53 protein-coding genes and 1 pseudogene (2 of these 54 only partly in view) are annotated in these 57,671 nt (G+C 57.2%); 15 read left to right on the top strand and 39 right to left on the bottom strand.

The annotated features are described in order from the left end of the window. The 7 genes from LCH64_RS01235 to LCH64_RS01265 all read right to left on the bottom strand — a co-directional run. Positions 1–487, bottom strand: partial view of a C39 family peptidase gene (locus LCH64_RS01235; RefSeq protein ID WP_134786490.1) — the 5' portion only. It extends 194 nt beyond the left edge of the window; 487 of the gene's 681 nt are visible here — the first part of the coding sequence; it begins with the start codon at positions 485–487; its stop codon lies off the left edge, out of view. A 63-nt stretch (positions 488–550) separates the two neighbouring features. Further along, entirely contained in the window at positions 551–1,534 is a 984-nt protein-coding gene (locus tag LCH64_RS01240) for a heme utilization protein (protein WP_226499237.1), read from the bottom strand. Between the two features lie 73 nt (positions 1,535–1,607). Continuing rightward, entirely contained in the window at positions 1,608–2,180 is a 573-nt protein-coding gene (locus LCH64_RS01245; RefSeq protein ID WP_226499238.1) for an adhesin, read from the bottom strand. Position 2,181: 1 nt separating this feature from the next. After that, positions 2,182–2,631, bottom strand: coding sequence for a hypothetical protein (locus LCH64_RS01250; protein WP_226499239.1), 450 nt, complete (start codon positions 2,629–2,631; stop codon positions 2,182–2,184). 334 nt (positions 2,632–2,965) lie between these two features. Then, a complete protein-coding gene (locus tag LCH64_RS01255; protein WP_226499240.1) occupies positions 2,966–3,490 on the bottom strand; it encodes an AAA family ATPase in 525 nt (174 codons plus the stop codon). Then, on the bottom strand, positions 3,487–4,050 hold the full coding sequence (pnuC, locus tag LCH64_RS01260) for a nicotinamide riboside transporter PnuC (protein ID WP_041064427.1): 564 nt from the start codon (positions 4,048–4,050) through the stop codon (positions 3,487–3,489). Before pnuC ends, LCH64_RS01255 begins: the two co-directional genes overlap by 4 nt. 148 nt (positions 4,051–4,198) lie before the next feature. Beyond that, complete coding sequence (locus LCH64_RS01265) at positions 4,199–5,833, bottom strand: methyl-accepting chemotaxis protein (protein ID WP_226499241.1); 1,635 nt, start codon at positions 5,831–5,833, stop codon at positions 4,199–4,201. 291 nt (positions 5,834–6,124) lie between these two features. On the opposite strand from LCH64_RS01265, the gene LCH64_RS01270 reads away from it, so the two are divergent. Together LCH64_RS01270 and LCH64_RS01275 are read left to right on the top strand one after the other, a co-directional pair. After that, positions 6,125–6,955 (top strand): undecaprenyl-diphosphate phosphatase, encoded by an 831-nt coding sequence (locus tag LCH64_RS01270; protein ID WP_103485119.1) that lies wholly within the window; start codon positions 6,125–6,127, stop codon positions 6,953–6,955. Continuing rightward, complete coding sequence (locus tag LCH64_RS01275) at positions 6,952–7,380, top strand: DUF1294 domain-containing protein (RefSeq protein WP_226499242.1); 429 nt, start codon at positions 6,952–6,954, stop codon at positions 7,378–7,380. The genes LCH64_RS01270 and LCH64_RS01275 overlap by 4 nt, the downstream gene beginning before the upstream one ends. 118 nt (positions 7,381–7,498) lie before the next feature. On the opposite strand, the gene LCH64_RS01280 is transcribed toward LCH64_RS01275, so the two are convergent. Together LCH64_RS01280 and LCH64_RS01285 are read right to left on the bottom strand one after the other, a co-directional pair. Next, entirely contained in the window at positions 7,499–7,858 is a 360-nt protein-coding gene (locus LCH64_RS01280) for an MmcQ/YjbR family DNA-binding protein (RefSeq protein ID WP_226499243.1), read from the bottom strand. Then, positions 7,855–8,763 (bottom strand): LysR substrate-binding domain-containing protein, encoded by a 909-nt coding sequence (locus LCH64_RS01285; RefSeq protein WP_103485116.1) that lies wholly within the window; start codon positions 8,761–8,763, stop codon positions 7,855–7,857. The genes LCH64_RS01280 and LCH64_RS01285 overlap by 4 nt, the downstream gene beginning before the upstream one ends. 125 nt (positions 8,764–8,888) lie before the next feature. Here LCH64_RS01285 and LCH64_RS01290 point away from each other — a divergent pair, with 125 nt between their 5' ends. Then, the gene (locus tag LCH64_RS01290; RefSeq protein WP_103521117.1) at positions 8,889–9,500 is read left to right on the top strand and encodes an FMN-dependent NADH-azoreductase; all 612 of its coding nucleotides are present in this window, start codon (positions 8,889–8,891) and stop codon (positions 9,498–9,500) included. Between the two features lie 238 nt (positions 9,501–9,738). Then, entirely contained in the window at positions 9,739–10,776 is a 1,038-nt protein-coding gene (locus tag LCH64_RS01295; RefSeq protein WP_003225347.1) for a dienelactone hydrolase, read from the top strand. 122 nt (positions 10,777–10,898) lie between these two features. On the opposite strand, the gene LCH64_RS01300 is transcribed toward LCH64_RS01295, so the two are convergent. Then, positions 10,899–12,086 (bottom strand): MFS transporter, encoded by a 1,188-nt coding sequence (locus LCH64_RS01300; protein ID WP_226499244.1) that lies wholly within the window; start codon positions 12,084–12,086, stop codon positions 10,899–10,901. 284 nt (positions 12,087–12,370) lie between these two features. Further along, positions 12,371–13,957, bottom strand: coding sequence for an ABC-F family ATPase (locus tag LCH64_RS01305; RefSeq protein ID WP_080593251.1), 1,587 nt, complete (start codon positions 13,955–13,957; stop codon positions 12,371–12,373). Positions 13,958–14,346: 389 nt separating this feature from the next. Between LCH64_RS01305 and lpxO the strand changes: the two genes are divergently transcribed. Then, positions 14,347–15,246: a lipid A hydroxylase LpxO gene (gene lpxO, locus LCH64_RS01310; RefSeq protein ID WP_045122779.1), complete on the top strand. Its 900-nt coding sequence runs from the start codon at positions 14,347–14,349 to the stop codon at positions 15,244–15,246. Positions 15,247–15,319: 73 nt separating this feature from the next. Here lpxO and LCH64_RS01315 read toward each other — a convergent pair whose 3' ends face one another. Continuing rightward, entirely contained in the window at positions 15,320–16,192 is an 873-nt protein-coding gene (locus LCH64_RS01315; RefSeq protein ID WP_226499245.1) for a Ku protein, read from the bottom strand. A gap of 190 nt (positions 16,193–16,382) precedes the next feature. Here LCH64_RS01315 and LCH64_RS01320 point away from each other — a divergent pair, with 190 nt between their 5' ends. Beyond that, positions 16,383–16,724 carry a hypothetical protein gene (locus LCH64_RS01320; protein ID WP_201137576.1) on the top strand — a complete coding sequence of 114 codons (342 nt, stop codon included), beginning with the start codon at positions 16,383–16,385 and terminating at the stop codon, positions 16,722–16,724. Positions 16,725–16,776: 52 nt separating this feature from the next. Continuing rightward, on the top strand, positions 16,777–17,922 hold the full coding sequence (locus LCH64_RS01325) for a PQQ-dependent sugar dehydrogenase (RefSeq protein WP_226499246.1): 1,146 nt from the start codon (positions 16,777–16,779) through the stop codon (positions 17,920–17,922). Between the two features lie 130 nt (positions 17,923–18,052). Here LCH64_RS01325 and LCH64_RS01330 read toward each other — a convergent pair whose 3' ends face one another. Beyond that, positions 18,053–19,171: a peptidase C39 family protein gene (locus tag LCH64_RS01330; RefSeq protein WP_226499247.1), complete on the bottom strand. Its 1,119-nt coding sequence runs from the start codon at positions 19,169–19,171 to the stop codon at positions 18,053–18,055. Positions 19,172–19,263: 92 nt separating this feature from the next. Here LCH64_RS01330 and LCH64_RS01335 point away from each other — a divergent pair, with 92 nt between their 5' ends. Both LCH64_RS01335 and LCH64_RS01340 read left to right on the top strand, forming a co-directional pair. Beyond that, the gene (locus LCH64_RS01335) at positions 19,264–20,838 is read left to right on the top strand and encodes a RimK family protein (protein WP_103483545.1); all 1,575 of its coding nucleotides are present in this window, start codon (positions 19,264–19,266) and stop codon (positions 20,836–20,838) included. A gap of 7 nt (positions 20,839–20,845) precedes the next feature. Further along, positions 20,846–21,769: a magnesium transporter CorA family protein gene (locus tag LCH64_RS01340; RefSeq protein WP_103483544.1), complete on the top strand. Its 924-nt coding sequence runs from the start codon at positions 20,846–20,848 to the stop codon at positions 21,767–21,769. Between the two features lie 119 nt (positions 21,770–21,888). Here LCH64_RS01340 and LCH64_RS01345 read toward each other — a convergent pair whose 3' ends face one another. After that, positions 21,889–22,224, bottom strand: a complete 336-nt coding sequence (locus tag LCH64_RS01345) for a DUF2834 domain-containing protein (RefSeq protein WP_226499248.1) — start codon at positions 22,222–22,224, stop codon at positions 21,889–21,891. A 252-nt stretch (positions 22,225–22,476) separates the two neighbouring features. Here LCH64_RS01345 and ilvA point away from each other — a divergent pair. Beyond that, a pseudogene (gene ilvA, locus LCH64_RS01350) lies at positions 22,477–23,463 on the top strand (threonine ammonia-lyase, biosynthetic); the annotation flags it as partial. A 33-nt stretch (positions 23,464–23,496) separates the two neighbouring features. Here the strand turns inward: ilvA and LCH64_RS01355 are convergent. Beyond that, entirely contained in the window at positions 23,497–23,802 is a 306-nt protein-coding gene (locus tag LCH64_RS01355) for an NIPSNAP family protein (RefSeq protein ID WP_003225174.1), read from the bottom strand. Between the two features lie 21 nt (positions 23,803–23,823). Continuing rightward, on the bottom strand, positions 23,824–24,309 hold the full coding sequence (gene eco, locus LCH64_RS01360) for a serine protease inhibitor ecotin (RefSeq protein WP_103483540.1): 486 nt from the start codon (positions 24,307–24,309) through the stop codon (positions 23,824–23,826). A 371-nt stretch (positions 24,310–24,680) separates the two neighbouring features. On the opposite strand from eco, the gene LCH64_RS01365 reads away from it, so the two are divergent. After that, on the top strand, positions 24,681–24,950 hold the full coding sequence (locus LCH64_RS01365; protein WP_226499249.1) for a DUF1652 domain-containing protein: 270 nt from the start codon (positions 24,681–24,683) through the stop codon (positions 24,948–24,950). On the opposite strand, the gene LCH64_RS01370 is transcribed toward LCH64_RS01365, so the two are convergent. Together LCH64_RS01370 and LCH64_RS01375 are read right to left on the bottom strand one after the other, a co-directional pair. Beyond that, positions 24,947–25,345 (bottom strand): hypothetical protein, encoded by a 399-nt coding sequence (locus LCH64_RS01370; RefSeq protein ID WP_003225169.1) that lies wholly within the window; start codon positions 25,343–25,345, stop codon positions 24,947–24,949. The two genes, LCH64_RS01365 and LCH64_RS01370, sit on opposite strands and share 4 nt — an antisense overlap. Before the next feature lie 90 nt (positions 25,346–25,435). Next, complete coding sequence (locus tag LCH64_RS01375) at positions 25,436–25,705, bottom strand: DUF2790 domain-containing protein (RefSeq protein WP_003225167.1); 270 nt, start codon at positions 25,703–25,705, stop codon at positions 25,436–25,438. A 492-nt stretch (positions 25,706–26,197) separates the two neighbouring features. Here LCH64_RS01375 and LCH64_RS01380 point away from each other — a divergent pair, with 492 nt between their 5' ends. Next, positions 26,198–26,494 (top strand): hypothetical protein, encoded by a 297-nt coding sequence (locus tag LCH64_RS01380; protein ID WP_201137581.1) that lies wholly within the window; start codon positions 26,198–26,200, stop codon positions 26,492–26,494. 522 nt (positions 26,495–27,016) lie between these two features. On the opposite strand, the gene LCH64_RS28320 is transcribed toward LCH64_RS01380, so the two are convergent. The 9 genes from LCH64_RS28320 to LCH64_RS01425 form a co-directional block, all read right to left on the bottom strand. Then, positions 27,017–27,562 (bottom strand): hypothetical protein, encoded by a 546-nt coding sequence (locus LCH64_RS28320; protein WP_346269165.1) that lies wholly within the window; start codon positions 27,560–27,562, stop codon positions 27,017–27,019. 51 nt (positions 27,563–27,613) lie between these two features. After that, the gene (locus LCH64_RS01390; protein WP_226499250.1) at positions 27,614–28,579 is read right to left on the bottom strand and encodes a sel1 repeat family protein; all 966 of its coding nucleotides are present in this window, start codon (positions 28,577–28,579) and stop codon (positions 27,614–27,616) included. Between the two features lie 5 nt (positions 28,580–28,584). Further along, positions 28,585–29,577, bottom strand: a complete 993-nt coding sequence (locus tag LCH64_RS01395) for a sel1 repeat family protein (protein WP_226499251.1) — start codon at positions 29,575–29,577, stop codon at positions 28,585–28,587. A gap of 143 nt (positions 29,578–29,720) precedes the next feature. Beyond that, on the bottom strand, positions 29,721–30,749 hold the full coding sequence (locus LCH64_RS01400; RefSeq protein ID WP_226499252.1) for a sel1 repeat family protein: 1,029 nt from the start codon (positions 30,747–30,749) through the stop codon (positions 29,721–29,723). Then, the gene (locus LCH64_RS01405) at positions 30,695–31,663 is read right to left on the bottom strand and encodes a sel1 repeat family protein (RefSeq protein ID WP_226499253.1); all 969 of its coding nucleotides are present in this window, start codon (positions 31,661–31,663) and stop codon (positions 30,695–30,697) included. Before LCH64_RS01405 ends, LCH64_RS01400 begins: the two co-directional genes overlap by 55 nt. 5 nt (positions 31,664–31,668) lie before the next feature. After that, complete coding sequence (locus tag LCH64_RS01410) at positions 31,669–32,658, bottom strand: sel1 repeat family protein (RefSeq protein WP_226499254.1); 990 nt, start codon at positions 32,656–32,658, stop codon at positions 31,669–31,671. Between the two features lie 2 nt (positions 32,659–32,660). After that, a complete protein-coding gene (locus LCH64_RS01415) occupies positions 32,661–36,221 on the bottom strand; it encodes a LysM domain-containing protein (RefSeq protein ID WP_226499255.1) in 3,561 nt (1,186 codons plus the stop codon). A 29-nt stretch (positions 36,222–36,250) separates the two neighbouring features. Further along, positions 36,251–37,108, bottom strand: coding sequence for a DUF4123 domain-containing protein (locus tag LCH64_RS01420; protein WP_226499256.1), 858 nt, complete (start codon positions 37,106–37,108; stop codon positions 36,251–36,253). Then, entirely contained in the window at positions 37,099–39,147 is a 2,049-nt protein-coding gene (locus tag LCH64_RS01425) for a type VI secretion system tip protein VgrG (RefSeq protein ID WP_226499257.1), read from the bottom strand. The genes LCH64_RS01420 and LCH64_RS01425 overlap by 10 nt, the downstream gene beginning before the upstream one ends. A gap of 374 nt (positions 39,148–39,521) precedes the next feature. On the opposite strand from LCH64_RS01425, the gene LCH64_RS01430 reads away from it, so the two are divergent. Continuing rightward, positions 39,522–40,823 (top strand): OprD family porin, encoded by a 1,302-nt coding sequence (locus tag LCH64_RS01430; RefSeq protein ID WP_226499258.1) that lies wholly within the window; start codon positions 39,522–39,524, stop codon positions 40,821–40,823. Positions 40,824–40,966: 143 nt separating this feature from the next. On the opposite strand, the gene LCH64_RS01435 is transcribed toward LCH64_RS01430, so the two are convergent. The 11 genes from LCH64_RS01435 to LCH64_RS01485 form a co-directional block, all read right to left on the bottom strand. After that, positions 40,967–41,587, bottom strand: a complete 621-nt coding sequence (locus tag LCH64_RS01435; protein ID WP_226499259.1) for a hypothetical protein — start codon at positions 41,585–41,587, stop codon at positions 40,967–40,969. A gap of 43 nt (positions 41,588–41,630) precedes the next feature. Then, positions 41,631–42,569 carry a carbohydrate kinase gene (locus tag LCH64_RS01440; protein WP_226499260.1) on the bottom strand — a complete coding sequence of 313 codons (939 nt, stop codon included), beginning with the start codon at positions 42,567–42,569 and terminating at the stop codon, positions 41,631–41,633. Positions 42,570–42,582: 13 nt separating this feature from the next. Continuing rightward, a complete protein-coding gene (gene xylB, locus LCH64_RS01445; protein WP_226499261.1) occupies positions 42,583–44,079 on the bottom strand; it encodes a xylulokinase in 1,497 nt (498 codons plus the stop codon). A gap of 112 nt (positions 44,080–44,191) precedes the next feature. Beyond that, positions 44,192–45,664, bottom strand: a complete 1,473-nt coding sequence (locus LCH64_RS01450; protein WP_226499262.1) for a mannitol dehydrogenase family protein — start codon at positions 45,662–45,664, stop codon at positions 44,192–44,194. 17 nt (positions 45,665–45,681) lie between these two features. Continuing rightward, positions 45,682–46,785, bottom strand: coding sequence for a sn-glycerol-3-phosphate ABC transporter ATP-binding protein UgpC (gene ugpC, locus LCH64_RS01455; RefSeq protein WP_226499263.1), 1,104 nt, complete (start codon positions 46,783–46,785; stop codon positions 45,682–45,684). A 165-nt stretch (positions 46,786–46,950) separates the two neighbouring features. Then, a complete protein-coding gene (locus tag LCH64_RS01460) occupies positions 46,951–47,781 on the bottom strand; it encodes a carbohydrate ABC transporter permease (RefSeq protein ID WP_003225143.1) in 831 nt (276 codons plus the stop codon). A gap of 8 nt (positions 47,782–47,789) precedes the next feature. Further along, a complete protein-coding gene (locus tag LCH64_RS01465; RefSeq protein ID WP_003225141.1) occupies positions 47,790–48,716 on the bottom strand; it encodes a sugar ABC transporter permease in 927 nt (308 codons plus the stop codon). A 155-nt stretch (positions 48,717–48,871) separates the two neighbouring features. Next, complete coding sequence (locus LCH64_RS01470) at positions 48,872–50,182, bottom strand: sugar ABC transporter substrate-binding protein (protein WP_226499264.1); 1,311 nt, start codon at positions 50,180–50,182, stop codon at positions 48,872–48,874. A 340-nt stretch (positions 50,183–50,522) separates the two neighbouring features. Continuing rightward, entirely contained in the window at positions 50,523–51,428 is a 906-nt protein-coding gene (locus tag LCH64_RS01475) for an AraC family transcriptional regulator (RefSeq protein WP_003225137.1), read from the bottom strand. Positions 51,429–51,494: 66 nt separating this feature from the next. Beyond that, positions 51,495–52,364, bottom strand: a complete 870-nt coding sequence (locus LCH64_RS01480; RefSeq protein ID WP_226499265.1) for a phospholipase — start codon at positions 52,362–52,364, stop codon at positions 51,495–51,497. Between the two features lie 147 nt (positions 52,365–52,511). Beyond that, positions 52,512–53,804 carry a glycosyltransferase gene (locus tag LCH64_RS01485; protein WP_226499266.1) on the bottom strand — a complete coding sequence of 431 codons (1,293 nt, stop codon included), beginning with the start codon at positions 53,802–53,804 and terminating at the stop codon, positions 52,512–52,514. A gap of 276 nt (positions 53,805–54,080) precedes the next feature. On the opposite strand from LCH64_RS01485, the gene LCH64_RS01490 reads away from it, so the two are divergent. Beyond that, a complete protein-coding gene (locus LCH64_RS01490; RefSeq protein WP_226499267.1) occupies positions 54,081–56,336 on the top strand; it encodes a hypothetical protein in 2,256 nt (751 codons plus the stop codon). An 18-nt stretch (positions 56,337–56,354) separates the two neighbouring features. On the opposite strand, the gene LCH64_RS01495 is transcribed toward LCH64_RS01490, so the two are convergent. Continuing rightward, positions 56,355–56,720: a response regulator gene (locus LCH64_RS01495; protein ID WP_201137595.1), complete on the bottom strand. Its 366-nt coding sequence runs from the start codon at positions 56,718–56,720 to the stop codon at positions 56,355–56,357. A 261-nt stretch (positions 56,721–56,981) separates the two neighbouring features. On the opposite strand from LCH64_RS01495, the gene LCH64_RS01500 reads away from it, so the two are divergent. Continuing rightward, positions 56,982–57,671, top strand: the beginning of a protein-coding gene (locus LCH64_RS01500; RefSeq protein WP_226499268.1) for a response regulator. 2,808 nt of this gene lie beyond the right edge of the window; the window shows 690 of its 3,498 coding nt (coding positions 1–690); the start codon lies at positions 56,982–56,984; the stop codon falls past the right edge of the window.

Here is a 57,671-nt window from a genome sequence, read left to right on the forward strand (position 1 = left end):
GTTTGTGGCCTAAGACGGGATCTCCGATATAAACCCAATCCTTGTCCGAACGCTGCAGCACCACGAAATGCTTGTAGCCGCGAATTTCCATCAGTACCACCACCGGGATTGTTACGTCGTCGAGTTTTTCCGGTGGAATCTTGTAGCCCCTGGCGCGCATGCCGATGCTTTCTATGTAGCGTTTCATGTCCAGCATGGAGAAACCTTGGGTACGAACAAGGTCCTGGTCAGCGTTGACCAGCATGCCTTTGATGATGTGCTCTTCATCGACGTCGAGCCAATAAGCCTGGCGCAGTACCGTGGCCAGTGCGGCGGCGCCGCAGCTGAAATCGGTTTTTTGTTCGACGATGTCGGCAAACTTGCGTTCACGAATGCTTTGCACGTTCTTGTAGATGAGTACGCCGCCGGGCAGGGCAGCGACGGGCATCTGGGCAGCCTGGGTCAGGCCGGACAGGCAAAGCAGGGCGATAAAGGCAGTCTTACGCATGATCGATACGCCTTTGCGGACTGAGGAAAAGCCCCGTTTCCGGGGCTTTCATTTCGATCGCGATTACATGCAGGCTTTGCAACCTGCAGCGATGGACAGCGAGTTGCTTTGTTGGTTGCCAACACCGGCAGCGTTGTTGAAGCCACCGTTACCCGACCAGTTGTTGCCTACGTTGGTCATGCTGGCGTTGTTGGTAACAGGGTTTTTCCAGCCGTCTGGGGTCAGCACTTGTTGAGTGGTTACACCAGCAAGACCGAAGGCACCCACAGCTTCGAAGGTGGCTTTCTGATCTTTGCTGCCACCATGGCCCTTGTCGCCATAACCGCCACCGCCGTGGCTGTCATCTTTGATGGTAGCTTCGCCCACGGCGCCGAATACGCCGACGGCGGCGACAGTGCCAGTGAGGGTGTCTTTTTTGTAGGTCTGAGTGCCGTTGTTGCCGACTTGCAGACCGGTAGTGCTTTGGTTGGCAGCAGCAGCGGCTTGCGCTACACGACCACCGGACACAGCGATTGCCAGGTTGTTTTTCTGTTGGTTGAAGTTGCCGGCAGCGTTGTTCACGCCAATGTTGCCCGAGCCACTGTTGCCGACGTTGTTCATGCCGGCGTTGTTGGTGGTGGAGTAGTTACCAACGGTGTTGTTGCTGTTGACTTGAGTGGCGCTGGAAGCGGACACCGCAGAGCCGAAGATGAAGCTTTCGTCGGCAGTTGCCAGAGCAGCGGCGTTGTCTTGCTGGTTGCCGTCACCGGCAACGTTGTTGGCGCCGATGTTGCCGTTGGCGCCGTTAAGCGAGCCACTGATGTTGGCGTTGTTCTGGGTGCCCTGGTTCAGGACGGTGTTACCGCCGTTGTTTTGCACGTCGAGTACTGCAGCACCGGCACCTGCGCCGATTTGCAGCAGTTCTTCCAGGGTAGGGCCTTTTGGTGGAGGAGGGTTGTGACCGTGACCACCATTGTTACCATGATCATTGCCGCCTGCTTGAGCCGCCATTGCCATTACTGCTGCAAGTGCGAAAACCAGTGGTTTGAGAGCCATTGTAGTTTTCATGGTATTTCTCCGTCGTGCTTATTAGTTGGTTAAGTGTTGGTACTTTCTAATTGCACTGCTTTTGTTGTTTGGGTCAGTCAGCGACCCGGATGCTCAGGGTGTTAGCCATACGGTTCCCCACCCCGGCACTCTGGTTCACCTGAATCACCCCTCGGCTGCCGGTGAAGGCCTGATCACTTGTCGTGACCTGGCGACTGCCGGGTGAGGTGCCAGTTGCTCCTGAGCTCGGTAAAAGCGCCACGTTCTGTTGCGACAGGGCGCTGTCGTCAACGCTCTGCGGTGCAGCACTGATGCTGACGCGCGTCACGTTGGCCATCTGGTTGTTGGCACCGGCGCCCTGGTTCACGCCCAGGATCCCGTTGCCATTACTGAAAGAGGTGCCGCCAATGGTGGCGCTGGCGTTCATCGACGGGTTGGCAGGGGTATCCAGCTTTTGCCTGACGATGGTTGTGGCACTGGCATTGGTGCCAATGGCGATCGCTTTGGTGTTGGTCTGTTGCATCTGGTCGCCGGCGGCCTGGTTGACGTTGAAGTTGCCGCGGTACTGCACACCGGTATCCTGGATGTCTGCGTTGTTCACGGAACTCGGATCGGCCATGACGCGGGCACAGCTGAAGAGGGCAAGCAGCAGAAGGGAACGATTCATCTCATTGACCTCCAGCCATGCGGGTCAGTGGTGCCAGACCGGTGCTCAGCGAGCGATTGATCGTGTTGGAGATCGTGCCGCCACCGCCGCCGCCATGACCGGCACTCATGCCAGGCAGACCGTTGGGGTTGGTCAGTACGTTCATGCCGGGCATGTCCGAGTTCGGCGTGATCATGTTGCTGCGGATCGAAGAGCCGCTGGCTACACTGGCAAAGTCACCATCGTTGAGTTCGGTGCTGGACATTGCCTGGTCGATGCGACCAGAAGGGTTGGCATTGACCGTGGTGGGATAGGGGTCTTTGCCACCGCTGCGCCCGATTGCAATGGGCTGGACGTCGCGGTTGAGAACGATCACGCCATTGCCTTCGGCCTGAACGTTGAAACTGATGAATGTGCTGGCTGCTGATCCAATCAGCAGAAGGCAGGTCAGGCCTTTATTGATATTCCCCACGGCGGCAATTCCTTCTTCAGTGGGCTGGCTCTTGTCAGCGTTGGGAAGGAGAGAGCGAAAGCTGTGCCGCTTTTGAGTTGTTGTTGATTTTCAACGGGTTGGCGCTGCGGTATGCAACGTTGATACATAACCTGTTTCAGCACTGAAACAGTCATGCCGACAGCTGCGGGGGCAGGGGCGGTGCATAGCTCTGGAACAAGGGTTTGCGCCGGGGTGTTTCACCGGCGTAACAGATACTCTGACAGAATGATGAAGGCCATTTAAACGGCTGCTTTGCGCGGGGGTGGGTGTTTCAGGAATGGACACTTGAGCCCCAAAAGGGGCGGTTAACGGATCAATCCACCATCAGGCGCGCCACTGCTTCGAAAGCCTGAGATCGCCGTTCATCCCAGTTGCCCTGAATGATCTGCAGCGGTTGCCCGTGCTGTTCCAGCCAGTCGCGGGTGGCCTGAAAGAACGCCATGCGTTCACTGAGCTGCGGCTGGCAGCGTTGGCCGTCATCCGTCCAGTCGATCTGTTCCGGCGACAACAGCAGGTGCAGGTCGTAATGCCGCGCCAGCAGCTCGGACTCGAGCCATTGCGGGCAGTCGCCGAACAGCGTCTGGCTCCAGAGGATGTTGCTCAGCAGGTGGGTGTCGAGAATCAGCAGTTCCGGTTGCTGCGCCCGTGCCTGATCCTCCCATTGCAACTGCCCTCGGGCGATGTCGGGGATGTCATTCAGGCAGGTGTCGCGCGGATTCTGCTCGATGAACCAGCGCACGTATTCATCCACCCGCAGGCCACCGAAGTGTTCCTGCAGGCCTGCCGCCAGCCAACTCTTGCCCGTGGATTCCGGGCCGGTCAGTACAACGACTTTCATCGCTGCAACGCCGGATCGGCGCGCCACTCACGCCAACCTTGCACGGCAATCAAGGTGAACAGGGCGTAGAGCGCCGCAGTGAGGTAAAGACCCTTGTAAAGAAACAGACCGACGAAAATCACGTCCAGCACGAACCACAGCGCCCAGCATTGCAAGCGTTTCTGCGCCATCCAGAGTTGTGCGACCAGGCTGAAGGCCGTCAGCGCGGCGTCGAGCCACGGCTGCGCCGCATCGGTCCAGTGTGCCATGGCTGCGCCGAGCAGCAGACTGCCGAGCGCTCCCACACTCAGGCCGAGCAGGATCGAGCGCCGGTCCAGACGGGTGACATCGCGTCCGTCATGCATCGTGCCGGCGCGGGTCCATTGCCACCAGCCGTAGACTTGCAGCGCGGCGTAGATCACTTGCAGCAACATGTCCGAGTACAGCTTCACGTCATAGAAGATCCAGCTGTACAGCAACACCATGACCAGGCCGATCGGCCAGCACCATGGATTCTGTTTGACCGTCAGCCAGACGGCGATCACACCGAGGGCGGCGGCAAACAGTTCAAGCCCGGACATGGGGGTTCCTTGGGGGAATTGAGGAGGGAGCGGATTGTACCCAAAAATCTGTAGGAGTGAGCCTGCTCGCGATGGCGGTGGGTCAGCCACTCTTGGTTGACTGATACGACGCTATCGCGAGCAGGCTCACTCCTACAGGGGAGCGCTGTTAGACGCGGAACTGCCGCAGAAGCTGGTTCAGCTGCTCGCTCAATTGCCCAAGCTTCACGCTCGCCGCGCTCGACTGCTCCGCCGCCAACGCGGTGCTGTGAGACAGGCCCGCTGCCTGCGTGACGTTCTGATTGATGTCTTCAACCACATGCGCCTGTTGCAGTGTGGCGCTGGCAATCGAGGCGTTCAGGCCATTGAGATTGCGCAGCGCCTGGCCGATGGCGTTGAGGCTGGCGCCGGCGAGGCCGGCCTGTTCGATGGTCAGTTGCGAGGCCTTGCTGCTGTCGCCAATGACCTTCACCGCCGCTTCGGAATGATTCTGCAGGCGTTCGATCATGGTCTGGATTTCCGCCGTCGATTTTTGCGTGCGCTGCGCCAACAACCGAACTTCATCGGCCACCACCGCGAAGCCACGGCCCTGTTCGCCGGCGCGGGCCGCTTCGATGGCGGCGTTGAGTGCCAGCAGGTTGGTCTGCTCGGCAATCGAACGGATCACCTCCAGCACACTACCAATCTGCGTGCTTTCCGCCGCCAGGGTGCGAATCACCTCGACCGCCTGATCAATGGTCCCCGACAGTTTATCGATCTGTTGCAGACTGCCGTCGATGTTGATCTGGCCCTGTTGTGCCTGGGCTTCGGCATCGCGCATTTCAGCGGCAGCATGTTCGGCATTCTTCGCTACGTCCTGCACGCCGTAGGTGACTTCGTTGATCGCGGTCGCCACCAGTTCCATCTGCTGCGATTGCTGCTGGCTGCGTTGCTGGGCCTGGGTGGCATCGTTGCCCAGTTCACTTGAGGACTGGCCCAGCGCACTGGCCGAGATCTGCAAATCGCCTATCACCCGGCGCAACTTGGCGGTAAAGGCGTTGAAGTGATGAGCCAGTTGCGTCACTTCGTCCTGGCCGTGGGTGTCGAGACTGCGAGTCAGGTCGCTTTCACCGCTGGCGATGTTGGCCATGGCGTTCACGGTTTCCTGCAGCGGACGCACGATGCTGCGGGCAATAAAAATCACCAGCAGGGCCATGATCACGGCGATCACCAGACCGATCACCGAAGCCTTGATCACCTGACCCTGGAACTCGCTCTGCACATCGTCGATGTAAACGCCGGAGCCGAGCACCCAGCCCCATGGCTCGAACAGTTTGACGTAAGAGGTTTTCGCCACCGGCTCGCTGGCGCCGGGCTTGGGCCAACGGTAATCGACCATGCCGGCGCCCTTGCTTTTGGCGATTGCGACCATTTCGTTGAACACCGCGAAACCGTCCGGGTCGCGGATCGCCGAGAGGTTCTGGCCTTCGAGCTTGGGGTTGGTCGGGTGCATGACCATCACAGGCGTGAGGTCGTTGATCCAAAAGTAGTCGCTCTGGTCGTAGCGCAGACCGCGAATGGCGGTCAGCGCCTGTTTCTGTGCGGCGTCGCGGGTGAGGGTACCGGCAGTTTCGAGGTCGTGGTAGTAGGTCAGCAGGCCGCTGGCGGTCTGCACCACATGCTGGGTTTTCTGCGCCTTGGCGTGATACAGGTCGTCGTGGATCTGCTTGAGCATCAACACGCCCAAGGTCAACAACATGACCACTGCCACAATCAAAATGAGCCACAAGCGTCGGCTGATCGACACACTGCGCAAGCTGTTCATAACGCTGTCACTCCGATTTCTTTTTCTTGTAATAAATCAACGCCAGCATCCAACCACGTTTGGGTGATCGGGCATACGCGACCCAAGTCGAATAACGCCGCAGCACTATTAAGGCTTGTCTGTTAGGATTTCGGCCCCGCGCGGGAAAACCTGAGTCCAGGTTGATATTTCACGGAATTTTGACTGTTCCGTGTGGATGCTGTGCGCGCGGAATCGATACAGCTACGCTGAGCGCAGTGAACGTAAAAATATTATTGGGGCATGCCACGTGCATCGCTCTTTGGGGGATTGATGGATCTTTGGACCGCCTTGCAGGCGCTGATTCTTGGAGTTGTAGAGGGGCTGACGGAGTTTTTGCCCATTTCCAGTACCGGACACCAGATCATTGTTGCCGACTTGCTCGACTTCGGCGGCGAACGGGCCATGGCGTTCAACATCATTATTCAGCTCGGCGCGATCCTCGCGGTGGTCTGGGAGTTTCGCCGCAAGATTCTCGACGTGGTGATCGGCTTGCCGACCCAGCCGAGTGCTCGGCGTTTCACCGCCAACCTGCTGATCGCGTTTCTGCCGGCGGTGGTGTTGGGGGTGATTTTTGCCGATTTGATTCACCAATACCTGTTCAACCCGATCACGGTTGCGACTGCGCTGGTGGTGGGTGGCGTGATCATGTTGTGGGCCGAACGCAGGCAGCATGAAGTGCACGCCGAAACCGTGGACGAGATCACCTGGAAGGACGCGCTGAAAGTCGGTTTCGCGCAATGTCTGGCGATGATTCCCGGCACTTCGCGTTCCGGCTCGACGATCATCGGTGGCCTGCTGTTTGGCCTGTCGCGCAAGACCGCGACCGAGTTCTCGTTCTTCCTGGCCATGCCGACCATGGTCGGTGCGGCGGTGTACTCCGGTTACAAGTATCGCCACCTGTTTGTGCCGGCGGATTTCCCGGTGTTTGCCATCGGCTTCATCACTGCGTTCATCTTCGCCATGATTGCCGTACGCGGTCTGCTCAAGTTCATCGCCAGCCACAGTTACGCAGCGTTTGCCTGGTACCGGATCGTTTTCGGTCTGGTGATTCTGGCGACCTGGCAGTTCGGCTGGGTCGACTGGTCGGCGGCCAAGGCATGAGTGATTCTCGCGCCCGTCGCCCGGAAGGACGTCCATCCGGTGGCGGGATTCAGAACCTCAAGTTGAAACTGATCGTTCTCCTGATCATTTGCGCACTGCCGCTGTTCGGTTCGGTGTCGATGTGGCTGCGCGGAATCTCGCTGGTGCCGCTGGCCGCCTATGGGATCGTCAGCGTGCTGGCGTTCTTTCTGTATTGGGCTGACAAGCGCAAGGCTCGTGCCGACGCCTGGCGAACGCCGGAGAACGTACTGCACGCGGTGGAGCTGGCGGGTGGCTGGCCGGGTGCGCTGATTGCTCAGCAGGTGTTTCGGCACAAGACGCGCAAGGTTTCGTATCAGATCCTGTTCTGGGTGATTGTGGTGTTGCATCAGGTGTTCTGGATCGACCAGTTGTTTCTGGGTTCGAACCTGCTTTCATTGTTCTGAAGCAACACAAGAAACCCTGTGGGAGCGGGCTTGCTCGCGAATGCGGTGTGTCAGACAACATATTCGTCCACTGGCACACCGCATTCGCGAGCAAGCCCGCTCCCACCAAAGTCAAAAGCTAAAGCAACAATCCGATTTGGGTTTTCTTCGGCAACTTGCTCACCACCAACTGATGCGAACGCTGCAGCAAGCCTTGCAGTTCCTCGGCACCCAGCGGGTAGGGCGGGTGCATGATGATCCACTGCGCCCGCGCCAGATAAGGCGCCGGATGAATGCCCGGGCGGTCGCAATGGCCGAGAAACAGATCCTTGTCGACCTTGAACGCCAATGAGTCCCCGCGCAGCCCTTGCAGGGCGAACATTTTGTTGCCGGCAATCGAAAACACCCGCACGCCGCCCCATTTGTAATCTTCCCGCGCGCCCGGCAAGGCCAGGCAGAAGACGGCGACGTCCGCTTCGTTCATCTTTCCCTGTTTCATAACAAACGCTCCCCGCACGCATTGAACGAATCGACCAAGTGATCGATCCACGCCCGCACCGCCGGCATCACGCCACGCCGATGCGGATACACCGCCTGCAACCAGCCGCCGGGCAACGACCACTCGGGCAACAGTTGCACCAGCGCGCCGCTCTCAAGGTCGGCTTCGCAATACATCATTGGCAGCAGGGTGAAGCCCTGGCCGGCGAGCACACAGGCCTTGCGCACGATGAAGTCATCAATGCCCAGTCGCGCTTCCATGTTCAGCTCGACGCTGTTGCCTTGCTGGTCGAGCAAGCGCACATGCACCATGCGATCGGCTTCCAGTGCGCCAAGCACCGGCAGATGCTTCAGATCCAGCGGGTGGGCGATGGTTTTGCCCTCGACGAATGCCGGGCTGGCCACCACGACCATCTGCGCCTGACGCAGACGCCGGGTCACCAGCAACGGATCTTCATCACCGAGTTCGCGCACACGCAACGCAACGTCGAAACCTTCGGCGACCAGATCCACACGGCGATTGAGCAGCACCACTTCCAGTTGCACTTGAGGGAATTTGCCGAGAAATTCGCTGATCACCCACGGCAACATTTCCCGCGCCAGACCGGTAGGGCAGGACACGCGCAAGCGGCCCCGTGGCTCGCTGGACATGCTGGCGACCGCTTCGTCGGCCATTTCCGCTTCCAGCAGCATTGCCTGACAGTGGCGCAAGTAGCGCTCCCCGACAGCGGTAAGGTTCAACTGGCGGGTGGTGCGTTGCAGCAGGCGGGCGCCAAGGCGCTCTTCGAGTTCGGCGATACGCCGCGACAACCGCGACTTGGGAATGCCCAGCAGACGCCCGGCCGCCGCGAAGCCGCCAGCCTCGACCACCTTGGCGAAATAGTAGAGATCGTTGAGATCCTGCATGAAAAGTCCACCGTTCTATCAGTGGGACGAACTATCGCATTGTCAGCGGCTAATCAGCTATTGGTTTCTTCCGTAGGATTGTCTCCATTCCGTCGCCGTCGGCGATTCTTTCCAGGAGATCCCACATGAAACTGCTGCACATCGATTCGAGCATTCTGGGCGACAACTCGGCTTCCCGTCAGTTGAGCAGCCAAGTCGTCAAAGCCTGGCAAGCCGCCGAGCCAACCGCCGTGGTGACCTACCGCGACCTGGCCGCAGACGCCATCAGTCACTTCTCGTCGACCACTTTGGTTGCCGCTGGCACTACCGCTGAATTGCGCAACGCCGCGCAACAGCACGAAGCCGAGCTGAGCGCTTCGACTCTGGCCGAATTCATCGCCGCCGACGCCATCGTCATCGCCGCGCCGATGTACAACTTCACCGTGCCGACCCAACTCAAGGCCTGGATCGACCGCGTTGCCGTTGCCGGCCAGACTTTCCGTTACACCGAAGCCGGCCCGGAAGGCCTGTGCGGTGGCAAGAAAGTAATCATCGTCTCCACCTCCGGCGGCATCCATGCCGGTCAGGCCAGCGGTATCGCTCACGAAGAGTATCTGAAACTGGTCCTGGGCTTCCTCGGCATCACCGACATCGAAATCGTCCGCGCCGAAGGCCTGGCTTACGGTGATGAAGTGCGCAACAACGCGATGAGCGCCGCTCAGGCGAAGATCAGCGAGCAACTGTTCGCCGCTGCGTAAGCATTACGTAAAGACCAGCTGCCGTTCAGGTAGCCCCTCAAAAAACTCTGTATTCTGGTTCTGCAAGGGCCAGATGCGGAGTTTTTTGTTTCTGACTGTTGCATAATCTGGCCCGGGTTATGCAGTCAAACGATCAACGTCTGAGTGCACCGCCGCGCCGGATTACCGAACCACAGGGTTGCGGGCGTGTCGGAACACAAAGGATCTTTCGATTGAGTAACACAGGGTGGGCCATCCCATGATGCGTCTTTGTGCAGCGTTACTGATTTGCCTGCTCGGCAGCCTCGGTTCAGTGCATGCCGCGCCCGGGCGACACCCTGTCTGGAGCGTCGGTTATCACGAGATGACGTTCCTCGATCCGCTGGATCTGCAACCGATGCGTGCCATCGCCTTCTATCCCTCCAGCGACCGCGAACACACCAGCCTGCTTGAGGGCTACACCGTCGAGGCCGGCGCCGACACCAAGGTTGCCATCGGCCGCTTTCCGATGCTGATGCTGTCCCACGGCAACACCGGCACGCCCATTGCGCTGCATGACCTCGCCACCTCGCTGGCGCGCAAGGGGTTTGTGGTGGTCGCGGTGATTCATCCCGGCGACAACTCCAAAGACCACAGCCGCCTCGGCACCCTGAGCAATTTGTACGGGCGGCCGATCCAGATTTCCGAAGCGATCACCGCGACGCTCGGCGACCCGATGCTCTCGCCGTTCGTCAACGCCGATCAGGTCGGGGTGATTGGCTACTCGGCCGGTGGCGAGACTGCGTTGATCCTTTCTGGTGCGCAGCCGGATCTGGACCGCTTGCGCCGTTACTGCCAGGAGCGCCCGGACGACCGCGATGCCTGCAACACTCAGGGCGAATTGATCGTCGACCGTGACGATTTGCAGCCTGTGGCCGACCCCCGGGTGCATGCCTTGCTCCTGATGGCGCCGCTGAGCCTGAAGTTCGGCCGTCACACCCTCGCGGATGTGCATGTGCCAGTGCTGCTTTATAGCGGTGATGGCGACAAATTGGTGGCCTTCGATAAAAACGCCGCTGCACTGGCGCGCAAACTGCCAACCGCACCGGACTTCAAATTACTGGCCGGGGCAGGGCACTTCGTGTTCATGGCGCCGTGCAATGAAGAGCAGATTCGTGCGATGCCGGCGCTGTGCACCGATGCTGACGGCGTGGATCGCGAAGACATCCACCGCAACCTGATCTCCGAAGCCGGGCAGTTCTTCTCGCGGACGCTGGGCAAGCCGAGCCGGGCGGGGATGCAGACCGCGGATCAATAAAAGACGCAATTCCCCTGTGGGAGCGGGCTTGCTCGCGAATGCGGTGGGCCAGTCAATCTAGATAGCGACTGATCCACCGCATTCGCGAGCAAGCCCGCTCCCACAGTGATTTGTACGAAGTTTCAGGACATCGCCCGGCGCTTGAGCAATACCGTCAATCCCAGCCCGGTCACCGACAACAGCGCTGCACTGAAGAATATCCACGCATAGCCCAGATTCAACGCCACAGCACCCATCAACGGCCCGGCAATCGCCAGCGCCAGATCAAAGAACACCGCATAGGCCCCCAACCCCGAGCCACGGCTGGAACTGGGCACCTGCTTGATCGCCTCGACCCCCAGTGCCGGATACACCAGCGATAAACCAAACCCGGCGAGTCCCGCGCCGATCAAGGCAAACGCGGTAGACGGCGCCAGCCACAGCAGCACCAGCCCAACGGTTTCGATGCTCATGCAGGCAATGGCCGAATTGAAGCCGCCAAAACGGCTGATCGCCGAAATAAACAGCAGCCGCGACACGATGAAGCACACGCCGAAGACCGTCAGGCAATACGCGGCGCCGCTCCAGCCACGGTTGAGGTAATAAAGAGTAATGAAGGTGGTCAGTGTGCCGTAACCGATGGACGCCAGGCTCAAGCTGGCCCCATACGGTGCAATCCGCCCGAAGACTGCCCAAAAAGGCAGCCGTTCGCCGCGCACCACCGGCACCGAAGGTTTATTGCGGATCAATACCAAAGCGCCCGCAGCCAATACCGAAAGGGCGATGCCCAGGCTGGCAAAGCCGTAGTCGGCGACCATGACCACGCCCAGTGGCGCGCCAATCGCAATCGCGCCGTAGGAGGCAATGCCGTTCCAGCCGATTGATCTTGCCGTGTGTTCGACCCCGACCTGGCCCATGCACCAACTGATGGTGCCGACCCCGATCAAGCCCTGTGCCACGCCGAGCAGCAGGCGCCCGACGATCAGAATCATCAGGCTCGGCAACGGAAAATCCTGCAACAGCGTCGAAATCAGCGTCAGTAGCCCGCTGAGGACAATCCCGCACAAGCCATAGACAATCGCCCGTTTGGTGCCCAGCGTATCCGACATGCGCCCGGCCATCGGCCGACTGAGCAGGGTGGCCAGATACTGCGAGCCGATCACCAGACCGGCAACGATCGCGCTGAACCCCAGTTGTTCATGCACATAACCGGGCAACACCGCGATTGGCAGGCCGATGCACAGGAAGGCGACAAAGGTGTAGAAAACGATGGAGGCGATCTGCAGGGTGATCGTCAGGGAGCTTTGCGGAGGCTGTTGCTGCGCAGACATGTGAACTCGTTCGCGGGCGGCGGTGGGAGAGTCGGCATCATGGCGTGGCGTTGAAATAAAAGGAAGCAGGCTAACTATTTTTCCTGGTCCGGGAGTGAGGCGTTGCTGACGGCCTCATCGCGAGCAGGCTCACTCCTACAGTTGAAATGCGTCCCTCCTGTAGGAGTGAGCCTGCTCGCGATGGTGTCGGTACCCGCATGAATACTGGCGCTGGAATGCAAAAAGCCCCGTCACATGGATAGGGCCTTAGCTTGAAGCTAGCAACTCAACACTCGAAGCTGCTCTTAGAACACCACACCCTGACTACGCAGGTAGTCATCGTAGGTGCCGCTGAAGTCGGTCACGCCATTCGGGCTCAACTCGATGATGCGCGTGGCCAGGGACGATACGAACTCACGGTCGTGGCTGACGAAAATCAGCGTGCCCGGGTAGTTTTCCAGCGCCAGGTTCAGCGCCTCGATCGATTCCATGTCCAGGTGGTTGGTTGGTTCGTCCATGATCAGCACGTTCGGCTTTTGCAGGATCAGCTTGCCGAACAGCATGCGACCTTGCTCACCACCGGAAATCACTTTGACCGACTTGAGGATCTCATCGTTGGAGAACAGCATGCGGCCCAAGGTACCGCGAATCATCTGCTCGCCCTGCGTCCACTGACCCATCCAGTCGAACAGCGTGACGTCGTCTTCAAAGTCGTGCGCGTGGTCCTGAGCGTAGTAGCCCAGTTCCGCGGCGTCGGTCCACTTGACGCTACCGGCATCCGGGGTCAGTTCGTTGACCAGGGTGCGCAGCAGGGTGGTCTTGCCGATGCCGTTCGGGCCGATGATCGCTACGCGCTCGCCCGCTTCAACCTGGAAGCTGAAGTCTTTGAACAGTGGCTTGCCGTCGAAACCTTTGGCCATCTTTTCGACCATGACGGCCTGACGGTGCAGCTTTTTGTTCTGCTCGAAGCGGATGAACGGGCTCACGCGACTGGAAGGCTTGACCTCGGCCAGCTGGATCTTGTCGATCGCCTTGGCGCGGGAAGTGGCCTGTTTGGCTTTCGAGGCGTTGGCCGAGAAGCGGCTGACGAACGATTGCAGCTCGGAAATCTGCGCTTTCTTCTTGGCGTTGTCCGACAGCAGTTGCTCGCGGGACTGGGTCGCCACGGTCATGTACTCGTCGTAGTTGCCCGGGAACAGGCGCAATTCGCCGTAATCCAGGTCAGCCATGTGGGTGCACACGCTGTTCAGGAAGTGACGGTCGTGAGAGATGATGATCATCAGGCTGTTACGCTGAGTCAGAACGTTTTCCAGCCAGCGAATGGTGTTGATGTCCAGGTGGTTGGTCGGTTCGTCGAGCAACAGCACTTCCGGATCGGAGAACAGCGCCTGAGCCAGCAATACGCGCAGTTTCCAGCCTGGCGAGACTTCGCTCATCGGGCCGAAATGCTGTTCCAGCGGAATACCCAGGCCCAGCAACAGTTCACCCGCGCGGGATTCGGCGGTGTAGCCATCCATCTCGGCGAACTCGGTTTCCAGCTCGGCCACGGCCATGCCGTCTTCTTCCGACATTTCTGCCAGCGAGTAGATGCGGTCGCGCTCGGCCTTGACCTTCCACAGCTCTTCGTGACCCATGATCACGGTGTCGATCACGGTGAATTCTTCGTAGGCGAACTGGTCCTGGCGCAATTTACCCAGGCGCACGTTCGGCTCGAGCATGACCTGACCGCCGGACGGGTCGAGGTCGCCACCGAGGATTTTCATGAAGGTCGACTTGCCGCAACCGTTGGCGCCGATCAGACCGTAGCGGTTACCCGCGCCGAATTTGACCGAAACGTTTTCGAAGAGCGGCTTGGCGCCGAACTGCATCGTGATGTTAGCTGTAGAAATCAAAGGTTTTTCCTGCGAAGCATTCTGAGTAGCGAGGGTGCGGCTGGAGCGCTTGGCCCGAGTCAAAGTGCGCTGAGGCGGGACATTCCCGTCATCAACCAAGGGGGCGCGTAAAGTTTGGCGGCGATTGTACTGGTCTGGCTCTTTAAACGATAGGGCGATGACGCCGCGTCTGCCGTTTGGCAGATTCAGCGGACAGTTTTTCACAGATCAGGTTCACCATTGGTTACAAAGTATGGCTAAAATGCCAGCCAGTTACCCAATAGCCGCTAACGGCAAGGGCTCAAGGAAGTGCCACCGGGATAGTATTTGTATTCATGCCACTGCATCAGACCCTGGGCCACCGGCCGGCAGGCGCGCAGTTTGTTCACTTTTGACGTGTGACGATTTCCGTGAAACTCATCATTGCTGCTATTTATGTCATTTCGATTGCATACGTTCACCTTCGTGGGCGCGTGCGTCACAAACTGGGCCGTCAGTTGAGCGATCACTCGACGTTCCTGGCGCCGATCAACTGCTTCCTGTACCTGTTTTCGAAGAAGCCGAACAAGCCGTATCTCGATCCTTCCGAATTTCCTGATCTGAGCCCTTTGCAGGCGCACTGGGAAGAAATTCGCCAGGAAGGGCAGAATCTGCTGCGCGCCGGTGAGATCAAACGCTCGAATCAGTACGATGACGTCGGTTTCAACTCGTTCTTCAAAAGTGGCTGGAAGCGTTTCTACCTCAAGTGGTATGGCGAGAGCCATCCGTCGGCCATGAAGTTGTGCCCGCGCACCACCGAGCTGGTGCAGAGCATCGGTTCGATCAAGGCAGCGATGTTCGCCGAGCTGCCGCCGGGTTCGAAACTGGTCCGTCACCGTGATCCTTATGCCGGTTCGTATCGCTACCACCTGGGTCTCGACACGCCGAACGACGCGGGTTGCTACATCAATGTCGACGGTGAGAGCTATCACTGGCGCGACGGTGAGGCGGTGATGTTCGATGAAACCTACATTCACTACGCCGAAAACACCACCGACAAAAACCGCATCATTCTGTTCTGCGACATCGAGCGGCCGATGAAGTATCGCTGGGCAGCGGCGTTCAATGCCTGGTTCAGCCGCACCGTGATGTCGGCGGCAGGTGCGCCAAACGATGCGGGCGATCGTGTCGGTGGGATCAACCGACTGTTTACCAAAATCTACAAAGTCCGACTGCGTGGCAAAGAGCTGAAAAAGCGCAATCGCACGCGTTATTACATGGAAAAGTGGGCGATCTTCGGCGGTTTGCTGGCGGTGTTCATTCTGATCTGACAGCATTGCCAGCCTGCTGGCGATGAGTCTCTCAAAACCAACCTGTCAGCTTCCTGACAGGAGCCGGATCTGATTACGCCCCCGAGGCCTTTTTGGTCTTTCTCGCGGGGGCTGCCTTGCTGGCAGGCTTCGCTTTTGCCTTCGGTTTGGTCGTGGCCTTGCCGCCCAGACTGCGTTTAAGCAGCTCGGTCAGGTCGATCACATCCGCGGACTTGCGCTCTTCCTCGCCACCCACCGTCTCGACATCCTCGATCTTGCCTTCATGAGCCTTTTTCTCGACCAGCGCCATGATCTTGTCTTCAAACTCGTCCTTGTAATCCTCCGGACTCCAGTCGCCGCTCATGTCCTGCACCAGACGTTTGGCCATGTCCAGCTCACCCTTGGCCAACTGTGGCTTGGTCACTTCGCTGCCCAGCTCCAATTCGTCGAGGCCGCGCACTTCCTGCGGCCAGCGCAGCTTGACCAGCACCAGCGCCGATTCCAGCGGCATCAGTGCCGCCAGATATTGCCGAGTGTGCAGGACGACGCGGGCGAGGGCGACCTTGTTGGTTTTGCTCAATGTTTCACGCAGCAGCGCATAGACCTTGCCGCCGCGCTTGTCCGGCGCGAGGTAATATGGCGTGTCGATGTTTTGTAGCGGAATCTGCTCGGCATCGACGAATGAAAAGATGTCGATGGTCTGGGTCGACACGGGGTGCGCCGAACGAATTTCTTCCTCGCTGAGCACCACGTAGCGGCCCTTTTCATAAGCCACACCTTTAACGATGTTCTCTTTGGTGACTTCCTTGCCCGTGACTTTGTTAACCCGTTTATAACCGACCGGGTCCATGCTGCGGCTATCGAGCCAGTCGAAGTCGACGCCTTGCGAGGACGTTGCCGACACCAGCGCGACGGGGATGTGTACCAGTCCGAAGCTGATCGCGCCTTTCCAGATTGCCCGAGCCATGGTGAGTTCTCCGAGTGATGATCAGGTGACCCGCGTCCCGGCTCGAAAGTTTCCAGCGTTTGCATGGGCTCGCAGCAATGCCGGTCAAGTCGTGTTACATCTTGTTTAAGGCCCATGGGTTAACAAATCCGAACCCAGGGCGTAGCGTGGACTCGAAGGCTCTATCCCCTGCGCATCGAGAGGCCGCGCCATGAACCGAATTCCGTTAGGCATCATCGTTCTGTTCCTTGGGGCGGGGTTGGCGCATGCCGAAGTCGGGCCGCCGTCCGCGCCGCTGCTGCTGGCACAGAGTCCCACCGGTACCGACAACAACCCTTACAACAGCCCGATCCGCCGCGCCAATCCCAACAGCATGCAGGGCACACAGCCCAGTGCGCCGATTATTCGCGGGCCGAACACGGTGCCGGTACCCAGTTCGCCAACCGTCGGTAATGGCGGCATCGGCAATGGTCAGCAACAACGTTCGGTGCCGAGTACACCACCAAAATTCATTCCCAACCCACCTTCACGCGATGGAGACAGCAACCGTTGAACGGCAGGACTGAGCGCCTGTCAGCCTTTCAAACGAACAAAAGGAATCGTGCATGTTGCGTAAAACCTTTCTAGCCACGCTGTGTGCCGGCGCGTTGATCAGCGCTCCCGCTTTCGCCGCTGCCCCCAAAGAGCTCAAAAGCGAGCAGGGCACCCTTGAAGTCACCACGATTACCCAAGGACTCGAGCACCCTTGGGCGCTGGCGTTTCTGCCGGATCGGCAGGGCATGCTGGTGACCGAGCGTCCAGGCAACCTGCGGGTGATCAGTGCCGAAGGCAAGCGCTCTGAACCGATCAGCGGCGTACCGAAAGTCTGGGCCAAGGGCCAGGGTGGATTGCTCGATGTGGTGCTGTCGCCGGACTTCAAACAGGATCGGCTGGTCTACCTGTCCTATGCCGAGGGCGGTGGTGCCGGGGACAAGGCCGGGACGGCGGTGGGGCGCGGTCGTCTGTCGGACGACTTGCGCAGTCTGAGTGATTTCAAAGTGATCTTCCGTCAGGAACCGAAGCTTTCGACCGGTAACCACTTCGGTTCACGGCTGGTGTTCGACCGCGACGGCTACCTGTTTGTCACGCTTGGCGAAAACAACGAGCGGCCCACCGCGCAGGATCTCGACAAGCTGCAAGGCAAGGTCGTGCGGATCTTCCCTGATGGCAAGGTGCCGGATGACAACCCTTTCGTGGGCCAGTCCGGCGTGCGGCCGGAAATCTGGTCTTATGGCCATCGTAATCCGCAGGGCGCTGCGCTCAATCCGTGGAACGGCACAATCTGGGAGAACGAACACGGTCCCCGGGGTGGCGATGAGGTGAACATCATCGAACGCGGGAAAAACTACGGCTGGCCGTTGGCGACCCACGGCATCAATTATTCGCTGCAACCGATCCCGGAAGCCAAGGGCAAAAGTGTCGAAGGCGCCGTGGATCCGCATCATGTGTGGGAGAAGTCTCCCGGCGTCACCGGGATGGCGTTCTATGACGCTGATCGTTTCAAACCGTGGCAGCAGAACCTGTTCATCGGCGCGCTGGTCAGTCAGGAGCTGATCCGGCTGCAGTTCGATGGCGACAAGGTCGTGCATGAGGAGCGTTTGCTGGGCGATTTGAAACAGAGAATTCGTGATGTGCGGCAGGGGCCGGATGGGTATTTGTATGTGCTGACGGATGAGCAGGACGGTTCGCTCTACAAGATCGGCCTGAAGTAACCTCACTTCAAGTTTTCACAGATCTCCTGTGGCGAGGGAGCTTGCTCCCGCTGGGTTGCGCAGCAGCCCCAAAATTTTGTGAGCGCTACGCATTCATGCGGGAGCAAGCTCCCTCGCCACCAAAAAGCCTCTAGAGCCTAACGATAGTTGGCGTAGGGCGGTCATACAAAACCACCGCCGCCCGCAATTTCCCCCGCCCAAACCGGCTCATCTTCTCAAACTCCCCATGGCTGACCGGCACATGTTGGCAGTCCATCGGCTGGCGATGCTGGCTGTGATCGACGTCGGGATCGTGCAGGTACACAAAGTCTTCATCGCAATCGGTGACCACCACCCAGTGCGGTGATTTGGAGCGGGTCAGGCGATAGCTGCTGATCAGCACCAGAGGCTGACCGCCAGCCTCCAGCAGGCGCGGTAAATCCAGATGGATGCCAATCTTCCGCTCGATGTCGGTCTCTTGCATTTGAGCGGTGAACTCCTCATGCACCAGGCGCATGACATCTTTTTTATGCTCATCGCGCACACCGTCGAGAAACAATGGCCCGGCCATACTCAGCTGCAAACGCACCCGAAAACCCCGCCGCCAGGCCGCCAGTGCCAAACCCTGGGGGCTGCAGCCACCATGGCCGGAGGTCATGAACACCGTGGTCGCTTCACGCCAGATCTGCAATTCCTCACGCCGTTCCAGCAGGCGCGCAGGATGCAGCGCGCCCATGGCCATCAGCAGACAGGCCGGGCCACAGGTGAATTCGGTGGTTTGCGGGTAGTAGGGCACCTTGATACTGCGCGAGTCACGGTGCTGAACAATGCGCTTTTCCAGACGCAGTGCATCGGCATGGTCCTCGTAGTAATCGTGAATCAGCGCAAAACGCCGATAGCCGTTGCGCTCGTAAAGCCCGATGGCGGTGGGGTTATCGATACGTACTTCAAGGCGCAGGTATGCGCAGTCATGCTCAACGGCACAAGCCTCGATACGTTGCAGCAATTGTTTGCTCAGACCGGTGCCACGGGCTTCGCCGGCAATGGCGATGGAATACAGGCGCGCCAGTGATGTGCCGCGATGAAACAGCACCAGTGCATAGCCGAGCAATCGCCCGTCAAGCTCGGCGACCAGCAGTTGCGCATGGGCGCGGGTGATCATCCATTGAAAGCTGCGGCTGGTGAGCCGGTCGGTGGTGAAACATTGCATTTCCAGGGCCAGCAACGCTGGCAGATCTTCAACTACCGCCAAACGAAAAACAGCACTCATATGACCACCGTAAAAGTTGCGTAACGAAACGGGACTTTCGAAAAACTTCGTGCTTAATAGAAATGGTCTTGTTCTCCAACGGATCAATCTCTATGTCAGCGGTACAGGGTCATTGGCGCGAAGTATCCGAGCAAAGTTTGCCGACGGCAACTTTTTTAAATCCAGTCATCAGAACTTCCAGTCAAGTGTTGATCATCGTCGAACGCAAGGAAGACTGGGCCTCGTACTTTCCCAGCGAGGACATCGTCACGGCTCAGGAATACCTTGAGCAAACCCGTGACAGCGAACCTGGCAAACGGGTGCAGGTGATTAACCTGTGCCGCAGCTACAAGTACCTGGGGCACGGTTACTATTGCTCGCTGCTGGCAGAAGCCCGCGGCCACAAGGTGATTCCATCGGTCCGCACCATCAGCGAACTGACGAAGAAATCGCTTTACGGCCTGGCGCTGGACGACCTCGATAAAACCCTGGAAAAAGCCCTCAGCCATCATCTGTACAGCGATACCGAAGGTTTCACCCTGACACTTTACTTCGGCAAGACGCATATCGAGCCGCTGCAGGATCTGGCCCGGCAATTGTTTGAAGTGTTTCCGTGTCCGATTCTGCTAGTTGAGTTTCGCCGAACTAACGGCTGGCACATCGAGGGTATAAAGTCCGGCGCCCTGCACAAGTTGCGCGACGATCAGGAAGATCAGTTCGCCAATGCGCTGGACGGCTTTAGCCGTAAAGTCTGGCGAGTGCCGCGCTCGCCGCAAGTGGCGCGTTATGACTTGGCGATTCTGCACGATCCACAAGAAGCCTTGCCGCCGTCAAACGCCAAGGCACTGGAGAATTTCGTGCGGGTCGGCAAGCGTATGGGCATCGATGTCGAGCTGATCGAACGCAAGGACTACGCGCGGCTCGCCGAGTACGACGGCCTGTTGATTCGCGAGACTACCAGCGTCGACAACCACACCTATCGCTTCGCGAAAAAAGCCGAGAGCGAAGGGTTGGTGGTCATGGATGACCCGACGTCGATTCTGCGTTGCACCAACAAGGTCTATCTGACTGATCTGCTCAACAGCCATCAACTGGGTATGCCCGCTACGGAAATTCTCTACAAGGAACGACCGGAAGATTTCGAACGGGTCGGCGAACGCCTCGGTTTTCCGCTGGTGCTGAAGATCCCCGACGGCTGTTTTTCTCGCGGGGTGATCAAGGTTGAAAGCCAGCAGGCGCTGCTTGAGGCTACCGCTGAATTGTTCGAACACTCGGTATTGCTGTTGGCTCAGGAGTTTTTCTACACCGAGTACGACTGGCGCATCGGCGTGCTCAACCGCAAACCGATCTTCGCCTGCCAATACTTCATGTCCAAGGGCCACTGGCAAATCTACAACCACAAGGCCAAGGGCCAGGACATCAATGGCGAGTGCCGCACCCTGGCGGTTCACGAGGCACCGCGGGCAGTGGTGGAATTGGCGGTCAAAACCGCGAACCTGATTGGCGACGGCCTCTACGGCGTGGATCTGAAACAGGCTGGCGACAAAGTGGTGGTGATCGAGGTGAACGACAATCCGAACCTCGATGCCGGCATCGAAGACGCCTATTTGCAGGACGATCTGTATTCACTGGTGCTGGAGGAGTTTGTGCGACGGCTGGAACTCAAGCGTCGCGGCCAGGCCTGGTGAAGCGCCGATGATCAGCAGTTTCGCATTGAGTCACGGCGCGTTGCAGCGGGTGGAACGGCTGGATGCCGAGGTGATGCTGTTCAGCAATCCCGATGCTGCCGAGCGCGACTTGCTCCACACTCACTACAAGGTCGACGAACACGCGCTGGCCTCGGCGCTGGATCCGGACGAAGTCTCGCGAATCGAGTTTCACCCCGACCACTTGTTCCTGATCTGGAAGCGCCCGGAAAACTATTCCGGCGGTGGCAGCCTGGCGTTTGAAGTGTCGTCCTGCGGCCTGCTGTTTTCACCCGGTCAGTTGCTGGTGATCGCCACCGACGACACGCCATTGCATGGCATCGGCACGCGCCAGCCGCTCAATGCGCCGCTGGATGTGTTGCTCGATTTGCTGTTCAACAACATCCACCATTATCTTGGCCACCTGAAGGTGATCAAACTGGTCGCCCGTGAGCTTCAACAGAAGTTCAACACCTCGATGCAGAACCAGCATCTGGTGCAGATGTTCAACCTCAGCGAAAGCCTGATCTATTACATCAACGCCCTGCACAGCAACGGAGCAGTGCTGACGCGGCTGCGCAATCACGCGGAAAAACAGCACTTCGGCAGCGAGGCGATCGGGTTGATCGACGACCTGATCATCGAGAACAACCAGTGCTACAAACAGGCAGAGATCTACTCAACGGTGTTTTCCGGGCTGATCGATGCGCGCGGCAATCTGATGAACAACAGCATGAACAATCTGCTGCGCAAGCTGACGTTGATCAACGTGGTGTTTCTGCCGTTGAACCTGATTGCCAGTATTGGCGGGATGTCGGAGTTCAGCATGATGACGGCGGGGACGCCGTGGTGGATTTCCTACCCGGTGTTTCTGATGGTGATGTTGCTCGGGGCGGGGGGAATGTTGTTTGGGCTGCGGCGGTTGGCCCAGTGATCGGTGGTGACTTGGCCGACGCTGTCGCGAGCTAGGCTCACTCCTACAAATTGGAACGCGTTTCTCTGTAGGAGTGAGCCTGCTCGCGATGGCGTATTCAGCAATACCGGAAACCCGGATCAGCTCACCGGGTTCGCCGCTGCGAACTTCCGGCGCTCCCGAACCCCACGCACCACCAGATACAACAGTGGCCCAATCGACACAAATACTGCCGTCAGCAACAGATACGGCACCACCGACCAGACCGACATCCCTCGCGACTGTGCATCCTTGACCATCCACACCCCGGCCAGCGTCGCCAGCAGATACAGATCAATCACCACCTGCGCCGTGTCCGGACGCGACATCAGGCTGATACCGAAGTCGATCAACGACTGTTCGGCCTGGAGCATCACCGACACGGTGTAGCCAGTAAACGCAATCAACGCCGTGAGGGGCAGGGCGACAGGCATCATGTATTCCTTCCTTGGGGTGATGAGCAGAATCGCCAGCCTACCTTGGCATCCCCAAATAAGCCATTGACTCGCCGGCCGCCGCCGGGCTAATTTCAGGCCCATGACTTCCACCGTATTGCGCTGCCAGCCAAGCATTATTACCGCCATTCCTCATTTGGCGGGCTAGCTCACGACTGCAGCACCCAACCCGCCCTAGAGGCGGGTTTTCATTTTCTGTCTCCGGGGTTCTGATCAAAACGTCAGGAGACGACCATGCCGCACAGCCCTGTCCAACAAGCCCTGCTTGAGCAGTACGTGAAAAAGATCCTTGCCGCGCCGGTCTACGACATTGCTGTGCGCACCCCGTTGCAAGCGGCGCCGGCGCTGTCCGAGGCGCTGGGCAACCGGATCCTGCTCAAGCGCGAAGACTTGCAACCGACGTTCTCCTTCAAGATCCGTGGCGCCTACAACAAGCTGGTGCAATTGAGTGATGCGCAGAAAGCACGCGGCGTAATCACCGCGTCAGCGGGTAATCATGCCCAGGGCGTGGCCCTGGCGGCACGGGAACTGGGGATGGCGGCGACCATCGTCATGCCGTTGACCACGCCCGAACTGAAGGTGCTTGGGGTGCGAAGTCGGGGCGCCGAGGCGTTGCTGCACGGCGAAAGTTTTCCGTTTGCTCTTGCCCATGCGCTGCAACTGGCCGAGCAAACCGGGCGCACTTTCGTTTCACCGTTCGATGACCCGGACGTGATCGCCGGGCAAGGTACGGTGGCCATGGAAATCCTGCGTCAGCATCAGGGGCCGCTGGAGGCGATCTTCGTTCCGGTGGGCGGTGGCGGCCTGATCGCCGGTATCGCGGCATACGTCAAATACCTGCGGCCGGAGGTGCGCATCATCGGTGTTGAATCGGAGCACTCCGCCTGCTTGAAGGCAGCGTTGCAAGCGGATGCGCGTGTGATGTTGCCCAGTGTCGGGACGTTCGCCGATGGCGTGGCCGTGGCGCAGATCGGCGCGTATGGTTTCGAAGTGTGTCGGTTTTGCGTGGACGAGGTTGTCACCGTCAGCAATGACGAGCTCTGCGCCGCGATCAAGAACATCTACGACGATACCCGCTCGATCACCGAACCTTCCGGCGCGTTGGCGGTGGCCGGGATCAAACAATACGTGGCGCGCAACGGTGTTCGCGACCAGACCTTCGTCGCGATCGACTCGGGCGCCAACATCAATTTCGACAGCCTGCGCCACGTCGCCGAGCGCGTCGCGGTATGCGGCGTCCCGGCGTGATAACGCTCAGGGCAGTAGCGGGCGCAGAAAACTGCGCTCGTAGCTGACGATGAATTTTTTCTGCACCAGCGATTCCACCAGCGCCGTGCTTTCCGGATCGGTCAGCGCGATGTGCCGGTAGCTTTCATAATCGGCCAGCGATGGAAAGCTGAACAGGCAATAAGCGATGTTGCTCGCGCCCTCGGACGGCAGGAAGTAGCCGTGATGAGTACCGCCCAACCGCTCGACGATGCCCAGCCAGGCTTTGGCGTAGGCCTCGAACTCGGTCAGTTGGTACGGATCGATCACGTATCGCACATGGCAGGTAATCACATTTGGCGCTCCCGGTTCAGGTCATTCCGCGATGGCGGTGCCAACCTTGTCCGAAGCCGACCAGACGCGATAGCGCACTTCGACGTCTTTCGGGGCGTAGATCACCAGCGGCAGCTTGCTGTTGTAACGCAGCATGAAGCCATCACCGACGACCGGCACAAATGCGCGCTTTTTCTGAGTGCCAGGCGGGCACGCCATCAGTGTGCTCATCGGGCCGATGACTTTTTCCAGTCGGTAGAACGGGTAACCCCAGCCTTCGAGATTTTTCTCATCCAGGGCGCCGCCCAGACGCTGGCTATTGCAGTCGACTTCCAGGGTTTTGCCGGCAAGGACTTCAACCTGGAAATTCTCTTCCTGTTCTTGCTTGGGCAGGTAGATGACCTGACGGGTAAAGCCGTTTTCCGCCTTGGGGTAAGGCGCAACGTCTTCCAGTTTGGCCCCGTGGGCGAAGGTGGACAGGCCGGCAACGAGCAGACCGATTGTCGCGTGAACGCTTAAAGAACCCATGAAAGCCTCCTGGCGGGTGTAGGGTGGAGTGACCGGCATTCTCACTGTCATGGTCGATGAATGCAAACCGGCGTCGACGTGCATATTGCAGTGTCCAAGTGGGGCATTCTTGCAATTTGCAACTGGCCAATGACTGGCCACCGCGCCAAGTGCTTGATTTATCGAGGGTCAAAATGACCCGATGAAAGGCACGGTTTATGCGTCTACTTGGTGCAGCGCACCGCGTTCGGGCGCCTACACTCCAAGAAGCATTTCGCTGTACAACCGTTTGCCGCACCAGGGAATCAGCGGGGAAACACCCGTGAAGGGGCAGCAAAAGCGGTCAACGTGAAGAGTTGATTGGCAGTTTCATCAATAAGGAGAGGTTCACCATGTTTCTGTCTGCCTTGGAACTACGCAATATCATTGAAAGCAGTTTTCTGCCTAAACGCTGCCAGTGCACGCTGTCGCCAGACCTGTCGATGACCGTCAAGGTATTCGGTGACCACCAGACTGACCAGGTTGATTTGCACGTCAGCGGGATCGATGCCAGCCATCTCAATGGCTGCCGCGAGATCAACGAACTGATTGCCGGCCTGCGCTCGGATCTGGCGGATCAAACCACGCAACCGCATTACAGTCCTCGCTCCAGAGCGCTTTAACTCACCGTTTCACCCAGTTCGACCGTCACGCGCCGGGCCTGCACAAAGCCAAGGCCCAGCGCGAACTCGACCAGCACCGCGAGCAGAATCCCGGGACCGGCATGGCCGTTGAGCCATTCGCCGAAACCCAGCACCGCCAAACCAAAACAACCGACGATAAACCCGTTGCTCAGGGCATTGCGACCCAGTGATGGCGGAGCGCTGCGCACCAGATAAAACATCACCCCCAACGCCGCAAACAGCACCGCACTGCGCCGCGCAACAAAACCGGCAGCGGACGAATACTCAATGCTCCAGATCGCCAGCAACACCTCAGGGAAAAAGCCCCAGACCAGCGCCAGCACAAAACACAACGAAGAAGTGATGATCGACAACGTACGAAACGACAACTGCATGGCGAGTCCTTGCGGCAGTGTGGAGGGGCCCCGAGCATAACCCGCGAACCCTCCAGCGCCTACCGCAACCCCGCAAATCAGAGCCTTCTGTCAGTTCTGGTCACTGCAGGCGTCGGACATTTTCCGGTAGGTGATTTCCTCAGGCTTCCCGGCATTGTCGATGTACTTCATGTCAGCAGTAACGACTTTGCACTGACGAGTGGGTTGCTCGGTCATGGAGATCACTTTGTTCACATGCAACGGCATGCCGTACTGATAGGGGACAGGCTTGGTTGTGGCGGTGGTGTCATTGGCCTGAGCCACTCCGGCGAATGCGGTGCAGGCGAGGGCGGAGGTGAGCAGTAGCGTGCGAATGTTCATGGATCGGACTCCCGTGCGACGGAATGAGCGTTCGGCACCATGCCGGCCGAACCTGCCGCACTCGGCGCCAGCCAGCGGCTGAGGTGTGCGGTTCAGTACAGTCTTGGACTGCGGCGTTAAGTGATGGTTAACCTGGCTGAACGCCGGCTGTCTGGGAGAGGGATGATTTCTTTGGGATGCGGGGCCGATTCCTACAAGGATGGATGCTTTGTCTGCTTTCGGCGGCGGGAGCGGGGCGGGGATGGTTTGGCGTCGCTGCAAAATCAGCGATTCGGGTTTGGTCACCTGAGCACGACACCATTGCAGATGTGCCATCATTTGCGCTGCGGACTTCTATGTCTTTGCAGTGCGCTGTTATGGCGGCTGTGTGCAGGGCGCCTTCGGGCGAGCTGAGTTTTGGCGTTGTCTCAGTTGACCAATCCTGCATGCGGCCGCCTCCCACTGTTTGGTCACGGTACTGGCGGTTACTTTCTAAAATATCGAGTAATCAAAATGCCAATACTAAACCCGCTCCCAAACCGCTATCACCCGCTCAACAGCGGCGTCACCGACAGCGCGCCAATAGTCATCGACACCCAAGCCAACCCCCAAGACATCCTCGAGTCCGCCGTCCAGCGCATCCGCGCCTGCAGCGACCTGCTCGAAACCCTGCACTGCATGTGCTTCCGCCATGGCGATGTTCAGGACATTCCACACATTACCCATGCGCTGTACCTGCTGGCGCAGGACGGCAATGATTTGCTGCAAGTTGCGCAGCAGCAGATGCTGGATTGGAAGGCGCCGGTTTGATGCCTTGAATGCGAACGGGAGTATGGTCGCGTTGGGCGAACCTCACGCCATCTACTCCTCCCGTTTGTATGATTCTCGTGCCCTTGAATTCGAATAAAACAAGCTAACGGCTTAGTTTGTCAGGGAAGAAGGACAGGGGAGGGTGCATGGATATCCATTTTTCTGATTGCTCTTTAGCTTCCAATATTTGCGAAGGAGTCAACTTGGAAGCAATGAGGGGAAGCTTGTATTTAACATTTTCCTGCATTCCGCCCCCGCCATCCAAGCTACTTAGAGAAAAATAAGCGAGTATCCCTTTACAGGATCATACGGGAAGCCATAGGTGTAGGGCTCGTGAGCTAAATATGAACCGTATCCATATATGGACTCTGCGTAACCTGATACTGCAGCTTGCTCATTCCAATGTCGGAAGCCTTCAATATCTCCCTTCTCAAAAAGAATAGCAGCCAACTCCATCATTGATCTAGGGTTCCCGCCTTCAGCTGAAAGTTTGTACCATTTTTCAACTGCCTCACTTCGCTTTCATGGTAGCAAAAAACCCTCACCTTGCTTAAGTGAAGTGGCAAGCCAGTATTGTGCAAGAGCATTTCCTGAAGTTGCAGATCGTTCTAGCCAAGTATCATCTAGAGTGATTTCATACATTATGTACATCGCTTCTGCGTCGCCAGCATTTGCTTTTTGTTGGGCTAATTGTTTTGCTTGGTTTAACCAATCTATAGGTGCTTTCTGCGAAGCGGGACATTCGTTGGATATATCGCATAGGTCGTGTTCGATACGCCCTAACTGAACCATGGCATAAAGATAGTTTTGACCTGCAGACGCCTCGTACCATTTTCTGGCAGCTATATTCATGTAATGATTTTTCGCTCGGAGGGCTTCACCTAAATAATATTGGGCTTCTGCGTCGCCAGCCTCTGCTGCGATTGTCAAAAAGGAAATGGCTGAAGTGGCCGTATATTGGTTATAGAGTATAATGCCTTCGTTTTTAGCGATTTTCTGCTGTGCGTCCAGTTGGGCTTCCGCGTGAGAAGAAAGCATGAATAGCAGGGAAAAGGCCAAATAATTCATGGATTCTATCAGTTCAACTCGCCAGAAAAGAGATAATGCTAAGCTTGGTTTTCAACGACTTAGTTTGTCCGGGTAGAACGAAAGTGGTGCGTGAGTCGCCTTCCATTCTTTTGCAAATTTTTTACCTTCTGCAATTTGCTCAGCTGTCATCTTTGCTTCAATTTTCGGTAACTTACTCTCCACTCTTTCTTGTAAGCCTCCACCGCCGTCTAGCTCCTTCAAGGTGTAAACGAGGGCATAACCTTTAACGACATCGAATGGGAATCCATACGTGTCTGGCTCATGAGCAAGATCAGAACCGTAACCATAAACTGTTGTGGCGTAGCTTGCTAAAGCTGCTTGCTCATTCCAATGACGGAAACCTTCAATGTCACCTTTTTCATAAAGAAGGGCTCCGTATTCCATCATGGAGGGCGGGTACCCACTCTCAGCTGAAGCTTTGAATAATTTTTCAACCGCTTCCGAGCGTTTCCATGGAAGGAAAAAACCGTCTCCCTGATTGTAGCTCTTAGCTAATAAGTACTGTGAGATTTGGTGGTTTTTTGCGGCTGCTTTTTCTAGCCAAGTTGTATCGAGCGTTAATTCATACATTATGTACATGGCTTCTGCATTTCCATCTTCTGCCTTAGGCTGAGCGATGCTTGATGCTTGATTCAACCAGTCTGATGGTTTTTTTTCTGTGGCAGGGCAGTCGTCTGATAATTTACATAGATCATTTTTTACTCGCCCAAGCTGGATCATTGCATAAAGATCCCCTTGGTCAGCTGCCATTTCATACCACTTTTTAGCTTCAGGATTCATGTAGGTATTTTTTTGCCGTAATGACTCAGCTAGATAATATTGTGCCTCATGGTCTCCAGCCTCTGCCGCTATTCTCAGTAGAGGAGTTGCAGAGATAGTTTTAAACTGATTGTAAAGAATTATACCGCTGGACTTCATTGCAAGTTCGGAGTCGGTGAGTGCCAATGTAGTAGGGGCAAAAGTGACTAGCAAAAATCCTGCGATAGAAAGTTTCATCATGCTCAGCGGCTAAGTTTGTCAGGAAAGAAAGAGATGGGAGGGTGCGACGCAGCCCACTCTTTAGAAAACTTTTTGGCTGCTTCAATTTGTTCAGCGGTCATTTTTGCGGCGATTCGAGGTAGCGTGTATTCAACGTTTTCCTTCATGCCACCACCCCCGTCTAGCTCGGACAGCCAGTATATAAGTGCATAGCCTTTGATTAGGTCGAGGGGGTATCCGAATGTATCAGGCTCATGTGCTAAATCTGCACCATATCCGAAAACAGTAGTTGCGTACCCTGTAAGTGCTGTCTTTTCAACCCAACTACGATATCCTTCTACATCGCCTCGTTCATACAAAAGAGCAGCATAATTCATCATCGCCTTAGGGTAGCCACGTTCAGCCGAAAGCTTAAACCACTTTTCAACTGCTTCGCTTCGCTTCCAGGGCAGAAAAAAGCCGTCACCTTGCTTGATGGAGACCGCCATCCAGTACTGTGCAAGTGCATTTCCCGCAGATGCGGATTTTTCCAACCAAGCATCCTCTAGCGTAATCTCATACATTATGTACATCGCTTCCGCGTCGCCAGTATCTGCTTTTTCTTTCGCTATTTTTTTTGCCTGATTTAACCACTCTATTGCCGGCTTCTGCGAAGGAGAGCAGTCGTTAGAGATTTCGCACATGTCATGCTCAATGCGGCCCAATTGGATCATGGCATAGAGATCATCCTGGCCTGCTGACGCTTCATACCATTTCTTGGCGTCCTCGTTCATATAATGATTTTTCTTACGAAGAGCTTCTGCTAAATAATATTGAGCTTCGTGGTCGCCCGCTTCTGCTGCTGTTGTTAAAAACGGAATTGCAGAAGTGGCTTTGTATTGATTGTATAGATTTATGCCTTGTTGTTTTGCGGAGTCTTGGTTTGGCGTTATCTGGGAATTTGCTTGGCAGCCAAGTGGCAGCAGTAGTAATAAAGTGAAAATTATTCTGGTTGTCATGAGTATTCTGCGTGACATCTTATTTTGCTCCTTCAGGATCTCGGGTCGGAGCTGTATGGGTTGCTGAAAGGAGGCCATAAAAAAATAAGGATTGTAAGTTGGCAGAAATGCAGGCAGCCTACAACCCATAAGTATGTCGCCAAGTCTATAAATAATCTGAATTAATTGCCAAGCTTGTCTGGAAAAAAAGAAAGTGGTGGATGAGTGGCTTTCCAGTCCTTTGCCACTTTTAGTGACTCTTCAATTTGTTTTGGGGTCATTTTTTCGCGTATTTCTTCACTTTTTCTCTCAACATATCTCCCGATTCCGCCACTGTCCTCAAGCTCTTTAAGAAGCGTGAATAGCGCATAACCTTTGACCAAGTCTAGTGGGTAGCCTATTTTGTCTGGTGTATGCGCTATGTAGGCGCCGTAATTGCTTATGGCGGCTTGATCGCCAGTCGCTGCTGCAGTTTCAAGCCAGTGGCGCATGCCTATGACATCTCCTTCTTCGAATAAAACTTGTAGATAATCCATCATTGCTTTTGGGTGTCCGCCCTCAGATGAAAGTAGTAGCCATTTTTTGACAGAGGCCTCGCGTTTTCCAGGAATCAAGAAAAAACCTTCACCTTGGCGTTCGCTTACAGCCATCCAATATTGTGCAGTCGGATATCCTGCATTTGCGGATTTCTCTAGCCATTCACGATTAAGAGTGATCTCATACATCAGATACATGGATTCAGGATCACCTTGTTGTGCTCTTGGCAAAACTAGCTCATTAGCTAATTCAAACCATTCTGCTTGTGTTTTTTTTGATCGTGAGCAGTTGCGCATTTCCTGGCAGGTTTCACTTTTGAATCGCCCCAGTTGGATAATTGCATATACATCGTTATTTTCTGCTGCGGACTCATACCAGTGAAGTGCCTCTGGAGTCATGTAGCTGTTGCGCTTTCGAATAGCCTCGCCCAAGTAATATTGCGAGGTTGTATTTCCAGATTTTGCTTCTTTTTCTAATTCGGGAAAAGCTGCGTCAATTTTTAGTTGGTTATATAGGACTGCGCCCGGCGAGACTACTTGCTCTTGCTGTTTCAATGGGCTGGCTTTACAGATGGTAAAAAGTGAAGCTGCTAAGAGAAATGCTAACGCTTTCATCAAAATCAGCGGCTTAATTTGTCTGGAAAAAAAGAGAGTGGTGGATGTGAATTCTTCCATTGAGCAGCAAAATTCTCTGCTTCCTTTATTTGATCGGGAGTCATTTTCTCTGCTATTTCAGGCAGCACTTCCTCCACATATGACTGCATGCTTCCGCCTTCATTAAGCTCTTTGAGAAGAGATGTAAGTGCATATCCCTTTACTAAGTCAAGTTCAAATCCGAACCGTTCATAGGCATGAGCTAAATAAGCGCCATAGCTAGTAACTCCACTTTCATATCCTTTTTCGGCGGCAACTTTTATCCAGTGTCGTGCGACCTCAAGATCACCGCCGCTTTCATGTATATAGGCTGCATACTCCATCATTGCTCGCGGATTTCCGCCTTCGGCAGATGCTTTAAACCAGTTTCCGACCGATTCTTTTCGCTTCCATGGGAGAAAGAATCCTTCTCCCTGTCTGGTGCTGATTGCCATCCAAAATTGAGCGGTAGGATTGCCGGAATTTGCAGACTTTTCTAACCAATCACGATTCAATGTAATTTCATACATTACGTATATGGCCTCCGCGTCACCTTTTTCTGCCAAAAGTTCCGCAAGTGAACGTGCATTTTTTAGCCAGTCGACAGGAGGTTTACCGGAATCAGGGCAATTACTCATTACTCTGCAAAGATCGTTGCCACTCCGCCCCAACTGAATCATGGCATATAAATTTTCTTGCGCAGCAGCGGCCTCATACCATTCTTTAGCTTCTGAAGTCATGTAGCGATTGCGCTTTCGAAGAGCCTCTCCTAAATAGTATTGTGATTCCGAGATTCCCGACTGTGCTTCTTTTTTTAGTTCAGCTATAGCAGAGTCTATTTTTAGCTGGTTGTATAAAGTTATTCCCTTGGTCAATCCGTTTTCTTGTGCTGCGACTGCGCACGTTTCGGTGAGCGCAGAAATAACTATCGCTAAGATCCGAAAATATACGCTCACTAAAATTAATATCCTAGCTTGTCAGGGTAGAACGAGAGAGGCGGGTGGTTGGCCTTCCACGTTTTTGCGAGGTCTTTCGCTATTTCTATTTGCGCTTTTGACATGTTTTTTTCTATATCGGGCAAGGTGTCATTGACGTCTCGTATTACATTGCCTCCGCCATTAAGTTCCAGCAGGTTTGACAGTAAAGCATGTGATTTTATCGGGTCGAAGACGAAGCCGTATTTTGAGTTCTCTTCGCCTATGTAGGATGCATATCCAAATACACCTTCTACGAAGCTCGACTCAGCTGCTTTTTCGTTCCAGCTTCTGAACGAGGCTAAATCTTTTTTTTCGATCATGATCGCGGCTAACCCCATCATCGCAGGTGGGTAACCATTTTCCGCAGAGGCCTTCATCCATCGTTCGATAGCTTGGTTGCGCCTGGAGGGTAGTAAAAATGAACCACTTCCTTCTTGGTATTTAGTCGCCAGACGGAACTGTGCAAATGCGAATCCGTTCTCTGCTGATTTTTCCAACCAGTCATCGTTCCCTGTCATTTCATATAACAGGTACATCGATTCGCTATCTCCCTGCGTTGATCGTTGAATTGCAAGGCTTTTAGCTTTGATTACCCAACTGCTAGGAGATTCTTCACCCGGTGGACAGTTTTTCATGGTTGAACACAAGTCGTCTTCAATTCTCCCGAGGCGAATCATAGAGTAGATATTCCCCTTTCTTGCGGAACTTTCATATGCTTTTTTAGCTTCCGGAGTCATGAAGCGGTTGTTTTTTCTTAATGCCTCACCCAGATAATAAAGTGCTTCATCATCACCGCCTTCGGCCGCTATTTTGAGTGGTTCGATTGCAGAAATAGCCTTGTATTGATTGTAAAGCTCTATACCTTTTTTCTTTGCCTCCTGTTGTTGTGAAGTAAGCTCCGCATTCGCGTTTACGCACATTAAAAGAAAAACTGCAAAAAAAGGTGTGCGGATTAAGTTTGACTTTGTTTTCAATTTTATATGCTCGCAGGGGGCAAGTATTTTACGGATGTGCTCGGTATGTAACTGTTTTCACCCATTACAATTTTACAAGCTCCATCAATGCGCTGACCTAATATTTTTGAATTTTCCTTGTAGCGGGCTCTTGATTTATTTCCCCTTGGGTCGGTAAAACTGAGTACCGGATCACTCATGAAAGTATCGAGTAAATGACGGTTTTCACAATATTTTTGACCGATATCAACTGGTTCAATTCCAAACTTATTCATGCTTGCGCAGGCTAGTTCAAATTGTTTTTGAGCCTCTTCCAGTGCGTCCTTTTCTTTTGCGTTAGTGACTATGTGGTCAATAATTATCCCAATTGCTACCTGCTGAGTTAAATGTGCTTTGTCTTTTGGGTAGGTTTGCTTGCTGAAAGTTGGCGGCGTGTCACTTTCTTTTGTATTGGCGTTAATTGAGAAGTCTGCTGGGGTGGAGATAAGAGTCATTAAAATGGGGCCGAGTGCCGCCGGAGTGGCTTCCACAACCCATGCTTTTAGCTCTTCTGGATTTTGGTATTCAACAATGGCATGAGCAATTGGGCCGCCTTTTCCTCCGCTGGTCATTGCGTCATATAAGTCCATGACTAAATTCCAACCCATAAGATAGGACATTTCCACACTAAGTCCAGCTGCTCCTAATGCGTTCAGCGCGGATGCGAACTTTCCTGCTTCAGGTTCCATCCACTCTACCTTTCTGCCTTTCGCTTTGTGCAGCTCCTTGCGGTACAAGTTGATTAGGTCAACTACTGCCTCATAACCAACTTCGAATTTAAAGCTGCCGTTAGCACCAGGACCCAGCACTACCGCCGCTTTCAAGTTCAGAATAAAGCGCCCCTTATCCAGAGACACCTGCGCCGTTCCCTGGAATCCTGCGCCCAGCGCAACCCCCACAGACCCACTCAGCTTGGCAAGCGTCAACCATGGATTGGCTTTTTTCGCATCTTTATCGCTGCCGATACCCATTGTTGGAGCGGTGCGCAGGGCGACCAGTTCTTTAGGTGGTGCCCAGTTCAGTGCGCCGGTGAGTTCGATGGCGGCTTGCAAGCCTCCGAAAACATTGAAAGTCGCTTTCGCTCCGTTTTCGATCTGGACATTGGCGGCACGCCCGGTCAGCACTTGGTCTGTGCTTTTGGTGCTGGCAACGGTGCCGGATTTGGACTTGTGTTCAAGATCGGGAGTAGGGCTGTTGTCGCCGCTGTCGGCCTTGGCTTTCTTGGCCGCATCGTGATCTGCACGTTCTTCTTTGGCTGATGCGTCTTCACGCTGTGCGCGTTTGACCGGGCTGAGGGAGGCGCCGTATTTGACGTTGCCGAGGATGGGGCTCAACTCCACGCTGCCGGCTAGCAGCAACGATGCTCCGGCGTAGCCCCATGCCTTCACACCAAAGTGGAAGGAGAAGCGGCCGAAATTCATTTTTTGCGGGCTGCCGTCCAGGAAGTAATCAAGCGTGATGTCTTGAGCACTGGCTTTGGCAGGCATGTCGACTTTCAACAACTGAACTTCGCCACGGGCCAGGTCCAGGCTCAAGCCCATCTCGCCAGATATCTGGAAGCCCTCGGCGGCAGACATTTTTGGGCCTTCGAGCTTCACTTCACCGTGAATGCTTGGCTGTGGCGGCGTCAGGCAGCGGACGAATTGCGCCTGGGGACTGGCATCGAAGAGTCTTACTTTGCCGCGCACACTTTTCTTGAACACCAGTTGCTGAAGGTGCTTGCCCCAGTTAGTCAGCGCCGCGTCGTCCTCCAGCTCAGTGACCTTATAGCCTTGTTTTTTCAGGTAAGCATAAAAGTCTTTGGCTTTGAACCAGCCTTTTCCATCGAAACAGTCGCCGACTTGATCGCTGAACTTTATGGCGCCCTGATCTAGAAGCCATTGGCGGAAAGAATTGATTTCACTGTTTTTATCGGAGCCTTCAGTTGCGTCCGCGGGCAAACTTTGAGTGACCTTTTTTACTGAGCCGGCCGCTTTTTTTGAATCCTCTTTCATGATCTTTTTTGCGTCTTTCAGGTTCGCCATGCTGAACCAGCTCAAGGGCGTGCCTTTGGCGTCAGAAAGACTGACTTCACGCAGCGGAAAGCCCGGTTTCACCATGCGGTCCACCGGTTTTGGCTGGAACTCTTCCGGTTCCCAAACCAGAAAACGCCCTGGTTTGCTAGTGCTGACATTACTTTGGGCTGTGGCCTGAAGGTCGTCTTTTATTTTTTGCAGGCGATCCCATTCGGTACGTTCCGCATCAACCAGGCCTGCTGGCGCTTGGGCATTCTGGCCTGTTGCCTCGATCCAGCGCTTGTATTTCTCCTGAAGCTGAGCTGTAACTTCCGCCTGCTTTTTCTCGGTATCCAGGTAGAGTTTGAACTTCTCGATACCGGATGGCAGGCCGTCACTGATCAAAGCGAATTCTGGAAGTGCGATGCCGTACTCAGACGCTTTGATAATGGATTCAGTGTAGGCATGGTAATCAAGCGCATCGGCGTTTTTGATGAGCGTATAAACATAGCCGACGAGATCGGCGGTGCAGTCATTCATGCCGCTGCAGATGTTTTCGTAACTTTTCTTCTTTTCCGCCAAGGCTTTGGCAACGTCTTCCAGCGGAACCTGCTTGAAGTCTTTGTTGCCGAGGAGTTTTTTGCGGGCCTCCAGATAAGCTTGCACGCGTGCGCGCGCTTCGATCGCTTCTTTGGAGTAGAGAGAGCCGCTTTCGTAGGTGTAGCCTTCCAGCTTCGCAGCCGCTACCGCTTCTTTTTTCAGCGCATGCCACTCAGCCCTCCGCTTGTAAAAATCGGCATAGGCGTTGTGGACGTCTTGCTGAGTAGCCAGATCTGCGGTTAGACGGTCCAGACGCGATTGCGGGGTGTCCTCTAACGGGGTCTGCGCAGGAGCCGTTGCCGGTTTTTTTCCGTTGGCTTCGTTTTGCCTCTTTTTGGCGGTGGCGGGATCGATTTCGATCTCATCCCCCATCGCCTCAAATTCTTCCATACGTGTACGCTTCGCACCCGTGAGGAAGTTGCTCAACTTGGGCTCAAGGAAGTATTCCAGCAAACCCGATTCTTGCAGCCCGTTCAGGCGTGCATCACGTGGTTTGCTGGGGGCAATCATTTTATCCAGCGCGAACATCGACTCTTTGATGGCGGACTTTGCCCGCTCAGGGAGTAGCCAGAACTCTTGTTCCTCTGTCGCATAAATGGCGCTCGCAAAAGTCTTGGAGCAGGGTGGGGCGTGAGGCTTGAAGGTCTTTGAGGAACCATCGGGAGAGTCCTTGACCGGATCCAGTTCAACCAAGTCTTCCGCAGAGCACTGCGTTGCAGCATTCGGAGCTGTCTCGGCAGGCGCTTTAGGCGCAGCGGGTGTCGAAGCAGCGGGTGAAGCTGAGGCGGATTGCGCGCTTTTAGGGACGCTCAGGTTCCATCCGACCTTGACGTTGTTCGGATCGGTGATGAAGGGGTTGAGTTGGCGAAGTTGCGCCACGTTGCTGTTGTAGCGCGAGGCAATCTGGCTCAGGGTTTCGCCGGGCATGACAGCGTGATTCGTGATTTCCATGGTGATTCCGTTCTGTTGTCGCGTCGCCGTTAACGTTGGGCGACGGCGGCTGATTCCAGGAGCCGATCTACTTTGATAAACGACTCGTCCTTTGATTGCAGGATCGCCATGATCTCCGGCTGCGCTTCAAATAGCGGGCCGTTCACGGCATGACCAAGCTTGAGCAGGTGATCACCTTCATAGATGTTGCTCTTGAGCAGGAGGTCGAGGTTGTCGGCGATATCGTTCAGACGATCATCATTCGGCTCTTCAAAAGCTACGTATTCCTCATCAACCCAATACACCCAGCCGAGACGCGCTTGAACTTGCGCGGCTGCCTCCGGAAGGTTGAATGGTGCTTTGTCACCAGGCCATGTCGATTCTTTGTTGGCTATCCAGGCTAACCATGGACCACGCTGCTCGCCGAAGTTCTTTGGCGCCGGGGAGTAAACGGCGCTCCAGCAACCCAGTAACTGATCAAAGGTTTTATCGGCGGTGTAAGCCAATGCTGCCCACAGGCTCGGTTTGTGGAAGCTCAACAAACTCTGCCCTCCAGAACCGTCGTTGACTCTGAGGAGCCAGCGTGCGTGAGCCAGGGCTTTTTCCGGATCAGGTGTTGAGATCGCAATTCCCGAAAAGTGTTCCTCACAAAGTTTTGTCGCTTCAGCGGCCAGTTTGCTACCTCTGGGGGCGAGCAACCACAACGGCCCCTCAGGAATCTCTGCGAAGTCAGTACCGAAGAACAGCCCTTGGGAAACAACGGGTTCACCTACTCGGTAGAGCCGACTCAAGGCTTGCGGCTGGAGGCCCTGATCGATGATGAAGCACAGCGATTCGCTGGCAGCGGGCAGATCCGAGAAGTTGTAGCGAGACTCTGCCAGCAGAGCGCTCAGCGCTTTTACATGCATGTGCAATCCTTACGGCTGCAAGCGCCGTTACTCTGTTTGCCGCACAACGGTGTGATGCCTGATTCATTGAGACGAGCGGGGAGCGGTGCTTTGCCCGCCTTATCCGCATCCGCCACCTTCATCGGCCCCGGCAGCAACGGCGCGGCCGGCGTACCTACACCCGGTGCACCGCCGGTATTGACCTTCACCTCGGCGCCGCTGATGGTCACGCCACCGGCGTCGACCTTGACGAAGCTGCCGCCCGCTTTGGCGGTCAGTTCCATTGCGCCTTCGACGACGACTTTCTGGCCGGCGTAGTAATGGATTTCGCTGCCGGCTTCGACGAATTGCGCTGTGCCTACCTTGAGGTGCTGGGTGACTGCGACGGTCAGGTGATCATCTGCGCGCATCTCACTGACACGATTCAAATGAGTGATGCGGTGCTCTTCGACTTTGAATTCGCTGTAGGTGTTGGCCTCAACCGTGTCATGCCGCTCATTCCCCACGCGGATCTTCTGGTCGTGCTCGATGTTTTCATCCCAATCCCGCTGAGCATGGATGTAGATCTGCTCCGCGCCCTTTTTGTCTTCAATCCGAAATTCGTTGTAGCCCTTGCCGCCCGGGGAGCTGAGGGTTTTGAAGGTGCTGCGGGTCTTGTTTGCCGGCAGGTCGTAGGGGACGACGTTTTCCTTGTGGTACAGGCAGCCGGTGACGAGTGGCTGGTCGGGGTCGCCTTCGAGGAAGGTGACGAGGACTTCCATGCCGATGCGCGGGATGGCGATGCCGCCGTAGGCCGCGCCGGCCCAGCCGCTGGCGACGCGTAGCCAGCAGGTGGTTTTGTCGTCGGACTGGCCGTCGCGGTCCCAGTGGAACTGGACTTTGATGCGGCCGTACTGGTCGCAGTGGATCTCTTCGCCGGCCGGGCCGGTGACGACCGCGGTCTGGCTGCCGAGGACTTTTGGTTTCGGGTGTTCGAGGGCAGGGCGGTAGTGCGCGTCCCACGGGATGGCGAGGAAGCTGTTGCGGTAGCCCTGGTGGAAATCGCTTTTGTTGTCGGTGACGTCGCTGGTGACGTTTTCACCGAGCACTTGCGGTTGTTTGCCTTCGTGGAAGACTTCCAGCAGCAGCCACAGGTCGTTCCATTCAGCGCGCGGGTGTTCGGCCAGGGTCAGGAAGTGGCCGCTGGTCAGGGTCGGTTCGTCACCTTTGCCTTCGGCGAGTTTGTAGTCGCTACGATGGCGTTCGAGGGCGCGGGTCGAGAGGAATTTGCCGCGCTCGCGGGTGGTGAAGCGACCGGGGTAATCGTAGTCTTCGAGGTCCGGGGCGAACTCGGATTTGACCGCGCCTTCGGGCAGGATCTTCGGTTTTTCGAAGTCGTAGTCGCGGCGGCTGACGCGGGTGGTGCGGGTTTCCAGGCGCAGGTTGAAGCGTTTGATCACCGGTTTGTCGGCGCTCATGCCGGAGTCTTGCTGGTAGCTCACGGCTTTGAGTTTGCGGAACACTGTCTGATCGTCGCCGAACACCAGTTTGTGCCCGCTACTGCTGTGCTGGAAGTGGAAGTGGATGCCTTCCTCTTCGCACAGGCGCTGGATGAAATGCAGGTCGGACTCGTCGTACTGCACGCAGTAATCGCGTTGCGGGTACTCGGCGTTGAGCTGGAAGCTGTAGGCGTCGGCCAGAATGCCGCGATCTTCCAGCACTTGGGCGATGATCTTCGGCACCGTGAGGTTCTGGAAAATCTGCTGGTCATGGTTGTGCCGCAGATAGGCCAGTTGCGGCACCAGGCTGATGCTGTAACGGGTCAGCGTCTTGCCGGAATCGCCTTGCTCGATGCGGTACACCAGGCCGTGGATCTTGCCTTCGCCGGTGGCGCCGAAGGTCAGGACGCCGGGCTTGTGCAGCAGCTCTTCGAGTTTGAGGTCGGGGCGGGCGCTGACCAGTTCGAGGTCGAAACGGAAAGGCTCGTTGAGGGCTTCGCGACCGGTGAAGCTGAGCACTTGCAGGTCGGCGGAGGCGCCTTCGAGCGTAAGGGTAATGTGGGTAGCGTTGGCGTCCAGCATGCCTTGAATTCCGTCCATTGAATAAGCAGGTGACGGATGATGGAGGATTAAACCGCCCCGTTCAAGGCGCAAATGCCGTAGGGATGGGGTCTGCGACGTATAGGGAAAACCCTTAGATCGGCTTTTTGGCCCAATGAAACCGGGGACTTCGCAGTCGTGAGCCATTGGTCAGCACGCGGTTTTAGCCAATTGCAGGCCAAAGAATAGCCAGTCAGTTTCAGACTAAAGTCGCCTTCAGCGCGTAAAAGCCATCTGCCATCATTGCGGCTCACCCCTGCGTGTCCACTTCTTCCCGGCTGTTTTTGACCCGGGACGGGAGCTATTTTTCTGGCTGACTGCGCCCCGGCGCAAACGCTGTACTGTTGGAGTTTTTCATGCGTCCCCCATTTCCCCTCATCACCCCGCGCCACTCGTTTGGCTTCGGCGCCGTTGTGCTGTGCGCCGGTTTTGCCGCGCAGGCTCAGGCCAGCGGTTTTCTCGAAGACACCACGGCGAAAATCGAATCGCGCACGGTGTATTTCAACCGCGATTTCCGTGATGGGCACACCTCCAACGAGCAGGGCGCTTCCAAGCGTGAAGAGTCGGCTCAGGGCTTTATTCTCAATCTGCAATCGGGTTACACCGAGGGCACGGTGGGCTTCGGTATCGATGCGCTGGGCATGCTCGGCTTCCAGCTCGATTCCAGCCCTGATCGCAGCAACAGCGGCTTGCTGCCGTCCAGCGGCGAGAACCCGCGCGGCTCGAAAGGCCAATACGCAAAAATGGGCCTGACCGCCAAGGTCAAGATCTCGGACACGGTGTTGAAGTACGGCGCGTTGCTGCCGGATCTGCCGCTGCTCAAGTACAACGACGGCCGCTTGCTGCCGACCATGTTCAACGGCGCCATGCTGACCTCCAAGGAAGTGAAGGATCTGACCTTCATGGCCGCGCGTCTGGACAAGTACACCGCGCGCGATTCCACCGATTCGCAAGACATCCGCGTGCACTGTAAGAACAAGCGCTACGCCTGCAACACCACCGCCGATCATTTCGACATGTACGGCATCGATTACAAGATCAACGATCGCCTGACCGCGCAGTATCACTACGCGGAACTGGAAGACATCTACCGTCAGCACTTCATTGGTTTGCTGGGCAATCAGCCGTTGGGCGACGGCGTGCTGAAGGCCGATCTGCGCGTGATCAAGAGTGCCGACAGCGGTGCTGAGCGTGCCGGTTCGATCGACAACCGCGCCTTGAGCGGCATGCTTTCCTATGGCATCAGCGGCCACACCTTCAGTGCCGGCTGGCAGCGCATGAACGGCGACAACTCGATACCGTACCTCGATGGCAGCAACCCGTATCTGGTCAACTACGTGCAGGTCAACGACTTCGCCGCGGCTCAGGAGCGTTCCTGGCAGCTGCGTTATGGCTATGACTTCAAGGCCATCGGCATCAACGGCCTGAGCTTCCTGACCCGCTATGTGAACGGTGACCACATCAAGGTCCCGGGCAGCGATCAGGAAGGCAAAGAGTGGGAACGCGACAGCGAGCTGAAGTATGTGATCCAGACGGGCACGTTCAAGGATGTGAGCCTGCGTCTGCGCAATGCGACGTACCGCACCAACTATGAAAAGTTTGCGCGGGATGTGGATGAGACCCGGTTGATTGTGAGTTACAACTTTTCGGTGTTGTAACGGTTAGAGCTGCAGTGGCTGGTTGAGCGCTTTCGCGAGCAAGCCCGCTCCCACATTGGATCATCCGTGAACACAGATTTTGTGCTCCGCGCTGATCCCCTGTGGGAGCGGGCTTGCTCGCGAAGGCGTCTTTGCAGGCACCACTACAACCAATGCCAGAGCCGGCTCCAGAAGCCGCGATTCAGATCGTCCTTGCACCCGGCATACTGCCGCGCATACACGTCGGAGCGCGCTTGCACCTTGCGTGCAGTCGGCATCAGCCAGGCCTTGCTGGCGTAGGTCTTGTTGCGGAAACCGCCCCAGCCTTCGTGGTAGTTCAGGTATTGGTTGTAGGCGTCGTATTTGTACACGCCGTTGATCGAAGTGGTCTTGTCCATGTACCAGCCGACGAAGTCGATGGCGTCATCGAAGTCTTCGCGATCGGCGCCGTGTCTGCCGGTGCTTTTCTGGTAGTCGGACCAGACTTCATCCTTGGCCTGGGCGTAGCCCGACGCGGTGGTGACCCGGCCCCACGGGATCACCCACAGCAGGTATTTGCGCGGCGTCTTGGCGTCGTAGCGATAGCCGGACTCCTGGTACATGATCGCGAAGGGCACCTGGATCGGCACGCCCCAGCGCTTTTGCGTGACTTGCGCGGCGTCGTACCAGTCGCTTTTTTCGCGGAAGATTGCGCAGATGTCTTCCGGCGAACGCGGCGGCGAGGTGCCGCAGCCGCTGAGTAATCCTGCCAGTATCAAAAGTCCCGCCGTCCGCCCCGAAATCAAACCGTCATCCCCATGCGCGCAAAAAGGGCGACAGTCTACGCGCTCAGGTCAACTGGTGACGATAGGGCAAATCCGGACCCGTTTTGCTGCAGGTCAGGGCGGCCGCCTGTACGGCAAACCTGAGCATCGTGTCGATCTGCTCGCGGCTGAGTGCTTGAACCCCTTCGACCGAGTCCAGCCCCTGTTCAGTCAAACAGGTGATCAGCGCCGCTTGAAAGGTATCGCCGGCGCCGACGGTATCGGCGATTTTCACTGAAACCGCTGGTACCGACCATGAACCGTGAGTGCGGCTGAATACCGTTGCGCCTTCGCCGCCACGGGTCAGGAACACCAACTGGCAGCGATGCTGCAGCCAGCCTTCGATGACGCGCTGTGGATCCTGTTCCGGGTAGAGCAGGCTCAGGTCTTCGTCGCTGACCTTGATCATGTCGGCCAGTTGCACCAGGGTCGCCACGCGCTCGCGCCACAGGTCGATGTTCGGTTCCGGGTTGAGGCGCACGTTGGGGTCGAGGGTGATCAACCGCTTGCCGCTTTCACGCTGCACCAGCGTCAGCAAGGTGTCGGCGATCGGCTGCACCACCAGCGAGAACGAGCCGATGTGCAGGCCGCGTACTTCGGTGCTCAACTGCGGCAGATGGGCGAGGCTCAACTGGCGATCGGCGCAGCCCTCGCCGCGAAAGCTGTAATGCGGCGAACCGTTGGCGCCGACCGCGACCATCGCCAGCGTGGTTGGCGCGGCGAAGTCGATCAGGTAGTCCGCACGCACGCCTTCATCCTGCAGCACCTGCTGCAAACGCCGGCCGAGATAGTCGGTAGACAGCCCGGCAAACAGCGCCGAATCCACGCCCAAACGGCGCAAGCCGACCGCGACGTTGAACGGCGAGCCGCCGGCAATCGCCTTGAAATTGACCTTCGAGGCCAGGCCGCTGGCATCGTCTTCGCTGAAGAAATCGAACAGAGCTTCGCCACACACCAAATACATAATTGTTTGCTCTTTATAGGGTTGCGACATGCTGTTGATAGCGTTCATAGGCCTGCTGGAACGCCGCGACATTGGCGGCAATCGGCAGGGTTTCACTGTGCAGATCGAGCTTCACGCAGCGCTGGCACAGATCGGCCAAAGTGTCCTCGTGGCCGTTCGACCATGATTTGCACCACGCCGCCTGAATCGCCGCGCCAAGGGCTGCGGCTTCGCTGTGTTCGGTGCAGATCACCGGGGTGTTCATGATGTCGGCGACGATCTGCCGCCACACCGCACTTTTCGAACCGCCGCCGATCAGGCAAATGCTGCGGCTTTGTAAACCATTGTGGCGCAACAGATCCAGTCCATAACGCAAACCGAAGGTGGTGCCCTCGACCACGGCGCGACACAGGTTGGCCTGGGTCAGGTTGTTCAGGGTCAAGCCGTGCAGGCTGCCGGTGGCATGGGGCAGGGCGGGGACGCGTTCGCCGTTGAGGAACGGCAGCATGCTCACGCCTTCGGCACCGATCGGCGCCTGGGCCACGAGTTGATTGAATTGCTCCAGGTCGAGGTCGAACAGTTCGCGGATTGCGCCGGTGGCGTTGGTCAGGTTCATGGTGCAGATCAGCGGCAGCCAGCCGCCGCTGGACGAACAGAACGTGGCGACTGAGGCATCCGCGCTGACCTTCGGCGCTGCGGCGTAGGCGTACACCGTGCCGGAGGAACCGAGGCTCATGGTGATCGCTCCCGGCTGAATGTTGCCGGTGCCGATGGCGCCCATCATGTTGTCGCCACCGCCGCTGGAGACCTGTGCATTCGGGTTGAGGCCGAGCTGTTCGGCAATCGAAGGCAGCAGCGTACCGACCGCCTGATGCGCGTCGATCAGCTCCGGCAGCGCCGCTTGCAGGCGACCCGTGGCGTCGATGTCGCGCAGCAGTTGCAAGTCCCACTGGCGGCTGCGCACATTGAAATAGCCGGTGCCGGAGGCGTCGCCGTATTCGCTGCACGCGCGGCCGGTGAGCCAGTAATTCAGATAATCGTGGGGCAGCAGAATGCGCGCGATACGCGAGAACACCTCCGGGTATTGTTCTTTGGTCCAGAGCAGTTTCGACACGGTGTAGCCCGGCGCGATGACCACACCGAGGCGTTCCAGTGAGCCTTTTTCGCCGCCGAGGTGTTTGAGCAAACGGTCATTTTCATCAGTGGTTTCGGTGTCGCACCACAGCTTGGCCGGGCGCAGCACCTGGCCCTGATCGTCGAGCAGCACCAGGCCGTGTTGCTGACCGGAGACGCCGATGCCGAGAATCGCCTGACCGTCGATATTGGCGGCGAGCAAGGCGCGGCGGGTGGCGAGGGCGAAGGCGTCCAGCCACTGTTGAGTGTCCTGCTCGCGCCGGCCGTTGGCGCCGCTGATCATCGTGTGGGTAGCGGCGCCTTCGCCGAGCACCTGACCGCTGGCGGCATCAAGGATGATCGCCTTGGTGCCCTGGGTGCCGCAGTCGATGCCGAGGAAGAGTTGTCGGGTGGTCACAGTGAGGTCCTCAGGGTGTCAGGTTTGCCAGGGTGAGGCTGCCATTCGCGAGCAAGCCCGCTCCCACATTGTGAAACGCGTTCCCCTGTGGGAGCGAGCCTGCTCGCGAAGGTCAGGCCAAAACCCGCTCCAAAGTCCGCGAAACACCCACCTCACGCAAGCTGTTGCAGCACCACTCAAACGCCGCAACAAACGCCGCCGAACGCGGAATCGCCGTGCCGAAAATTTCCTCGACCGCCAGCAACCGCTGGGTAATCAGCGCATCATCCGCCACCAGCCCCTGACAAAATTCCGCCCGCGGATCAGGAATCGCATAGGTATCGCCGTTCTCGTCGACTCCCTTCAGATACAGCGCCCAAGCCGCCACCACCAGCGCCGCACGCCTGGTTTCCTGACCATCGGCAATCAAGCGGTTGATCGTCGGAACGGTGAATTTGGGAAACTTCGACGAGCCATCCGAACACACCCGCTCCAGCTGATCGGCAATCGCCTGATTAGAGAAGCGCGCGACCAGCGTATTTTTGTAGTCGGTCAGATCGATGCCCGGTACCGGCGCCAGTTGTGGGGTGACGTCGAGGTCCATGTACGCACGCATGTAGCGCACGAACAGCGGGTCGTTCATGGTTTCGTGAACGAAGCGGTAGCCCTTCAGAAAACCCAGATACGTCAGCGCCAAGTGGCTGCCGTTGAGCAGTTTGATCTTCATTTCTTCGTAGGGCGAAACGTCATCGGTGAACTGCACGCCGACCTGTTCCCAGGCCGGGCGACCGTTGACGAATTTGTCTTCCAACACCCATTGCACAAACGGCTCGCAGACCACTGGCCAGGCATCGTCAACCGCGTGTCTGTCGGCCAGTTGCAGGCGATGCGCGGTGCTGGTCATCGGCGTGATGCGATCAACCATGGCGTTGGGAAAACTGACGTTCTGCTCGATCCAGTCGCGCAGCCCCTGGTCACGCAGGGTGGCGAAGGCGAGCAGGGCTTTGCGGGTGACCGCGCCGTTGTGCGGCAGGTTATCGCAGGACATGAGGGTGAACGCCGGCGTGCCCGCGCCACGACGTTTTTCCAGCGCGGCGCAGAGGAAACCGAACACGGTTTTCGGCGTTTGCGGATTTGTCAGATCGTGCTGAATCTGTGGCAGGTGCGCCATGAACTCGCCGTTGCTGTCGTCGATGCAGTAGCCGCCCTCGGTGATGGTCAGCGAGACGATGCGGATCTGCGGATCGGCGAGTTTGTCGATCAGCGCCTGCGCGCCGTCTTCGGCCAGGAGCATGTCGCGGATCGCGCCGATCACCCGCACCTCGGTGTCGTCGCTGTCACCGAGCTCGAACAGGGTGAACAGGTAGTCCTGTTCCTTCAGGTCGTCACGGGCGCGGCGGTCTTCGGCGCGCAGGCCGACGCCGCAGATCGCCCAGTCCAGCGCCTGACCGGTGTTCATCAGTGCATCGGTGTAGTACGCCTGATGCGCGCGGTGAAAGCCGCCGACGCCAATGTGTGCGATGCCCTGGCGGGTGTCGCTGAGGTTGTAGGCCGGCAGTTGCACCTCGGGGGCGAGGCGATGCAGGTTTTGTTTATTCAGTTTCATCGGGCGAGTCTCGAAATTCAGGCCGCCGCACGCAGCGGGCGGGTCAGCGCCACGCCATTGGCGTCGAACAGGTGGCAATGGCTGGCGTCCAGGTGCAGGTTCAGTTGTTCGCCGTAGCGGCTCGCGAGGTCACCGCGCACGCGCATGGTCAGGGCTTCGCCGGCGCTGGTGGTGACGTGGCAGAAGGTGTCGCTGCCCAGACGTTCACTGACGTCGGCGGTGACTTGCAGGGTGCAGTCGCCTGGTTGCGCCAGTTCCAGATGTTCCGGGCGAATGCCCAGGGTCACGGCGCTGCCGATACTCAGGTTGGCGGCGTTGAACGGCAGGGTGATGCGCGTGCCGGCATCCAGCGAGACTTCGCAGGTCTGGCTGTCGACACGGGCGATTTTGCCCTTGAGGAAACCCATTTTCGGCGTGCCGAGAAAACCGGCGACGAACAGGTTGGCCGGGTTGTGATAGAGGTCCAGCGGTGAGCCGACCTGTTCGATCTTGCCGCCATTGAGCACCACCACCTTGTCGGCCATGGTCATCGCTTCGACCTGATCGTGGGTCACGTAGATCATTGTCGCTTGCAGGTCCTTGTGCAGACGCAGCAACTCCAGACGCATCTGCACGCGCAGCGCGGCGTCGAGGTTGGACAGCGGTTCGTCGAACAGGAAGATCTTCGGATTGCGCACGATGGCCCGGCCGATGGCGACCCGTTGCCGTTGGCCGCCGGACAGCTGTTTCGGCTTGCGCTCCAGCATCGGCCCGAGTTCGAGAATGCGCGCCGCTTCACCGACCTTTTTCTCGACTTCGGCTTTCGGTACGCCGGCCAGGTCGAGGGCGAACGACATGTTTTTCTTCACGGTCATGTGCGGATACAGCGCGTAGGTCTGGAACACCATCGCCAGATCGCGCTTGGCCGGGCTGACTTCGGTGATGTCGCGGCCATCGAGTTCGATGGTGCCACCACTGACTTCTTCCAGCCCGGCGATCAGCCGCAGCAGGGTCGATTTGCCGCAGCCGGACGGGCCGACGAAGACCACGAATTCCTTGTCGTTCACCTCAAGGTCGATGCCCTTGATGATGGAGAAACCTTCGAAGCCTTTTTGCAGATTCTTGATTTTCAGGTTGGCCATGGTGATGGGCCTCCAGGTGTTGTTATTCGTTTGAGCCAGACGGGCTTTTCTGTAGGAGTGAGCCTGCTCGCGATGGGGCCGTGTCAGTCGACATCATTCTTGAAAGACACTCCGCTATCGCGAGCAGGCTCACTCCTACAGGGGGTTGTGTGGGTTTGGTGAGATTCATTTCACGGCGCCGAACGACAAGCCGCGCACCAGTTGTTTCTGGCTGATCCAGCCGAAGATCAGGATCGGCGCGCAGGCCAGGGTCGAGACCGCCGACAACTTGGCCCAGAACAAGCCTTCAGGGCTTGAATACGAGGCGATCAACGCGGTCAAAGGCGCGGCTTTCGACGAGGTCAGGTTCAGCGACCAGAAGGCCTCGTTCCAGCACAGAATCAGCGACAGCAGCACGGTCGAAGCGAGCCCACCCTTGGCAATCGGCAGCAGCACGCGGACCATTTCCTGCCACAGGGTGGCGCCGTCCAGACGCGCGGCTTCGAGGATGTCCTTGGGGATGTCCTTGAAGTAGGTGTAAATCATCCAGACCACGATCGGCAGGTTGATCAGGGTGTAGATCACGATCAGTGCGATGCGTGTATCGAGCAGGCCAAAACTCTTGGCCAGCAGGTAGATCGGCATCAGCACGCCTACCGGCGGCAGCATCTTGGTCGAGAGCATCCACAGCAGCGTGCCCTTGGTGCGCTGGGTTTCGTAGAACGCCATCGAGTAGGCGGCGGGCACCGCGATCAGCAGGCACAGCGCCGTGGCACTGAAGGAAATCACCACCGAGTTCCAGGCGAAACTGAAGTAGTCGCTGCGCTCGTTGATGTGCAGATAGTTCTCCAGCGTTGGCGTGAAGATGAACTGCGGCGGCGTGGCGAAGGCGTCGATTTCGGTTTTGAAACTGGTCATCACCATCCAGAAGATCGGAAAGAAAATCACGATCGCGATGGCCCAGGCCAGGGTGCCGAGCAGCAGGCTTTGCAGCCGGCGGGATTGTTGAAGAGTCATGGCAGGCCTCAGGCTTTGTCAGTCAGGTTTTTGCCGATCATCCGCACCAGAATGATCGCGGCGATGTTGGCGATGACCACGGCAATCAAGCCGCCCGCCGAGGCCATGCCGACGTCGAACTGCACCAGCGCCTGGTTGTAGATCAGGTAGGCGAGGTTGGTCGAGGCGTAGCCGGGGCCGCCGTTGGTGGTGGTGAAAATCTCGGCGAACACCGACAGCAGGAAGATCGTTTCGATCATCACCACCACCGCAATCGGCCGCGCCAGGTGTGGCAGGGTCAGGTGCCAGAAGATCGCCACCGGACCGGCGCCATCGAGGCGCGCAGCTTCTTTCTGTTCCTGGTCGAGGGACTGCATGGCGGTCATCAGGATCAGGATCGCGAAGGGCAGCCATTGCCACGAGACAATGATGATGATCGACAGCAGCGGGTAGTGCGCCAGCCAGTCCACCGGCTCGGCGCCGAACAGCCGCCAGACGTAGGCGAGGATTCCCGACACCGGATGGAATATCAGGTTCTTCCAGATCAGCGCACCGACGGTGGGCATGATGAAGAACGGCGAAATCAGCATCACCCGCACGATGCCGCGTCCGAGAAATTCGCTGGCCTCAAGCAACGCGCTGATCAACACCCCGAACACCACGCTGATCAACAGCACGCTGCCCACCAGCAACAGGGTATTGGTGGCGCCGGGCAGGAAACCGGAGTCGGTCAGAAAGTAGGTGAAGTTCTCCAGCCCGACGAATTCGTTCACCCCCGGATCGAGCAGGTTGTAGCGAATCATCGAGAAGTAAATGGTCATGCCCAGCGGCACGATCATCCACAGCAGCAACAGGGCCACCGACGGGCTGACCAGAAACCAGCCAGGATTGCGTACGCGGACTTTGCGCTGGGGTTGCGACAGGTCGAGGTGGGCTTTGGCAGTTGAAGTATTCATGGTGATCACAACCGAGTCATACAGACCTATGGAGATCCCTTGTGGGAGCAGGCTTGCTCGCGAAGGCGCCGTGTCAGTCAATACACATGACACTGACCCACCGCTTTCGCGAGCAAGCCCGCTCCCACAGGAGGCAGGAGCAAGTCGTTCAGCGGTTACTTGGGATAACCGGCGCGCTTCATCTCGCGTTCGGTAGTCTGCTGCGCGGCGGCCAAGGCTTGATCCACTGTGGTCTGGCCGATCAGCGCCGCCGAGAACAGCTTGCCGACCTGGGTGCCCACACCCTGGAACTCAGGAATGGTGACCAGCTGAATGCCGATGTAGGGCACCGGTTTCAACGTCGGTTTGCTCGGATCCGCCGCTTTCAGCGACTCCAGCGTGACCTTGGCGAACGGCGCGGCGCTCATGTAAGCGTCGCTGTAGGTCGAAGCACGGGTGCCCGGTGGCACGTTGGCGATGCCATCGGTCTTGGCCACCAGTTCACCGTACTCCTTGGAGGTGGCCCAGGCACTGAACGCCTTGGCGGCGTCCTTGGCTTTGGAGCTGGTCGGAATTGCCAGCGCCCACGAATACAGCCATGCCGAGCCCTTATCGGTAACCTGATGCGGCGCGAAAGTGAAGCCGACGTGATCGGCGACCTTGCTCTGGGTCTTGTCGGTGACGAACGAGCCAGCGACGGAAGCGTCCACCCAGATTGCGCACTTGCCGCTGTTGAACAGCGCCAGGTTCTCGTTGAACCCGTTACTGGAGGCGCCCGGCGGGCCGGATTTCTTCATGGTGTCGACGTAGAAGTTCAGCGCGTTTTTCCACTCCGGACCGGTGAATTCCGGCTGCCATTTTTCATCGAACCAGCGCGCGCCATAAGCATTGGCGACAGTGGTGATCAGCGCCATGTTCTCGCCCCAGCCGGCCTTGCCGCGCAGGCAGATGCCGTACTGCTCTTTATCCTTGTTGGTGAGTTTTTCGGCGAAGCCGGCGATCTGTTCCCAGGTCGGGCGCTCGGGCATGCTCAGCCCGGCATCCTTGAACAGGTCGGTGCGGTAATAGGTGATCGAGCTTTCGGCGTAGAACGGCAGTGCGTATAGCGAACCCTTGACCGACAGGCCCTCGCGTACCGACGGGAACACGTCGTCGAGGGCATAAGTGGCCGGCAGATCCTTCATCGGTTCCAGCCAGCCCTTGGCGCCCCAGAGTGCCGCTTCGTACATGCCGATGGTCAACACATCGAACTGGCCACCCTGAGTGGCGATGTCGGTAGTCAGGCGCTGACGCAGGACGTTTTCTTCCAGCACCACCCAATTGAGCTTGATCTCCGGATGCTCGGCCTCGAAGGTTTTCGAGAGCTTTTGCATGCGAATCATGTCGCTATTGTTGACGGTGGCGATGGTCAGGGTCTGGGCGCCAAGGCTGACGCTGCTGAGGGTCATGCAGGTGAGGGCAAGCAGAGCTTTTGCAGTGGGTTGCATCGTGCACTCCTTTTCTGCGTCCGTTGGGAGGCAGAAGGACAGTTATTGTTTTTGTGTCTTCCTGTGCAGGAAGAATGTGCACTGATTACAGCCCTCAATCGACGGGCTGACAAATCATCCGTCGCACTCGAATCAATACTTTTTTGCACTGGGGTTTATTGCGGTAAATGCAGGGAAGGGGTTTTCAGCGGGGAGGGGCTATCGAATCAGTACAGGTTTCATCGCGTCGGATGCTTTTGTGGGAGCGGGCTTGCTCGCGAAAGCGCTGTGTCAGTTTGCCGATCAGTTGACTGATACAGCGCTTTCGCGAGCAGGCTCACTCCTGCAGGAGGCGGTGGTATCAGCCAAGGTTTTGTTCAGTCAGGCGCTGCACGGCGAGGCGTCGATAGTGTGACGGTGTCATGCCCTTGAGTTGCTGGAAGCGCCGATTGAAGTTGGAAATGTTGTTGAACCCCGACTCGAAGCACACGTCGGTCACCGGTTTGTCGCCATCGGCCAACAATTCGCAGGACTTGCTGATGCGCAAGCGATTGACGAATTCGATGAAGTTGCGCCCGGTGGCCTGTTTGAACACGCGACTGAAATAAGTCGGTTTCATCCCCAGATGCTCGGCGACTTCTTCCAGGGTCAGCTCGCGGGCGTAGTGGCTGAAGATGTAATCCACCGCGCGGTTGGTACGGTCGATATTGTGCTCGTCGGCCAGTTGTGTGTTGGTGGCACCGGACAGCAATTGATAGTCGTCAGTGGCTGCCAGCAGCTCCATCAGGATGAAAAAGTATCCGAGACGGGTAATGCCGCGTGTATCGGCAATCTGCTGCATCAGGGTCATGGCCTGGCGGATCGTGTCCTTGTCTCGAAACTCGATACCGTACTGCGCGCGTTCCAGCAGGGGGGTCAGGGTTTTGAGTTCGGCAAACACCAGATGCCCGCCTTCGAACAACTCGTCGGTGAAGTTCACCAGCATGTCGCGCTTTTCCACCACCTCGTCTTCGGCCACCTGGCTGATCCAGTTGTGCGGCAGATTGGGCCCGGTGAGGAACAGTGTTTGCGGGTAAAAGTTACCGATGTAGTCGCCAATGAATACTTTGCCGGAGCTGGCGACGATCAGGTGCAGTTCGTATTCCTTGTGGAAATGCCAGCGCACCAGCGGACAGGGAAAACCGTGCTGGCGGTAGATGATGGACAGGCCGTTATGGTCGTCCATCAACTCGTAGGAGGGATCAGTGATTCGGGTGGCCCGGGTCATGTCCGATGCATTCTGTTGTCATGTTGACGTCCATCATGCACGCACGCTCCGGCCAGTGCCAGCTTCTCAGCCCCGGGCCTTCCTGAGACCTTTGGCGTGGTTGATCTGCTGGCAATACTCGATCAGTGGCGTGCCACCGATGAAGTCGGCATTGATGATGCTGCACTTGGGCGCCCATCCCGAATCCGGGCCAAACCATTGATCGAGCTCGTTGGTAATTCGTTTGACGCCGGCCAGTTCGCCGTAACTGGTGGCGGACAATGACCACAAGGTGCCGGATCGCGGCGGGTTGGCCAGGGTTTTCGTGATGTGTTGCTTGAGTTGCTCGGGAGAGGTGATGTCACTGCCGCTCCATTCATGACGGATATTCGGCCAGTACAGCGGCGAATTGAAGTCGGGATGCCATTCACTGGCCAACACCACTCGTTGCAGTGAATCGGCTTGTTTAAGTTGCCCCAGCGTCAAGTGGCTGTTGCTCCGGGGAATCAGTCGCGGCGCCAGATGATTCATGATGACTTGATGGAAACCCTGATAATCAAAAGGCTTGTTGTCGACCCCCTTGAGTTCATGAATGTCGAGGACGACGAATTCGCCCGGGTGCTCATCGAGGAACACTTCCAGGCTCTTGATCAGTTCACTCAGGGAGCGCCCGCGGAACAGTTTCAGGCCGTGAAAGGTGTGAAACTTCTTGATGCCCAGCCAGTGTTCGTCCGAATGCAGGCGCAAGTCGAAGGCGCGCACACCTTCACTCAGTTGCTGAATGAACGGGCCATCCTGGCAGACGAACCAGTTTTTTGCGGGTTGGAGATAGGCCGGATACGAGAAGTCGTAATCCAGTCCGGCGTTATGTGCGCCAGGCCAGAGAACTTCGCCGAGGGTCAAGGCGTCGATGGCGGACGCAGTCGTCATCCAGTTTTTGTACGGGTAATTATTCATGGTGCATTCCGTTGCAGACAAAGTTGAGAGTTTACGACCCGAAAGATAGTTGCTTCAGTTCGAAAAACATTCTTTGGCTTGCTCGGAGAAAGTACAAGCCAACACTCTTTTCAAAGTGTTGAAGTACTTTTGTTTAATGCTGAAGAATTAACTGTTGTGGTTTTTTGCTTCGATCCATTGCGCCATGTATTGGGTGCTTTTGTGCAAGTGGTGACGCAACATGCTGCCGGTGAAGTTGGCGCGGCGCAGGGCCGGCAAGTTGTCGCGGCATTCTTGCAGACGTTCAATCAATGCCCGACCGTGGATGGCGTGCCGATAGCGCTCGTGCAACAACGTGACGCCGGCCTGTTGCGCGTCGGTCCAGCGCAACTTGTCTTCATGCAGTCTGACCGCCGCATCGGCCAGCGCCTGGGCCGACAGCGCCACCTCACCGGGCCACGGCAGCGCACCGCTCATGCCCTCAGCGCCGATGGGGGTGGTGACGTTCGGTGTGCCACAGAGCATGGCATCGACGATTTTGCCCTTGATCCCTGCACCGAAACGCAAGGGGGCCAGGCAAGCCCGGGCTTGCGACATCACTTGCAGCGCATCTTCGGCCCAGTTCATCACATGAAAACCCTGCGCCGCGTTGTGCAGTGCAGTGGCCTTGGGCGGGGTGTAGGCACCGTAGATATGCAACTGCGCACCGGGCAATTGCTGGCGGATCAGCGGCCAGACTGCGTTCTTCATCCACAGCACGGCGTCCCAGTTCGGCGCGTGACGGAAATTGCCGATACTCAGAAAGTGCGCTCGATCCTCGAAGGGCACGAACGCGCCGCTCGGTGGTTCGAGCATCAACGGGCACCAGTGCAACAGGTCCCGGGGCACCTGGAACTGTTCGATCAGCAACTGGATTTCCACTTCGGAAATCATCAGGTTGAGGTCACAGCGATACAGCGCGGCGATTTCCCGTTTGGCCAGGTCGGTGTCGGCCATCAACTCGAACTCTTCACCCAGCGCCGGGGCGAACAGTGCGCTGAAATCCTGATTATCCGGGTCGTCCTTCAAGCGCTCCTTGAGCCGCTGGTGACGGGCATGTCGCAGACTTTGCAGGTCGGAAGTCTCCAGCACCCGCAGGGCGTTCGGGCAATGTTTCTCGACGCGCCAGCCGAACTGTTCTTCCATCATGAACTGGTCGAACAGGACGATATCCGGGGCCAGTTCACTGACGAAAGCGTCAAAACTGCTGTTATTGAGTTCGATCGGTACTTCCCGAATCCCCAGCCCAGTCAGGTCAGCCTTGTGCTCGCCGGGCCCCGCCGGGCTGCTGAAGGTGATGTCCCAGCCTTGTTGCAGGAAGGTTTCGAGGATCTGCATCACATGCCCGCTGGCCGCCGAAGAGCGGGGTTCGGGCCAGACGTAGCCGATGACCAGAACTTTAGTGGCAGGCGATGCAGTCATTGACAGGTGTTCCTTACAGACAGGCGGACAAAAACGGGGCGCAATTAGACCACATCTGATGCCGGGTTTTACAGGCAGGAAGTTTTCCGACTTGAGGCGTTGGCGGAGTTACCTGACCGCAACAGCCAGTTTCTGAAAGTTTGAATGTTGTCGGGATGTTGGCAAAAGTTGCTAACGGAACTTCATTTAATATTTCTCTCTTATATCGGTATGTTCCTGCGGCTCGATACATTCAAGTCAGCATTGATTGCTGGCCCCATACCGGAAAGTTAACTGATGAAAATGGATGCAGATGTTTTTGATCTTGGTCAAGCCGCAAGCGAGAACTGCGGGTTATTGGCGCTGCTTGATCCCTGGGGCACGCAGAGCAACTTGAACGAACCTCGCGTAGAGGCGCTGACGCAGGTACCTGACGGAGAAGATCCGGCCGACTTCATTGATTCGGTGAATATCAAAGAGCTCGGCGACAAGATTGCCAGTCATTGTGCCGCCCTGACCGATCCTGCCAGTTTTCACCCGGCTTATTTCATCCGCACCCGCATCGAAGACACGGCGCATGCGTGGGTCACTGCACCCAAGGAACTGGCACAGATCACCTATGACGCGACGATTGCAGTCAAGTATCTGGAACATGACCCGGTCAATCGCAGCGATTCGCTGAAACCCGAAAAAGCACCGGCCAAATGGCGCCAGAAAAACTTCACCCTGGCCGAGATTTGCACCGATCATCATTTGGTGGTGCTGAAGGAACATGGTTACAAGGAGATCCTCTGGCCTGAGTTTTATCCCAAGGCGTTGATCGAGGCCTTTTCTGAGGCCAACTACCAGGACGATTTCAAACAGTACGTGAAGGACCATCTCTTGCCCGCCGGCGCCCGTGCGTTTGGCTACTATTTAAAGAGAACGGAACTGATCAAACTGGTGGTCGAATTCATCAAGGACGAGAAGCGCGCGCTCGACGACCGTCATATTGCCTTCGCGTTTCTCAGAGGGACTCTGCCAGCGCGCACGTTGCTGCTGCACAGTGACCCGAACCTGCTGGTGGATAACGCGGTGTTTATTGGTCCCGACAACCTGTCCAACGGCATTCTGTTCTTTCTGGGTGAAGACCGGCAGGCCATTGTCTTTCCGTCCGGACATGACGCGCGCGGGAAGTTTCTCGAAAACAATGCGCAACTGCAGACGTTGTTGCTCAAGCGCGTTCCGCTTCGGGCACAGCAGCAGGCACATGTCAGGGACTTCAAATATCGCGGCATGGAAATGCCGCTGTTCGCGACTCGGCCGCACTATCGGGAGCTGGTGTTCCGCACGAGCAACGACATCGGGCGCAGCCTGTATGAGCTGCAGGTCGAGCGCGCACTGGCGGATATCGACACCCTGGTGTCGACCTCGGAGGAGCGCATAACCGACCTGGCGCTCGAGGCCGCAGGGCATGTCCTGCAATGTCTGGCGCTGGCGGCTTCGATGCCCTGGGGCGGCAGCGGTGTGCTGGCCTCGACCTCGGTGAAGGTTCTGGTATCGATGCTGGTGGGCCTCGGTGCGGCGGCGACCGATCTGATCCGTGCGGAAATTGCCGACGACCCGGCCGAAACCGACCGCTTGCGCATCACTGCCGCGATAGGCGTACTGGCCGAGCTCGCGGGCCCGATCGGTGAGCGGCTGATCGGCAAAGCGTTGTCGGCCGCCGCGAAAAAACGCTTGAGCCAGCGCATTCTCAATACCCTGACCCAAGCGAACAGACCCTCACTGTTACGTCGACCGGGCGCAAGTCTGTCGCATCATTTGGCGAGTACGACTGGCAAGGAGATACCGGATCGGGCCAAAGGCGCGGTGGTCGCCGGTCAACTGCAAGAGCTGGCGGGCGGGCCGAGTGTCGCGCAAATGATCGCCGATCAAACCCAGCTCGTGCACCACGCGGGGCCGCAAAAGGGCTTTGTGTATCAAGGCTTCACCTTTCGCGGCGACACCCGTGATCCGTCGATTGTCTTCAAGGAGGGGTTTCGCCAGCGCACGCCCATCACTGACCTCAATCAGGTCAACGGTTTCAAGGGCGGTTACGGCGGCGCGCACGATGCGTTGGCACCGGACGGCGCAGGCATTTCAACGTCGGCATTTTACAAGAAGGATGGTGCTGGAGCCTTTGTCTACGGCGGCGACAAGGGCGGCCACACGTATTTCATCGATGCCCGGCAACTGGAGGGGTTTCATTTGTACGCCAACACCGAGCTGGCATTTCGGCCGAACACCGGGCTCAAGATGCTGCCTCCGCTGGAAATCAACTACGCCGTCGATATCTCGCCAAGGTTGATCCTCGGGGCATACGACAGTGCGGGTAAATTCATCCCCAATCCGCAGGCGCTGCGACTGGCGATCCAGGCGAGTCAGGACGGTGTCGGTCACGGATTCGGCCGGGATATTGCGAAAAAGGCCGGTAGCGGTGCGGATCCATTGATTCCAACGGATGGCGAGACCTACGGCAACGAGCTAAGGCTCGAAGCCGAATATGGAGGGGCTAAATTCAGCATAGGGTGACTTTAGCCCGCTTCACGGTTACTTCCGAGAGAGAATGCCCTTGACCTTGTCACGCAACTGATCGATCGAGAACGGTTTGCCGATGACGTGCATGTCAGCGGGTACGTCGATGTTTTCGGCGTAACCGCTGGCGAACAGCACGGGCAGGGTGGGGCGTAGTTCACGGGCTTTGCCGGCCAGTTCACTACCTTTCATGCCCGGCAGGCCGTAGTCGGTCATCATCAAGTCGATATCGTTGCTCTGATCCCCGAGAATCTTCAGCGCAGACTCGCCGTCGTCCGCCTCCAGCACATTGAACTCCAGCTCCTCCAGCACGTCGACGATGAGCATGCGCACGATGTTGTCGTCTTCTACTACAAGGATGGTGGACGCTGGGGTGGACATATTGGTGCTCTCAAGAAAGGAAATCGGGACGGCGACCGGTCGAAAATGCCGGGCTCTTGCATGAGTAAGTGGCGCATGGCCACAAGTTCCCGATTCGATGGAAAAAAGATTAGCTGCAATCCGCGGCGCAAGGATAACGGTTGGTTGCTCGAGAAGCGCAGCAAAATGTAGGAAATTGCTGCCAAAGCAGTCAGAAACATGGATCCATGCGGCCGTTTTCGGGCAAACTCCCGGGTTTCGACAGTTCGACAAGGCCGCCCCATGTCCACTCCGTCTTCGATTGATGAAACACGGTTTCGCAAACTCTTGACGCGCAACATCGGCTTGCCGCTGGGCGTTGGCGCGCTCAGCGCCGTGTTCTTTGTGTCTCTGATTACTTATCTGCTGTCGGTGATCCAATGGGTGGAACACACCGACCGGGTGATCAATAACGCCAACGAAGCGGTGAAACTCACCGTTGATCTGGAAACCGGCATGCGCGGTTTCCTGCTCAGCGGCGACGAACACTTCCTCGACCCGTATGAAACCGCCAAGCCGCGGATCAACGTCGCGCTCAATACCCTGCTGGAACTGACCGCCGACAACCCGGTGCAGACCGATCGGCTGCGGCGTCTGCAGGCATTGCAGATCGAGTGGGCCAACTACGCGCAATCGATGATCGATCTGCAGCGCTCCAGCGGTGATTACCGGGGCGCGGTCAAGGCGGGGCGTGGCAAGCGCCTGACCGACGAGATCCGCAAGCAATTCGAAGATGTGATCGATATGGAGCAGCAGTTGCGCACCACGCGCAACGAAGACGTGCGCCGCACCACGATCTGGAGCATCACCCTGTACCTGCTGTTTATCGCCGGGATCAGCGGCTTGCTGGCCTATGTCGGTCGCCGCGATCTGATTCGCCTGTCTGACAGCTACAGCGCCAACCTCGCCGCGCAACAGGCCAGCGCCGAGCGT

The sequence above is a fragment of the Pseudomonas sp. MWU16-30322 genome, from assembly GCF_020515535.1.
Taxonomy (GTDB): Bacteria; Pseudomonadota; Gammaproteobacteria; order Pseudomonadales; family Pseudomonadaceae; genus Aquipseudomonas; species Aquipseudomonas fluorescens_H.

Bases quoted from the DNA above. Each gene is read 5' to 3' on its own strand.
- LCH64_RS01240 (WP_226499237.1), bottom strand. From the start codon at position 1,534: ATGAAAACTACAATGGCTCTCAAACCACTGGTTTTCGCACTTGCAGCA.
- LCH64_RS01245 (WP_226499238.1), bottom strand. From the start codon at position 2,180: ATGAATCGTTCCCTTCTGCTGCTTGCCCTCTTCAGCTGTGCCCGCGTC.
- LCH64_RS01255 (WP_226499240.1), bottom strand. From the start codon at position 3,490: ATGAAAGTCGTTGTACTGACCGGCCCGGAATCCACGGGCAAGAGTTGG.
- pnuC (WP_041064427.1), bottom strand. From the start codon at position 4,050: ATGTCCGGGCTTGAACTGTTTGCCGCCGCCCTCGGTGTGATCGCCGTC.
- LCH64_RS01265 (WP_226499241.1), bottom strand. From the start codon at position 5,833: ATGAACAGCTTGCGCAGTGTGTCGATCAGCCGACGCTTGTGGCTCATT.
- LCH64_RS01270 (WP_103485119.1), top strand. From the start codon at position 6,125: ATGGATCTTTGGACCGCCTTGCAGGCGCTGATTCTTGGAGTTGTAGAG.
- LCH64_RS01275 (WP_226499242.1), top strand. From the start codon at position 6,952: ATGAGTGATTCTCGCGCCCGTCGCCCGGAAGGACGTCCATCCGGTGGC.
- LCH64_RS01280 (WP_226499243.1), bottom strand. From the start codon at position 7,858: ATGAAACAGGGAAAGATGAACGAAGCGGACGTCGCCGTCTTCTGCCTG.
- LCH64_RS01285 (WP_103485116.1), bottom strand. From the start codon at position 8,763: ATGCAGGATCTCAACGATCTCTACTATTTCGCCAAGGTGGTCGAGGCT.
- LCH64_RS01290 (WP_103521117.1), top strand. From the start codon at position 8,889: ATGAAACTGCTGCACATCGATTCGAGCATTCTGGGCGACAACTCGGCT.
- LCH64_RS01295 (WP_003225347.1), top strand. From the start codon at position 9,739: ATGATGCGTCTTTGTGCAGCGTTACTGATTTGCCTGCTCGGCAGCCTC.
- LCH64_RS01300 (WP_226499244.1), bottom strand. From the start codon at position 12,086: ATGTCTGCGCAGCAACAGCCTCCGCAAAGCTCCCTGACGATCACCCTG.
- LCH64_RS01315 (WP_226499245.1), bottom strand. From the start codon at position 16,192: ATGGCTCGGGCAATCTGGAAAGGCGCGATCAGCTTCGGACTGGTACAC.
- LCH64_RS01320 (WP_201137576.1), top strand. From the start codon at position 16,383: ATGAACCGAATTCCGTTAGGCATCATCGTTCTGTTCCTTGGGGCGGGG.
- LCH64_RS01325 (WP_226499246.1), top strand. From the start codon at position 16,777: ATGTTGCGTAAAACCTTTCTAGCCACGCTGTGTGCCGGCGCGTTGATC.
- LCH64_RS01330 (WP_226499247.1), bottom strand. From the start codon at position 19,171: ATGAGTGCTGTTTTTCGTTTGGCGGTAGTTGAAGATCTGCCAGCGTTG.
- LCH64_RS01335 (WP_103483545.1), top strand. From the start codon at position 19,264: ATGTCAGCGGTACAGGGTCATTGGCGCGAAGTATCCGAGCAAAGTTTG.
- LCH64_RS01340 (WP_103483544.1), top strand. From the start codon at position 20,846: ATGATCAGCAGTTTCGCATTGAGTCACGGCGCGTTGCAGCGGGTGGAA.
- LCH64_RS01345 (WP_226499248.1), bottom strand. From the start codon at position 22,224: ATGATGCCTGTCGCCCTGCCCCTCACGGCGTTGATTGCGTTTACTGGC.
- eco (WP_103483540.1), bottom strand. From the start codon at position 24,309: ATGGGTTCTTTAAGCGTTCACGCGACAATCGGTCTGCTCGTTGCCGGC.
- LCH64_RS01365 (WP_226499249.1), top strand. From the start codon at position 24,681: ATGTTTCTGTCTGCCTTGGAACTACGCAATATCATTGAAAGCAGTTTT.
- LCH64_RS01370 (WP_003225169.1), bottom strand. From the start codon at position 25,345: ATGCAGTTGTCGTTTCGTACGTTGTCGATCATCACTTCTTCGTTGTGT.
- LCH64_RS01375 (WP_003225167.1), bottom strand. From the start codon at position 25,705: ATGAACATTCGCACGCTACTGCTCACCTCCGCCCTCGCCTGCACCGCA.
- LCH64_RS01380 (WP_201137581.1), top strand. From the start codon at position 26,198: ATGCCAATACTAAACCCGCTCCCAAACCGCTATCACCCGCTCAACAGC.
- LCH64_RS28320 (WP_346269165.1), bottom strand. From the start codon at position 27,562: ATGAATTATTTGGCCTTTTCCCTGCTATTCATGCTTTCTTCTCACGCG.
- LCH64_RS01390 (WP_226499250.1), bottom strand. From the start codon at position 28,579: ATGAAACTTTCTATCGCAGGATTTTTGCTAGTCACTTTTGCCCCTACT.
- LCH64_RS01395 (WP_226499251.1), bottom strand. From the start codon at position 29,577: ATGTCACGCAGAATACTCATGACAACCAGAATAATTTTCACTTTATTA.
- LCH64_RS01400 (WP_226499252.1), bottom strand. From the start codon at position 30,749: ATGGAAGAATTCACATCCACCACTCTCTTTTTTTCCAGACAAATTAAG.
- LCH64_RS01415 (WP_226499255.1), bottom strand. From the start codon at position 36,221: ATGGAAATCACGAATCACGCTGTCATGCCCGGCGAAACCCTGAGCCAG.
- LCH64_RS01420 (WP_226499256.1), bottom strand. From the start codon at position 37,108: ATGCATGTAAAAGCGCTGAGCGCTCTGCTGGCAGAGTCTCGCTACAAC.
- LCH64_RS01425 (WP_226499257.1), bottom strand. From the start codon at position 39,147: ATGCTGGACGCCAACGCTACCCACATTACCCTTACGCTCGAAGGCGCC.
- LCH64_RS01430 (WP_226499258.1), top strand. From the start codon at position 39,522: ATGCGTCCCCCATTTCCCCTCATCACCCCGCGCCACTCGTTTGGCTTC.
- LCH64_RS01440 (WP_226499260.1), bottom strand. From the start codon at position 42,569: ATGTATTTGGTGTGTGGCGAAGCTCTGTTCGATTTCTTCAGCGAAGAC.
- LCH64_RS01450 (WP_226499262.1), bottom strand. From the start codon at position 45,664: ATGAAACTGAATAAACAAAACCTGCATCGCCTCGCCCCCGAGGTGCAA.
- ugpC (WP_226499263.1), bottom strand. From the start codon at position 46,785: ATGGCCAACCTGAAAATCAAGAATCTGCAAAAAGGCTTCGAAGGTTTC.
- LCH64_RS01460 (WP_003225143.1), bottom strand. From the start codon at position 47,781: ATGACTCTTCAACAATCCCGCCGGCTGCAAAGCCTGCTGCTCGGCACC.
- LCH64_RS01465 (WP_003225141.1), bottom strand. From the start codon at position 48,716: ATGAATACTTCAACTGCCAAAGCCCACCTCGACCTGTCGCAACCCCAG.
- LCH64_RS01470 (WP_226499264.1), bottom strand. From the start codon at position 50,182: ATGCAACCCACTGCAAAAGCTCTGCTTGCCCTCACCTGCATGACCCTC.
- LCH64_RS01475 (WP_003225137.1), bottom strand. From the start codon at position 51,428: ATGACCCGGGCCACCCGAATCACTGATCCCTCCTACGAGTTGATGGAC.
- LCH64_RS01480 (WP_226499265.1), bottom strand. From the start codon at position 52,364: ATGAATAATTACCCGTACAAAAACTGGATGACGACTGCGTCCGCCATC.
- LCH64_RS01485 (WP_226499266.1), bottom strand. From the start codon at position 53,804: ATGACTGCATCGCCTGCCACTAAAGTTCTGGTCATCGGCTACGTCTGG.
- LCH64_RS01490 (WP_226499267.1), top strand. From the start codon at position 54,081: ATGAAAATGGATGCAGATGTTTTTGATCTTGGTCAAGCCGCAAGCGAG.
- LCH64_RS01495 (WP_201137595.1), bottom strand. From the start codon at position 56,720: ATGTCCACCCCAGCGTCCACCATCCTTGTAGTAGAAGACGACAACATC.